Consider the following 54,361-nt stretch of genomic DNA (forward strand, 5'->3'; position numbering starts at 1 on the left):
TCGAGGTGGAGGTGGTCGACGACGGACCCGGGACGGCCGCTGCCGAGAAGAGGTACGAAGGCCACTCCGGTGGAGGTTTCGGGCTGGGCGGCATGGCCGAACGTGTGGCACTCTGCGGTGGGCGGCTGGAGACGGGACCCCTGCCCTGCGGGGGCTTCCGGGTCCACGCGTGGCTGCCTCTCCCGGTCCTGGGAACGGACGCACGGCGAGACACCGGCGAAGGACCGCCCGAGCGGGAACCGGCTGACCGCCCACCGGCGGCGGGCAGGCCGGTCGAGCGGGAAACGACCGAGCGGGAGAGAGAAACATGATCAGGGTGCTGGTCGTCGACGACCACGCGGTGGTGCGCTCCGGCTTCCGGATGATCCTGAACGCCCAGAACGACCTCTCCGTGGTGGGAGAGGCGGGCGACGGCGAGGAGGCGCTCGCCCTCGCCCGCGACCTGCTCCCCGACGTGGTGCTGATGGACCTGCACATGCCGGAGACCGACGGCGTCACCGCCACCGGGCGGATCACCGCCGAGCTGCCCGGCGTGCGCGTGCTCGCGCTGAGCACCTTCGACCTGGACGAGTACGTCGTCGATGCCCTGCGCGCCGGGGCCTCGGGCTTCCTGCCCAAGGACGTCTCCCCCGAGGAGCTGCTGGAGGGGGTGCGGGTGGTGCACCGCGGCGACTCGGTCGTCGCGCCGCGGCTGCTGACCCGGCTGATCGGCACCTTCGTCCGCGCCGTACGGCCCCGGCCCGCGACGATGCCGCCCGAACTCGCCGGTCTGACCGACCGCGAGCGGGAGGTGCTGGTCCTCATCGCGCGCGGGCGGTCGAACCCGGAGATCGCCGAAACGCTCGACGTGGCGGCCTCCACCGTGAAGAACCACGTGACCAGCCTGTTCGCCAAGCTCGGCGTCCGCGACCGCGCCCAGGCCGTGGTCGTCGCCTACGAGGCGGGCTTCGTCACCCCGGGCACCACCGGCTGACCCCTCCCGCGCCGCCCCGGGCACCGTCATCCCCGCCAGCGGCACCGGCTGACCCCTTCCGGCGCACCGCCCGAGCACCACCGGCCGCCCCCTCCCAAGCACCGCCCGGCTCCCGGCCGGGTTCCTCGTCCCCGTCTGGGACCGTACTCCCAGACGGGGGCGCGACCGGTGCCCGGTTCCCAGGCGGGAAACCGTTCCCGGTGGTGAGGGACGGGGCCCGGTCGTGGACGAGCCTGGAAACATGAACGCAAACCAGCGATCCATCACACGCCGGACCGCGACGGCGCTCGTCACGGCGGGAACCTGCGGGACGCTTCTCCTCTCGCTCCTCACCGCCCCGAACGCCGCCGCCCGCGGCCACGACACACCTCGGGCCGCCGCGCGGGCCGGGACCGGGGAGGCGAACGGAGAGGCCGGGAGGGGCGCGGGCGGGTTCCGACATCCGTGCGCCGCCGCGAAGACCCGCTGCGACGGGGAGATACGGGTTCCGCTCGACTGGGGCGACCCGGCCTCGGAGCGGATCACGGTGGCGTTCGCCTGGCTGCCCAGGAAGGACACCTCCCGCCCGGCCTCCGGGACCGTGCTGGCCAATCCGGGCGGCCCGCTGTCGGCACTCCCCGCGGTGCCGGCCCTGGCCGAGGCCCTGGGACCGGTGCTCGACCGGCACAACCTCCTGGTGGTCGAGCCGCGCGGGCTGGGGAAGCCCGCCCCGCTGCTCTGCCCGGGGCTCGACCTGGCGGTCCCGGAGACCGTCAAGGCCTGCGCCGCCCACCTCGGTCCTCGTAGCCGGTTCTTCACCGCCGACCAGGCCGTCACCGACATGAACGCCGTCCGCGACGCCCTGGACGTGCCGAAGGTGACGTTCTACGGCATCTCATACGGAACCTTGTTCGCCGAGGCGTACGCCACCCGCCACCCGGGCACCCTCTCCGGCGTGCTGCTCGACAGCGTGGTGTCCACGGGCGAGGACGGCTACGTGGCCGCGCGGATCCGGTCCCGCGCCGACCTGCTCGACGTGGCCTGCGCCCCCTCACGCGCCTGCCGCCGCCTGCCGGGTGATCCCTCCGACCTTCTTTCCGGCCTGGTACGGCACCTGCGCGCCCATCCCGATCCTGAACTGCGGCTCTCGTCCCTCGCGAAGCTGCCGGACAGTCTCTACCTACCCATGATCGGCCGCGAGGCGAGCGCGGCGGTCGCCGCCTACCTGGACGGCGACCCGCACCCGCTGCGCCGTCTCACGCGGGCGGTCAACGAAGCGCCGGGCCAGCCGCTGCGCGCGCCGGAGCTGGCGGGCCTGCTCTCCTACGTGTGCGCCGACACCGCCTTCCCGTTCGAGCGCACCGCCCCGGCCGACGAGCGGTGGCGGCGGCTGACCCGCTACTACGACAGGGAACGCCCGTTTCGGCCGTTCGACGTGACCGACCTGGCCGGACCGACTCCGGGAAGGCCGATACTCGGCATGCAGGACATCTGCGTCGACTGGCCGACTCCCCGCGTCAGCCCGCCCGTGCCGCCGGGCGCGGAACACCCTCAGGTGCCTGTCCTGGCCCTGGGAGGGGACTTCGACTCGACCACCCCGGCGGAGGCGGCCGCGGTGACCCGGCGCTTCCCGGACTCCACCTTCTCCCGGGTACGCTTCGCCGGCCACAACCTCACCACCGGCGTCGGGGTGAACGAGTGCGTCCGCGGCGCGATGCGTGCCTTCCTCACCGATCCGGCCGCCTACGACGACCGGCCCCGCTGCGACGACGCGAACTACCGCGCCCTCGGCTCCTTCCCCCGGACCCTGGCGCAGGTGCCCCCGGCACGGGGCACCGGCCTGGCCGCGAAGGAGCGGCGTGTCCTCGCCGCCGCCTTCGCCACCGTCGCCGACGCGACCGCCAGGCGCAACCCCCACGGGACCCCGCCCTGGTCGCCGGCCACGCAGGAGGGCCTGCGCGGTGGACGGCTGACGTTCGACGACAAGGCCGGCACCGTCCGGCTGCGGGACGTCCGCTTCGTCGGCGACCTCACGGTGAACGGCGAGGTCCGGCTGGGCAGCGGTGCCACGGCCCGGCTGACCGTCACCGGCGGCGACGGCGGCTCGCATGCGCTGGAGCTGTCATGGAAGGCGTTCCTGGCCCAGGACGACACCGCCGTCTCCGGCACCTTCGCGGGCCGCGGCTTCACCGCGACGATCCCCTCGCACTGACACCCCGGCCCGGCCGGGCGGCCCGGCCCCTCACGGGGGCCGGGCCGCTCTTCGGCACGACCGCCGTAGCCGGTATCGGCGGGACGGGAGGCGAGGGGAAGGCAGGGTGACGACCCGATGCCGGGCCGGTTTCCCCGCGTACGGCACACCGGGCGCGCCGGGCGCGGAGGATCGGTGGCGACACCCGCGAGGAGTCGCGCCCCGGTCGCAAGGCCGGGGCCGGAGAGCCCCGGCTCCCGCGCGACCGGCGTCCCGGTGCCCGTTGCCGGAAAGCATGGATATGAGCCAAGATCAATAGGTTGATCCGCCGCGGCACGCGCCGCGGCCCACCGTCGAAGGGTAGACAAGTGATCAGATCGGTTCCGAAGATGGTCGCCGTGACGGCCCTGGCCGCCGGTGTTCTCGCGGCGAACCCGGCATACACCGCGTACGCGGCCTCCGCCCCCTACACTCCCGAGCGCGTCTGCGGGGCGGGGTTCACCCGGGTGAAGGACGGCGTCCGTCCCCTCAAGTCCGGACGCGACACCTTCGGCCACGTCTACCTCATGTACAACCGCAGCACCGGTTACAACTGCGTGGTCAGCATCAAGACCGCCTTCTACCGGACCGCCACCTACACCACCGCCACCCTGACGGTGCGGGGCGGCAAGCCGAAGACCGACGCGGGCAAGTTCAAGTACTACGCCGGGCCGGTCAAGGTGAAGGCCCGAGGCAAGTGCGTCTCGTACTGGGGCAGCACCCGGGACACCCGCCTGGACTATGCCGAGGCGACCGGCGGCCGCAAAGCCTTCGGCAACTGCGGGTAGGGGACCCCAGGCACCGGGCCGCCCCCGCCGCCCCGCCCGTACCCGGGAAAGACCCTCGCCGGCGCGAGCGGTTCGCCACCACGCGAAAGGAGGGCCCTCATCCGGGCCGGCCCTCCTCCGTCCCAGGTGTCCGCGGGTCAGAGGCCGCTCAGGCCGAGCTCTCTGGCGATGAGCATCCGCTGCACCTCGCTGGTGCCCTCGCCGATCTCCAGGATCTTGGCGACGAAGTTCGCTACCCTGCGGCTTCGTCGCCACTGCCCCTCTGAGCTGGAAAATCTCTTGCTGTTACTTGCGATCATTTGCCATTGGTAGCCGCCCTCTAGCAGAACTGGGGCAGAACTGGAGGCAAGGTCGAACGCTGCCCGCCCCCGTTTGGCCCTCGAAGTCGCCAGTCACACACAGTGAGATCGCCTTGGAAACGATCTGCCCGGCGTCCCCAAGTCACCCAGTGGCCTGATCCACGTACTGGGACTCTTCCCATGCAGCGACATCCGCCATCTTGTAACGGACGTACTTGCCAATTTTCATGAAGCGCGGGCCACCACCGCGCGAATTCCACTGGTAGACCGTACCGATGGGCACGCCCACCCGTAGCGCAAGATCACCCGGCGTCAGGTGTTTTTCCGCCACCGATCCCTCCTCAGGGTCTTCAGTCCGGGAAACAGCCATCACCATGAATTCGGGCAATAACCCTTATTCGTCTCACAGGTGATCAGACCTACCGGCTCTGACGCATCAGACGCATGTGACGCATTAGATGAATAATAGTGCGTCAGGTCCGTAACGGCAATCATCGGCAAGTATCGCCAAGCCTCGGCAACCCCCCGAAGATCTCTCCAATGTGCGCGTTGCCTGAGGCGCTTCGGCGATCACTTCGTGAGCGTTGCGCTCCACGTCAGCGTCGCGAGCAGGCCGAGGCTCAGCGCGATCAGTACCGTCGCCCCGAGCTGCCCCCAGCTCACGGACGCCAGGAGCCACGCCGCGCCTCCGGTTACCGCGACCCCCACCGCGCTGCCCCCGAGCCTCTCCAGCCACCACAGGGCCGCGCAGACCACCATGACGACCACAGGGACCACCAGGCGCCCCTGACGCCCCGTCACGTCGAGCACGAGCGCAGCGACCTGCACGGCCGACAGCCACGCAGGGATGGCCAGCGCGCACGACACCCGCGCCCAGAAGCGGACAGCCGTCTGGGACGGGGCGGAGTTCTCAGCGAAAACGGCCATTGAACTGTCCTTTCTTCAAACGGGGCGTTGTCCCGCCCGGGGCCGCCGGGCGGGACAACAGCGGGCTACCTCAGGTGCTTCTCGAACAGAAGGGCCGCTCTGAGCACGGCCTCCACAGTGGCCGCGGGCCCGCACTGCTCCATGGCCCAGCGCAGCGCGATGATCCGCTGCAGCGCGCGAGCCTCGAACTTCTCGCCGTCGATGACGATGACCAGCGGCGGGCCGCTGACCTCGACGTCTCGGTCACCGTTGATGATCACAGTTCTCCTTCGTCAACAGGGGGCGTCGCCGGGGATGTACGAGTCGGCCGGAACCGGATCAGGACCGGGCGATGGTGAGGTCACCCCTGCGGAGCAGGCCGGCGTTTCGGGCGCCTTCTCGCCGAACGACTCGGCGAAGGGGTCGCCGCACGCGGTGAGCGGCAAGACGAGGGTCAGGACGAGGACGAGGCCGGCGGAGCGGACGCGGGTCATGATCGGGCCTCCTTCGCGAACGAGGGTGATGTCGTAGGCGTCGCGGACGCTCTGCGGCTCCCGCCACTGGGCGGGGAGCTCCTCGCCGGGCCACGGCCCGATCTCTTTCGTGATCTTGGGCTTTGGTGCCATGGTGATATCTCCTCTTTGAGGAGCCCTGGGCCGTCCTTCTCTTGGTCGGGTTCGGCGGCCCAGGGCGATGAACATCGGTCACGAGTGCGGTCGGCGCATCACCTCCCTTGGTCGACGTAGGCGTAGGTGGTCCCGGTGCGCCACGCCAGCTCGGCGGACTCCAGCGCCGCGAGCCCGGCCTTGATCTCACCGAGCGAACAGCCCTGGGTCCGCTGGCCGCAGGCCGCGACGATCGACCCGAGATCCAGCGGCCCGTCTGCGGCAGCGAGCACTTCCTCCAGGGCGGCCTGCACGTCGCCCGACGTGGCCCGCACGGGGGCGGCCTTCGGCGCGGACGCCTTCCGGCCGCCCTTGAGCGTGGCGGCGTACTCGTCGTAGAAGCCCAGGGTCACCTCGTCAAAGCGGCCGGCCGCCGGGCGGGACGCGATCTCGAACTGATCGCGCGGGATCAGCGGGCGCATGGTCGCCTGGCGGCGGTCCAGGCCGCGCAGGTAGCCCAGGCCGTGAGTCTTGTCGCCGTTCGGGAAGTACTCGGGCAGCTTCGACGGGTCGTTGGCCAGGCCCACCATCTTGTGGTCGGTCGAGGCGCCCGTACGGAATGCGGCGATGCTGCCGCCCCCAGCGATGTTCGCGCGGAACGACCGGCTCCGGCCCAGCTCGCCCAAGTCGAGGTTCTGCGTGAAGATGTCCAGGCCGATGCCCGGCTTGCGGTAGGTCTTCGCTCCCGGCCCCAGCAGCTTGATCGCCCGGGGGCCGAACACCTCGTCCTGGAACAGCAGCGGCGCCTCTTCGACGAGGGTGTAGATCAGGACCATCCCGCCGAGGTCAGGGTCACCGGGCACCAGGTACGACTTACCGACGCGCTCGCGTCCCCGGCTGTCTGACCACTGGGCGTGCGAGATGTAGTGGGCGCGCCGCTTGGCCACGTAGTCCAAGGCCTGCACTTCGCCGAACACGTTCTCGACGCCCTCGGCGTAGCGGTGCGTCTTGCCGTTCCAGTCCGGTTGTGAGCTGCCGTCCTGCGCGTCGAGCAGCACGGTCACGATGACCGGGCAGTCGTGGGCGAGGCAGATCTTCAAGTTGCCGAACCCGGACTTCCCGCTGCCGGTGGTGCCGCAGTTGCATCCCATCTGCGCGCCGCCGGACGTCGTCCACCATGACCAGTGAGCAGGCCGGAGGTCGTTGAAGTACCCGATGCGGGCGATGCCCGTCGCCACGTCGATCGCGGCGCCGTCCTCTTCGAGGTACCGGGCCCGCTGCAGGTTGTCGCCGCGGGTGATGACCGTCAGCAGAGCTTGCGAGTTGTCGCCGTCCGGGGCCTCCTCGATCGTCACCTGATCCGGGCGGCCCCGCCACGCCGAGGCGATCGTCCCCGTGCCGGTCTGGAGCTTCGACAGCTCCGTCTTGCCCGGCTCGCCGATGATCCGCGCGGTGAACCCGCCCGCGACCGGCTCCGGCTTGTCCAGGCGGGTACCGGCGAACACCAGGTTGTTGGGAATGACGCGCTCGTCGTACCTGACCTGCTCCGGTGCAAGCCTGGCCTCCAGCTCAGGCTTCGGCTCCTCGGCGACGACGGCGGCCTGTACCGGCTCGGGCCGGTGCCGGAACCGGGTCTGGTGGTCACGCAGGAACGGCGCGGAGACGAGCGGCCCGACGAGCCACAGCGTCAGCGCCGTCCAGCCGAACGGCCCCCACAGGTATGCGGGGATCAGCCACAGCACCCCGGCCACGATCGCAACCGAGTACGGGCTACCGCCGCGGCGCTCCAACCAGATCAGCACCGAAGCGATGACGGCGAGCACCGCGCCGAGCTTCGCCCCCGGCACCACGGCGGCCACCCAGATCACCACGGCGATGCTCTGCAGGCCGACGATCCACGCGAGCGGGAGCAGGTTGGCGACGGCGCGGCGCTGCCGCCACGCGATCTTGCGGACCGCGACCTTGCGGGCCTGGTTGTCGTCGGCCGGCGTGGGCGGCGCGGTGGGCTTGTCCTGCTTGGTGGGCACCGTGTACTTCTTCCTCGTCGAGGGGAGGCGGGGAGGTTGGCGGATTGAGCCGCCGCCCGCCCGGCCCTAGTGCTGCAGGGCGGGCGGCGACTCGAACCGTCAGCCGTTGGTCAGCTCGTCGATCGCGTCGATCACGGCCCTGAGCTGCTGGGCGTACAGGCCGGCCGTCTCGGACACCTCGCCGATTTTGGTGAGGACGTCGCCGCTGTCGGCGAGCTTGCTGAGCTGGTCGGCCTGGATGCCGTCGATCGCGACGACGTCCTGCTCGGCGGTCTCGGCCGCGCCCTCGAAGAGGCTGCGCAGGCTGGCCAGGCCGCTCGCTTCGCCGGTGAATGCCATGTCGGGGTCCTCCTGTGATTGCGGTTCAGGTTCGGTCTGGGGGCTGGGATCCGGAGCCGGGTCGGGCTCCGGGGTGGGCTGAGGTTCAGGCGGGGGCTCGGCGGGCTTGTCGTCCCGGGCCGGCTCGGTGACCACCTCGACGTTCGAGTCTTCGACGACCTCGACCTCGACCTCGAACGGCTGGGCGTTCTTGTAGGCCCGGTAGCTGTCGCGGCCACCTCGCCAGGTGGTGAGGCCGACCCGCTTGGCCGCGACGACCGTGCGGTATCCGCCGTACGCGGTGCCGCCGACCGCGACCGCGCCCCACCCGCAGGTCTTGAGCAGCGCGGCCATCCAGCGGCGAGGGTCTTTCCACCCTGGGCTGTCGCGCCGTAGGTACGTCTGCGCTTGCGTGTAGCGCCTGCGGGTCGCGCTGTAGCCCGCGCGGAACTCCTGGGCGGCCTGTCGGCTTCCGGACCGCCATGCGCCGCTGACGGCGACGCGGGCGTCCTTCCGGAAGATCATGGCGCCGATGAGCGCGACCAGCGCGGCCAGCAGCAGGAACGAGATGATCATCAGTTCACCTGCGACATGATCGCGTCGGTGCCGCGCTCGGCCTGCTCCATGAGGAAGGTGAACGTCGCTGCCCCCGTCATGATCACAACGGCGAGCAGCGGGAGAAGCGCGACGCCGCGTAGCGGCTTGTCGACCTTGCCGTCCTTGGCGTCCTTAACGTAGTGGATGCCCACCCACAGCAGCAGGCACAGCGCGACCACACCGATGACGATGGTCGCCGTGTCGTTGGTCACCAGGTCAACCGCCCACACGATGAGGAACACCGGGCCGAGCCCAGCGGCGATGAGCAGCCCTGCGACGATCTTGTCTACATCCCACCTGCGCAGCGGCAGGGCCAGGCAGATCAGGACGGCGGTGTAGGCGAGGCCGCCGAGGATGGCCACGAGCATGAGGGGACCTCTCTCAGATGAGGAACAGCAGAAGGGCGACGAGGGTGTGCGCGGTGGCCACGGACAGCCGCGCGGGGTAGCGGAGGATCCACAGCAGCGGCTGCACCACGGCGTTGACCGGGACGACGAGGCCGAACCCGTACGCGCGGTAGAGGCCGCGAAGCACCGCCGAGTCGAGGGGCGCCGAACCGTACTGGTCGACGAGCTCAACGAGCGACGGAAGCCGGGCCGGCGGCGACTCGACGAGGCGCGAGGGGTACCAGATCAGCCACAGCAGGGTGTGCGCAGCGGCTGTGAGCGGCACCGCGACACCGCCGTACGTCCGGTACGCCCAGAACAGCGCGCCGATTTCGCGCGGCACGGACGGCACGGTCTTGTACTGGGCGACCAGCTCGGCCAGCGACGGAAGATGCTCGCCCAGCACCACGGCGTAGCCCCGGACGTCACCGGCGGCGTCGACCGCCCGAGCGACAGCCGTACGACTCGCGCGAGTCGCGCGAGCGAGCGCCCCGCCTGCAGGGCGCACCGGGGCGGCCGGAGCCACCGCCGCGGGTTCGCTGCGCAGCTGCACGACCTGGGCGAGCGGTGCGGCGGCCTCGGCCGCTTCCTGCTCGACTTCCTCGGCGGGAGCGAACGGCGAAACGATATTCGGGATCACTGCTCGCTCTCCTTCCGGTCCTTGGTTTGCTGGTCGATGTGAAGGGCCACGTCGACGAGTTGGTTGGCGATGTTCCGCCGGGCCATGTCGGCGGCGTCCTGGTCGACGCGCGACAGATCGGCGAGCGCGGCCTGCAGGCCGTACAGCGACAGATCGAGCCCCCGGCGAGGAGTCGGAGCGGCATCCACCGAGGGGCGGAGCTCCGTCTCGCGACGCTGATACGAGGGGGTCTTGCGGCCCACTGGGTTACTCCTCAACTAGCTACAGGCTGTGACATCGGGTAGGGTGCCCTCACGCGCCCGCTCGCGGGCGCCTGCGCGCGGCTGCGCGTTAGGGCCTCGGATCGGGCCTGGTCGGTCGTCTCGGACTGGTGAATCGCCACCGGGATCCGGTCACGGACAGTGAATTTCACGGCGACTGAAGCAGGACCTTCAGGGCGTTGTCCCAGTCGTTTCGCTCGTTCTCCGCGCCCAGCGGAACCAGCTCGTACATGGCGGCCAGGTGCCGACCGAGCAGGTCGCGGGAGACGCGGAACGTCCTCCCCCGCAAGCCGCCGACCTGGACCGACCACAGCGCCCATTCCTCGTCCATCGACGGGAAGGCCAGCAGGTCCGCGCAGACCGCTTCCCTCTCCATGCCCTGCTGCAGCACGGCGCGGGGAACGTCCAGCGCCGCCGCCGAGCCGGTCATCGGGATGCGGACGAAGTGCGGGTCAGCCGGCCGGTAGACGAGCCAGGCGTCGACGAGTTCGTTGGTGCCGTAGTCCCACATCTGGATGAAGAGGCTGCGCTCGTTGATGGCGTCGGCGGGGCTCATGTCGTCTCTCCGGGGGTGTCGGTGTGCGTCTCGTCCGTGCGGACGATCCGCTCGTGCGCCTCGATGCGAGCGGCGGACGGTCCGCCGTTGGCGGCGCGGACGGTCCGCGCGGACGGACGGCTTTCGTCCGCGCCCGTCCGCCCGGACGGGGCCTCGGCGCGGAGCCGCTTCAGCAGCGCTCCGGTGCGGTCGTTGGAGATGGGCTGTCCGGTCGCCTGGACTGCCGCGCGGAGGTTGTCGCGGGTCAGCCGGACGGAGTTCTTTTCGAGTTCGTCCGCGATGCGCAAGCCGAGCGGCATCAGGTCGTCCACGCTTTCCGGAGCTGCGGACGGCTTGCTCGTCCGCGCGGACGGTCCGCTCTTGCTGACGCGGACGGTCCGCGGGTTCGTCCGCCGTCCGCCCGGTCGCCGTCCGCGCGAAGCGGGCTTCTCGTCCGCCTTCGGCGTGGGCTTCTCGTCCGCACTCCCGTCCGCCGCCGGATGAGGCTTCTCGTCCGCGCCGTCCGTCTGCTCGTCTGCCTCCTTCTCGGCGCCCTGTTCGTCCGCCTGGTCCGCGTCCGTCCCCGGCGGACGGAACATCCTCATCCACCACTTCGTGTGCGGACCGTCCGCGCCGTTCGTGGCGGACGGTCCGCCGCCGTCCCCGGCCTCGAGTGCGAGGACGAGCTGCGGGACGTAGCGCGGGACGAGACCGGCGCCGACCCGGTTGATGAACCGCTCAGCGTTCGCCTTCGCCTGGACGGCGTCCGGGTCCGCGCCGTACAGCTCCTCCGTCAGCGCGGCCATGTGCGTCAGGGTCAGCTGGACCGTGGCGCGCTGCGCCGCGATCACCGCCGCCTTGGTGTCCTCGACCGACTGCCACGTCATGCGGACGGCGCGGCGCTCCCGCACCACCGACACCGCGACCTGAGGCGACTGCACGCCCTCGCCCACGGCCCAGCGGAACGCCGCGAACGTCTCCTTGGTGTGCAGCGCCCACCGCAGCGGAGAGAACTTCGGCGCCCTCGGATCGATCAGGCCAGCCTCGCGCAGGTCTTGGCGGTGCAGGTGCCGCGAGTGCATCGCCCACAGCCACGGGGAGATGAGCGAGCAGGCCGCGAACAGCTCCGGCGTCTCCGGCACGTGCGTGTAGCTCAGCCAGGCAGCTGCCGCACCGATCAGGTACGACCTCATGCGCAGGCCCCACGCCGCATCCCCCTCCCGCAGCGCGACGTGCGCGTGCCAGGAGACGTAGACGGCGACGGACTCGACGATCGCGGCGCCGGTGGCCGCGGCCCACGGCGGTACCCCGAGCGCGATGAACACCATGTACTGCCCGCCGACAGCGACGAGGTTGACGCCCAGGTTGGTGATGGACATGACCGCCAGGCGGCCGAGGACTTGCGCTCGCGCGGCCCACCGGGCACCGATGAGCTTCCACCGGTCCTCGCTGTCCTTGCGGTCCTGCTCGGTGCGGGACCGGCCCCGCCGCTTCTTCTGCTCGGCGCGCAGCTCGGCCGCGCGCTCACGCTCGGCCTTGGCGTCGTCGTGACGCTGCTGCTTGTCGAGCCGCGCCTGGTCGCGCAGCTGCTCGCGGGCGATGCGCGCCTGCTCCGCCTGCAGGCGGCGGCGCTCGCGCTCCGGGCTCGTGATCGTGAACATCAGGCCGCCACCGCTTCGGCGTCCTCGACCAGCTCGACGTCTTCGGCCGGCTCGGGCGCGGCCGAGCTGAGCGCGATCCGCTCCTCCGGCGTGGTGCCCGCCGCGATGCCGTCGACCTGGTGGCGCGGGCGGCCGTGCTCCATGAGGAGCGTCCGCTCCAGGCACGGCCCGAGGTCGCCCCCGAGGTCGCCGCTGAAGGTGAAGGGGCAGCCTTCGCACTGGATGGCGGCAGCCGCCGCGTAGCGGTCCGCGAGCTTCGTGATGGGGTACCAGTCGTCCGGCGTGGACGAGCGGACGCACAGCGCCGCCGGGGTGAGCACGATCTTGTCGAGCTCCTGCAGGCGCTTGGCGATAAGGACAGGACTGGATGTGACAGCACGCAGACGTGCTGCCACCATGTGGCTGTACATCGGGTCTGTTTGTCCTTTCGCGAGGGCAGACCTTGTGTGCAAGGGCCTCGTCCGGAGTTGGCGCTCCGGCGGGGCCCGCGGTGTTTGTAGTTGTAGGTGCGGTTCTTCGTTGGCGCGAAGACCTACCCTTTAAGGATCATCAGCTCGTGTTTTTATCATAACAGGGGTCGCGGTGATATGGTGCAGCAGCGGCGCGCCGCCTGTCAACACCCCAGGTAGAACCGCTGATCTTCGCGTACTAGCATCAGGTCTTCCCCGAGAGGAGCACGCCGCTGTGCCTGGCAAGCGCTACGAAGAGATCGCGGACGATCTCCGCGAGAAGATCCGCAGCGGCTTCTACCCTCCCGGCGAACCACTCCCCCACAGCGAACTCCTCCGCGCCCAATACGGCGGAGTGGGTCAGGGGACCTTCACCAAGGCCATGGAGATCCTGAAGGACGAACAGCTCGTCCGGCGCGTCGCCAACCGGGGCATGATCGTCCAAAAGGTTCCCGCCATCGTGGACCTCTCCCTGCGCATCTCCCCCGCCGACGACTTCGGCCTCTGGGAGGCGGCCTGCCGACGCGCAGGCGTCGACGGCCTCGTGGTGCTCGCAGGGGTTCGGCCAGAACCCGCCGAGCCCGACATCGCTCACGCCCTGAACATCGCCGCGAGCGACACCGTCGTCTACCGCGCCCGGCGCGCCACGATCGCTGACCAGCCCGTGCTCCTGGAAGAGACGTACTGGCTCTACGAGACCTTCGACGAAACCCCCCCGGTCGCTGTCGTCTGGCAGCGCACCAGCGCGAAAATCGCCAGCACAGAGGAAGCCGCCCAGCTGAAACTGTCCCAAGGCTCGTGGGTGCTGGCCGTCGAGCGGGTCCTGCGCGACGAGGCCGGCCGCCGGACCGCGCTGCAGAGGTGCGTCGCGAATCCGCTGCGGGTCCAGTTTCTCGAAGAAGAGCTACCGCTGACGCCGTCCGCGTAATCGTTCCTTGGCGAGGCGTCATCTTCGGCCCGCCCGTGAGCCAAGATCGAGGACGTGGGAAGGCGCCTTGGTGTGCCCGACCGAACCGTCGGCGCTCTCATTCTTCTGTCAGCACGTCAGCAATCTCGTCGGCAAGCGTTGGGTTAGTGGCTGCGATGAACATCTGGCGCCGATCCATCGCCTCGGCGATATCGCCCAAGGTATCGAGCTGGTAGTTCAGTGAGATGGGCTTGCCCTGGAGGTCGATGACGGTCCCGCCAGCCGCGCTAAGGATGTAGTGGCCTGGGGCCAGGTCCCATATTGCGAAGCCCTTTGAGAACTCGATCGTTGCGTCCGTGAAGCCGGCAGCAACGTGGCACAAGCTGATGGAGCCGAAGTCCACACCGATACGGCCACGGCTGTTCCCGTTGTCGGCAGGCTGGTTCAGTTTCTCGATCAGGCGGTTCTGCTGGGCCAATGCCTGGAAGCGGTCGGGCTTCATCAGGAAGTTGGTGATGAGGGCTTCCTGTACGGGCACAGCTTGCCTCGGCCGGAGGGGATGAGTGACGCCGTTCTGCTCACGCAGGAACGCGTGATCCTGGCCGGCCTCGTCACGGGCTGCGGTGTAGATCTGGAGGTGATGGAAGATGTCACCCACCACAGCCGCGATCGGACGTGCGAGGCTTCGCGAGTAGACCATGACGTGCGTGTAGCCGTAGAGGGAACGAACAGCCATCTCGCTCGTGTCCAGCGGATCTACGAGGACGCACAGGTCGGGGTCAGGGTCGTCGCCTATGACCTGCGGGTCGGCCTCTTCGCTGGCGTAGACGAAGGACGGGAAGATCTCTGAGAGCAGCTCCCGATAGCGGTCGTGGAGGAGCAGGTCGTAGTCGGACAGGAAGTTGTCGGCGTGCCGGGCGTTCGCGCGGTCGGCATGCTTGCCCGAGAGGGCAGCGCCGATGAGCTGAGGGCGAATCTCACTGATCAGCGTGGATACCAGGGTTGTGAGATCTTCGGCGATGCTCGGAAGCTGGGCCTCGGGCACTGCATGTACCTCCATTGTCAGCGTAACTCCAGGGGTGGTTCGATCCCCGGAGGGGACATCGTCGCAGCAATGAACACCGCCTTGAAGGCAGCAGCTCGCATGATGCCAGCACCTGTCAGGTCATCGAAGCTGGCCACTTCGAGGTTCCGCTCCTTCGTCATGGCGCCGAAGACGGCGAAGTAGATTTCTGCGCCAGGGTAGCGCTGGCGAATCTCGCCGGTGATGAATCCAACGACATCCGCGTGCTTGACCTCGAAGTCGCACAGAACGATCGTTGGAGCCTCTGGCAGGTCCGGGTACATCGAGGACCGATCGAGGGTGATGAAGTCCCGACTCTTGTTGCACCTGAGGTATCCAATGGGGCACCGCCCGAACTGGGCAGATGCAAGGAAAGTTGCCATCACTAGGCCCGCTTCGTTGATCCCGAAGCAGGCATCCACATCCACGCGGCGCCCAACGTTCTTGATCTGCTGGATAAGCCGTTCAAGCCCGTGACCGAACGACGCCCACGTCAGGTTCAGCAGTTGGCCCGGTCGAGGGTTGGGAAGGGAGTACAGGCAGATCTCCGGATTGCCGAACTCGACAGTGGGAGCAGCCAGGCTGAAGTCTGGGCCGATGGGGTTGTCGGAAGCGTCGACCATCTGACGCCCCACCGCGGATGGGCGCCCTTCCGGGACTGACCGTAGGCCGGGTGGCTCTGGGAACGAGTTGGCCGCAATGAAGCTTTTCAGTGAAAGCTGATCTTCGGGTGCGAGACGCTCATACGCTTCAGCGACCAGATCGCTGGGGGAAATGTCCTCATTTGCGACTCCTAGCGGACCGCTGCTGTACGCGGTAGCGAGAATCAGCAAGCTTGAGAATGACGGAGGTGATCCAGCTCCACCGCGAGCACGCGCCCATGTCTCCCATGCGTTGATGGAGGTACCGCCTAGGCTGGTTTGGTGCCCGGTTACCTCGTTGTACCGAACGGCGGCTTGATCCTGCGATAGGCCGCAGGCATAGCGATGTGCCTGGAGACTAGGTATGTCGGGATGCCGATTCATTAGCTCGACAGCGGCCCCCTTGACCGAACCTGTCTCCTGAAATAACTCTCGACCCATACGCGCCAGTTCACGTCCTCGCGCTTGAGGACTTTCCTTGCCTCGGCTCTGGGTAGGCATTATTCGCCGCCTCCTCGGTTTCGGCGCCACGTTACCCATCTCAATGGGCAGGCGACACGAATTAGAGGAAAAAGCAGGTCAGTGCCACCCTGATATCTGAGCGATTGCGGGCTCCGTCGCAGGTGTGGGGAAACGAGGCAACTTCTAGCCTCAGAGTCATGATCCCCGCACAGACAGCAACAGAGACCAGCGCAGAGGAGCGCACCCATCCTGAGGTAAGTGCCTTTGTCGCCGAGACGCATGACAAGGCGCTCGCCGTCGTACAGCAGCTGCTGAAAGTGAAGGACGTTCACACTCACGCCGTCCACGCGATCGCCCTGAAGTCGGACGAGGACGACAAACCGTGGCCGCCGACGCAGCGAACGCGGCGTGCCCCCGAGCTTGTCGCCCACAGCCGCCAGGGCTGGGAGGTGGCGACCGTGACCGTGGGGCCGCGCTCCGGCTGCTACGTGGTTTCCCTGCCCGCGGTGGGCGTCACCGCCCAGTTGGTGAATGCCAACCAGCCTCAGGCGGTAGTGGACCTGATTCTCGCGGCGCTTCCGAAAGAGGCGGCGTGACCTCGGAGATACCGGAGTTCAACGTGACGAAGAACCCGGACGGCACCTTCGAAGCGCGGCGCAAGGGCAGCCCTGAGAGAGATCCCCCTGACGTGACCGCATCGACTTTCCGAGACCTTGAGCTGGGATGCCTCGCTGCGCGGGTGAGGTCGTCGATCTGGCCGGACGGGAGAGGTCAGTGAACGACGTTGTGGCGACAGAACTTCGCAAGCCCTACGTCACGCCTTATGCCGAGGAGAACTTGGACCTGCCCTTGGCCTTCGAGTGGCAGGCCGGAGCGCCTCGGCTGACTTACCGTGATGCGCTCCCGCAGGAGTGGATGTTTGGGACTCTGTGGGCTCGCTGCGGCACGGCGCGGAAGGGGAAAATTCAGTGGCACCTGGTGCATACCCTGCGCCAACGGCGGTGCATGCTGAAGCGGCTGTGTCGCGTGTGCGGCGGACCTGCAACTGACCCCGACACCGGTCGCGTCTGGTGGATCCTGCCCACCTCGCTGGCCGGCGACTTTCAATCGCCCTGGCCCACAGCCCACCCGCCCACGTGTAAGGCACACATCAGCGAGGCGCTGACCGCCTGCCCGTACCTGCGCCGAGAGATACCAGTTGTCTGCACGGCTCGCGGCTACTCCCCTGTTGCGGTTCTGTCCAACCTGTACGGGTTGGACGACGCCGGCCGAGTGGTGGAAACCAGCCATCAGATCCCTGTCGGCCTGAACGAGCCGCACCTACTGAAGCGGGCGCTGGCCACACAGCTCATCGTCCAAATCACGGACCTCCAGCGCGCGAAACGCGCCTGAGAGCCACGCGCTGGACTTCTGGCGCAACCCCTGAAACTCCCCCGGTAGGGCTAGCCTTCCGGCCGGTCCACACCCAGTGACCGCGCCCTATCGGGGGCTCCATGTCAAAGCGCTGCAGGAAGAACGCGGCGCCCCGCCTACCCGCACGAAAAGTGAGGGCCAGAAATGATCAAGGAAGGTGCGTACACCTACATCGACGGCCGAACCCCGGTCGTCCCCTACACCGGGAAGTACGCGGTGAAGACCCCCGACGTATTCGATCGGATCCGCGACCGCTGGGCCCAGGTGGACCTGGCCGAGGCGCCATACCGGCCGCTGCGAATCGAGTTCGAGCTGACCACGAAGTGCAACGACTCCTGCCCGAGCTGCGGCATGGGAGCCCTCTCCCTGCAGGCGGGCCGGTCCCTGAGTGACCGGCAGCTGGAGCACCTCATCGAGGAGTTCACCGACGTCGGCCTGCCGTGCGTGGCCATCACCGGCGGGGAACCGTTCGTCGCCATGCGCGCGCTGCTGCGCTTCATGGCGCGAGCGCGCAGCGCAGCGGTGGAGATCAACAAGCTCACCACGAACGGCATCTGGGGCTCGAAGCGGCGCTGTGGCCCCACCTTCGACCAGCTCATCAAAGCCGGGCTACTGGACAATCAGTTGTTCGTGCCGCTGCTGATGGTCTCCATCGGAGAGCAGACCACGCGGCTGGAGGACGTGGCCCGGATCATCCACCACACGGTCACCGAGTTCACCGAACGGGACCTGAACATCGCAATCAGCAGCCTCGCCGACCCCTCCGACCGCGAGCACAAGATCTACCCCCTCATGCGGCTGTACGAAAAGACCTACGGCGACTTCCCGCACGACCGCGTCCACTCCACGATGCGCGTCTACCTCGACAACGAGCGCCTGGAGAATCAGGCGCCGATCCACCGGCCCGGCCAGACACCCGTCTCCAAGTGGATGGACACCTGCTACGACTGCTTCGCGCCCACGGTCGGCTCCTACGTGCTGCCCACCGCGCTGCTGAAAGCAGACGGCAACCTGTACGCCTGCGCGGCGTTCAACGTGCCGGAGAAGCTCGGCTTTGGCAACCTGTTCCGTGAGCGGCTGCGCGACATCATCGCCCGCACCAACCGCTCCTCCTACGTCGCCACAGTCCGGGCCGGCGGCGGCCTCAAGGCCCTGCACGATGTGATTCCCCGCACCGAGACCGAGAAGATGACCTGCGGCAGCTTCTGCGGCTCCTGCTCGCTGCTGATCGACACGTTCGAGCAGCGCACCGGCGAAACCGGCCCTGGAGGTCCGGCGTTGCCCTTCGTGCCCGCTGACGCCCTGTGGTCCCGGCTCAGCGCGGCCGGTGGCCGCCGTGACTGACGAGCTCACACCGCAGCAGGTGGTGGTGGCCGCGGTCGCCAAAGCCGCCGGACGAGCGCCACGCGACTGCGCCAAGCTGACTTTGAGCCTGTGGAATGACCTGGGCCTCGATAGCCTCTCGCTGCTGGAACTGATTCGAGACCTCGAAAAGCGGTTCCAGGTGACCATTCCAGATGAGGACACCGGCCAGGCTCATACGGTCGGCGACCTCGTCATGATCGTTCAGCGCCTCGCGGGCTCCGACCCGCGGGCCCGACCAGATAGGTACACGATGACGGAACGACTCATCGAACCCCGCGGGCGCGGGTTCCTGCTATTCGACTCTCACCCCGCCGGATGCGAGACGATCGTCGGCGACATGTGGGACCGCGTCGCCCCCGCGACCGCCGCCACGAAGGCCGAGCGCCGCCCGGTCGCCCTGGTCATCGGCTCCAGCGCCGGTTACGGGATGGCGACCACGATCGCGGGAATCCGTCGCTACGGTCTCGACGGCGTCGGCCTGTGCTTCGAGCGTCCGCCCACCGAGCGGCGTACGGCCACCGCAGGCTGGTACCGCACCATCGCGACCGCCGGACTCGCGGCCAAGGCCGGTCGCGACTGGTCTTTTATCAACGGCGACGCCTTCGCCGACGACACCAAAACCCAGGTGCTTGACCTGCTCGGCGAGCGGTTCGGCGGCATCGACTACCTGATCTACAGCGTCGCCGCGCCTCGGCGCGTCGATCCCGTCACCGGGCAGACGCACCAGTCGGTCATCCAGCCGCTCGGGGCGGGGTACAGCACCAAGACCCTCGACGTCAGCGGCGACGACCCGGCGCTGAAGGAGATCTGGGTCGAACCGGGGAGCGACGCTGAGCGGGCCGACACCATCAAGGTCATGGGCGGTGAGGACTGGGCCCTGTGGGTCGACGCCCTGGCCGAGCGTGGCCTGCTGCGCCCGGGGTTCACCACCGTGGCCCTGTCCTACATCGGTTCGCACCTGACCGCGCCGATCTACCGGGACGGAACGATCGGCGCCGCCAAGGCCCACCTGGAGGAGACCGCGCTCACGCTGAACGGCGACCTGGCCGGAGTCGGCGGGCGGGCCATGACGTCGGTCAACGGCGCCGCCGTCACCCAGGCCTCCACCGCCATCCCCGGCATCGCCCTGTACGTCAGCCTTCTGCGCGGCGTCCTCGGCGAGGCCATGCAATCCCCGCTTCAGCAGTCCGTCGAGCTGTGGGATCGGCTCATCGGTGCCCAGGCGCTCGACCTCGACGATCACGGGCGCATCCGCCTGGACCGGTGGGAGCTGGACCCGCTCATCCAGGAGCAGGTGACCAAGCGGTGGGAGGCCGTCGACGGCGCCACCATCGGCGACCTGGCCGACATCGACTGGTTCACCTCCGAAGTGCGCCGTCTGTACGGCTTCGACGTGGCCGGCGTGAATTACAGCGCGCCGAGCGAGCCCGACCTGCTCTGGCCCACCGAGTAGCAACCGACTGGAGGAGACGTGACAACCGCAGGCGACCGCATCCGGCTGTGTGAGGAGTACATCCACCGGCCGCGTACCCCGTACAGGGCTCGTAAGCCTCGCTACGACGCGGCGGCCGACCGGCTGTTCTCCGCGCGTATCTCAAACCGGGACATCCTCGTGGACGTCGGCGCGGGCGGCACCGAGTTGGATGTGTGCCTGCGGGTCGATTACGGCTGGCGCGGCCGGTACGTGCCTATTGATGGATGGTTGGACGGGGTGGACCTGGAGACCTGGCAGCCGCCGCGCACCTTCCACTGGTTCGCCTGCCTGGAGGTCCTGGAGCACCTGCACGACCCCGGCCGCCTGGTCAAGGCGCTCCAGGACAACGCCACCTGCGGCCTCGTCATCACCACCCCGAACCCCGAGGTCTGGGACGTCTTGTCCATGGACCCCACCCACCTCACCCCCATCAGCCAGGACATGCTCAAGGCGTGGGGTTTTGAGACCACCCTGCACACCTTCTACGGCAAGTACCAAGACGGCATCACGGGAATGTGGACCAGGGTCACGTAAACCGGCGCCGAAGGCCGTCTGTTCCACCTCGCCGGGTGACTTCGTGCCAGTGGCGGCTAACGGTGGCCAGTCGTAACCTGCCGAGATCACCGAGCAGGAAGGCGGCCCCCTCATGCCGCAGCAGGTAGCACCGGGTCTTCTGTCGTGGGCTTCCGACATCGAGCCTGGCACCATCGAGCAGGCCGCTCGCGCCGCCCGCATGCCGTTCGTTCCGAGTCACGTCGCGCTGATGGCCGACGCGCACGTGGGTATGGGTGCCACGGTCGGGTCCGTCATCCCGACCAATGGCGCGATCATCCCGTCAGCGGTCGGCGTCGATATCGGCTGCGGGATGGTGGCCACCGAGACGACCCTCACCGCGGCGGACCTGCCCGACACGCTGGCCCCGCTGATGCCGCTGGTGGAGAAGCGGATCCCGGCCGGCGTCGGCCAGGGCCACGCTGACCCGCGCATCGACGCCGAGCTCCACGCGGTGGGCCTCCCCCACACCGCGCTCACGGGCAAGCAGGAGACCACGACGCTCTCCCAGTTCGGGACGCTCGGCTCCGGCAACCACTTCGTCGAGGTGTGCCTGGACGAGCGCAACCGTGTGTGGACGGTGCTGCACTCTGGATCCCGCGGCATCGGCAACCAGCTGGCCACCAAGCACATCGGCGAGGCCAAGAAGCTGATGAAGCGCTACTTCATCACCCTGGAAGACCCGGACCTGGCCTACCTCGTGCAGGGCACCCCGGAGTTCGGCGCCTACCTCGAAGACATGCTGTGGGCGCAGCGGTACGCGCTGGCGTCCCGCGCCCGCATGGCCGAGGTCCTGGTGTCGTCGCTGTTCGAGGTCGTCGGCCAGGGCGAGGCCGTACGGACGATCAACGCTCACCACAACTTCACGCAGCGCGAGCACCACTACGGCAAGAGCCTGTGGATCACCCGAAAGGGCGCCATCAAGGCGGACCGGGGCGACGAGGGAGTCATTCCCGGCTCGATGGGTACCCGCTCGTACATCGTGACGGGCCTGGGCAACGCCTCCTCCTACAACTCGTCCTCGCACGGGGCCGGCCGCCGCATGTCGCGCAGCCAGGCCCGGCGGGAGCTGTCGGCCGAGTCACTGACCGAGGCGATGGGCGACCGGACGTGGAACGCTGACCGCGCGGGCGCCCTGGTCGACGAGCACCCGCTGGCGTACAAGTCGATCGACCAGGTGATGGCCGACCAGAAGGACCTCGTCACCGTGCAGCACACGCTACGGCAGATCTTCAACTACAAGGGCTGACAACGACGAAGAGCGAGCCTCTGTGAATCTTTAAAAGATGCACGGAGGCCGCTGCAGTTCGAGTTATTCTCGCGATACGAGGTGCTTGATGATTTGAAGGGTAACCCAGAGCACAGCCGCGAACGACAAGAGCACGAAGCCCACTGAGCTGATCAGCATCGTCGGCCCCATCGTGGTGATGATCTTTTCCGCGTCGACCTTGTCCGTAAGCAGAATGGCGATCACGAGCAAACCGCAGCCGTCGTAGATAGCGGGAGGACCGCCCCTATGGGGCGGGCCAGTAGCAGCTGCCCCTTCAGGCATGTTCTGAGCGGATCGTTCTGCCGGGTCACGACGGAAAGGGTCCCTGTTCAACATCCCAAGCTCCCTGAGGGGCTAAGAGAGTCCACCCAGGAGAGAGCCTGAACGAACCCCGAGAGGGTGGTTGGGCGGCTGTCGTGCTTGGCAAACTCGATGGGCCACCCGAATTTTTTGTTGGTTTCCAGAGAGTACCCTTTCATGCCAAATGTGATAGTTAAGGCAAGCCCCAGGCATAGTAAAGTTTCTGCTAGTAGCGGCGTGGCGTATTTCTAAAAAAAGATCTACTCAGAACGGGACGGAATTTGACGGCAGAGATTGGACATGTCGCCACAATGTGGCATAGTTAAGTAGTTCAACCGGAAGAACTCCAGTTGAGGGCGGGGCCTATCGATTGTCGTGCTTGGCAAGGTAACTGGAATCGTGGGCCCCACAAGCAAATAACAAATGCCCTGCTCCTCCTTCATGAGGAGCAGGGCATTTTTGCATGGCTAACAAGAAGAAGCCCCCGCCCGTCTCCGAAGAGACGGGCGGGGGCTTCTTGAAGTCCAGCTACGGCCGGTTTATCCCGGGTCCGACCGTATGGAGCGCCGCCTCGCGACGGACGCATTCTCGCGGGGCTCCCGGAGGATCGCTCCGGGCGCGAGACGACCATGATCCTATCGCTAGCTCACCGATAGATCTGCGCCGACGATGCACACCACCTTGTCGAGCGCGGGGTAGTCACCGCCGATGTCGTCTGGCAGCTCGGAGCGGTCGGGCTGCGTGAACGACCGGAACCCGAGCGGGTTGAACAGCCTCGGGACGGTCACGACCGGAGTACCCGCCGCGAGCAGGCTGGGCTGCCGGATGTCGTAGGTGGGAACGAGCGCGACCAGCCAGACCACCCGGTCCTCCGGCTCGGCCGGTACCGGGGACGCCAGCTCAGAGAACCGCCAGTCGGTCCCCGTGAACAGCTTGTTGTCATCACCGGTCCGGCCGATCAGGCTTCCACCGACACTGTAGACGGCCAGCCGTGCCTCGCCGGTCGCGACGCCTCGCGCTTCGCTGGCCACCGATACGCCCAGGTGCGTGATGTTTTTCCCCGCCGGGAGCAGGGCCTTCGTGCACACCATCTGCTGCGACAGCGAGGTCCAGATGCCGGCCTGCTCGGGCAGGATGGTCGCGCACGCCAGCCCGTACAGGGCCTCACGATGCAGGACGGTCGGGGCCGGAACAGGCGGCGGGTCCTCGCCGCAGCAGTTCACGGTGACGTGCTCGCCATGGATGGTGATTGTCATAACGCTCCAGGTTCACGCAGTCGAATCGAGCGGTGGCTTACCGCTGGTCCAACGGCAGGTCCGGCCGCGCGGTGTGCCGGGCCTTGAAGCCCGCCAGGTACGAGGCGAGGCCGGGCAGCAGCGGGATGAGCAGGGTCTCGATCGCGTCCGGCAGGAACGCGATCAGGTCGAGGTCGGCCTGGACGGCCTGCAGGACGGTCAGGCCCGCGAGCAGGCTCAGGTACGAGCCCGCGCTGGCGGCGGTGACCTTCCGCTCGATCGGCACGCTCTCGGTGATGGGTTCGCCGTGCATGTCCCCTCCTAAGGGGTCCAGAAATGCGAAAACCAGCCGCGAATGGGCTGGTCAGGGGGAACTGCTTCCAGATTGGAAAGGGTTCGGGCTACCGCTTGAACATGGCGATCTTGGCCATGGTCACCTTCTCGACGGTGACCTCGTTCGGGCCCGGGTTGAGGATTTTCAGCCGCAGCTGGTTGGAGGTGTCGAGAGCGAACTGACCGCCCACCGAAGCCTCGACGCGGCCCGCCGGGTCAGCAGTGAACGTCAGCGCCCACGCGTCGTCCTCGAAGGTCTTGCCGTCCCTGTCGTACCGGGACCACGCGACGTCGACCTCGGCGCCGGGGGGAAGGCCACGGAGCTTCACCAGGGCGTCGCAGAGGACCCAGCGGGAACCAGGGGCGAGCACGGCGGCGCCGTCCGCCCCGTGGCCCTTCACGTCGTCGACGAACTCGGTGTGCCAGCGCACCGCGAGCACGCCGCCGGCCGGAACGGCCTGGTCCCGGCCAGCGCCGAGGGAAACAATCTCGGGCACGTCGTCCTCCTCCTTGATGATGGAATCGGAAGCGGAACCGCTTCCGACAGGGCGAGGCGCGCCGCGCTTCACCCACGCGTACAGCGGCCCGCCGGGGCAGCTGGTGGCGTAGCCGTCGCGGTGCCCCTTGATCTCCTTGCCCGCGCCGCCCTCGTCCCTGAGGTACTCGATGGCGTCGCGGATGCCGTGCAGCATCGCGTCCGGCGGCTCCGTCACGCCCGAGGTGCCGACCAGGCCGAGCACGGCGTAGTGACCGCTGTTGAGCCCAGGACCGTTCGCCGCGGGGATGCGGTGCAGGCCCCTGCCCACGAACACCTTCCGGTGGCTACAGACCAGCAACGAGTAGCCGACGTCCATCCAGCCGTTGCCGTTCATGTGGCCACCCTGGATGCCGCGCACGGCCGCCACGCACTGGCCGTGATCCGCCAGGGTCGCCGGGTCCACGTGCCCCCCGGTGTAGTGGATCTTGACGCCCTTGGTGGAGGTGAGACGGTCGTAGGAGCCGCGCGGCTCGCGGGCGCCCCAGCTCCTGCGGCTGACGAGGTCCAGCGTCATCGTTCTACCTCCTGCAGGTCGGTGAGGGCCTGGTCCCAGGACTCGAACCGGATGCCTCTGTCGTCGATGTAGGCGATGGCCGGGATCTTGCGGCGGGTCACCAGCAGCACGCCGCGCTGCGTCCAGAAGTGGCTCTCACCGTACGGGGTGGGCATGTCCTCGTTGTCGACCTGGACGGGAATGGTGCTGCGGGCCTGAATCCACACGGCGACCTGTATCGGGTCGCGGGCGGTGAAGATGAACACCGCGTGCCGCTGCATGAGGTAGCGCAGCGCGTCGAACGCGCCGGGCACCGGGTCGTCGTAGATCGTCCCGTCGTGCCAGCCCTGGCCGTACTGATGAATCACACCGTCGAAGTCCACGCCGACAGCAGGCATGGGTCACCGCCTTCCGAGGTGAGAGGGAGAAGGGGAAAAGTCAGCCTCTGGTCAGGCTGATCAGCGCGATGATCACGCCCGCGAGGGTCACCATCAGGCCGACGATCGCGATGATCTGCCGAGTCCGGTCGGCCAGCTGGGCACGTGTGACGGCATCTCGCTCGATGGCCTCCACACGGCTTTCCAGAGCCTCGTCACGCGCCTCGGCGACGTCGCGGTCCTTGCGCACCTGGTCAGCCAGCTCCGCATGGCGGCCATCGACGTGGTCCAGACGCTGAAGGATGAGCGCCGTCTGACCGCTCGTGCGCTCGAACCCGACCTCGACCAGGCGGCGCAGCTCGGCCAGCGCGAGCGCTACGTCCGCGGCGGGCTGATCGTTCACAGGGCACCTCCGAACGTGGAGGGCGGCTTGAGTGCCCGGGAAGGCCGGCGCGGCCCATCGAAGGAGGCGCGGATCCAGTCCACCGCCATGCGTCGTGCCTCAACGCGGACCGGGTCCAGGCGCACGCTGGCCTTGATCGGGTCCAGCGGGTCAGGGGCAGCGAACCGAGCCGAGCCGACGTAGAGCAGCGCCGCCTGCCGCTGCTCGACCGGTTCCGCTTCGACCAGCACCCGGTGCCGCTTCACGGCCTCGACCCGGGCCAGGTGCGCGGCCAGCCGATCGGACGGGCTCACACCGGGTGTCCAGCAGGTCGGCAGACCGTGAGTTTCCTCCAGGTAAGCCGCCGTAGCCGGGGATTGCCACGACAGAGAGTCGTCAGGGCTGGCCATGTACGGCTCATGCAAGATCACGTCCAGCATGGTGTCTACGTCGTCGGGGTCGATGCCGTACTCGGCGCATCTCCACTCAAAGGTGCTGTGGGGGAAGCTATGGCTTCCCTCCATTCCCCCGATCACCATGCGGACGCCCCACACTGGCTCTGCCCCGTCCGCTGCCAACGGCGACATCTTCGTGTGGGGGGTGACCTTCCCGGCCAGCGGCGTGGCGGTGTAAGACAGCTCGCTGTCCCAGATGCGCGCGACGTCAGGCATGGAAACTCTGCTCCTTAATGGCGGTGGCTCCACCAATAGATGGCGAACCCGTCCGGCCAACTGGTGTGGATACGGAAGGACGTCTGCGTGGATTCCACGACGTACCAGGAGCCATTAGGCGCGTGCGACGCTGGGTTGCTGAGGCCGCGGCGGATGACGCACACCGGCCCCATGTTGCCGATCATGGTGGCGCCGTAGCCGATGATGTCCCAGTTCGCGCCGCTACCGGCTGGCTGGCTGACCTTCGATCCGGCCAGCACGCCGGCGGTAGGCCCGAGGGAGGCGTAGTCCCACCACTTACCGACGTGGCGGGTACGGCCGGTGCCGTCGAACCAGAAATACTGCTCGTCGCTGGGGGTGTGGAAGTAGCCGTAGCGCGCATACCCTTCGGCCAGCTCCATCAGGCCCCCGTTGGGGTCGACCAGCTCCGCGTCGCGGACCTGCATCTGCATGAACCCGGCGGCGATGGTGGTTTGCGACGCTGCGCTTCCGGTTTGGTTCGTACCTGAGGTGATCTCGAACGTCGCCTCGCCACCGAACGCGTCGTCCCTGGTCAGAAGCTGCGTGTAGTTCGTGCCGCTCGCCGGGTAGAACCGCATCTCCGGGTAGAAGGCTCCGGGCGGCTGTAGCTCCAGACGCCGCCCGGTCGCTCCGGTCCTGATATGTGATCCCGTGATCGTTTTTCCGTCGATCGCGGTGGCCGACAGCTTGTTCGCGGTGATCGCCCCGGCGGCGATCTTGTCTGCTTGGATCGCGTTGGCCTGGATGTGACCTGCATTGATCGCCCCGGCGGCGATCTTGTCAGCGGTGACCGCGTTGGCCGCGACGTGCCCGGCCTGGATCGCGAGCGCCTGGATCAACGCGCTCGTGATCGAGCCCGCCGTGATCTTCGCATCCGCCGGGATCGACCCCGAGATGATGTGCGCGGCACCGTCGATGACCTCGCCGATCAGGTCCGTGTCGACCAGGGCCGCCGTGGCGATGACCTCGTGCTCGGACTCCGCAGACTGGTTACCGGACCGGTCGAAGCTGGTCAGCCAGATTTCCCGGTCCGCCCCGTACGGCTGGCCGGGGATGACGATCGAGCCGCGCGCGTCGAGCGAGCCGACGACGGTCGCCCCCGGCGCGAGCGGGTCTTGCATCCACACGCTCGCCCGGTCGAAGTCCGCGGGCATCGGCTCCGCGTCTTCGCCCAGGCCGTCCCATCCGACGTGGATCACGCCCAGGCGGGTGGACAGCTGCGGTGCGCTCGGCACCGGCGGCGGAGTCGCGTCGTCGGGGATCAGCGCCACCGTGACCGAGGAGAAGACGCCCTTCACGCCGTCGTTGGTGGCGCGGACCTTCAGGCCGTACTCCCAGCCCACGACCAGCGGCGAGACCGCCGCCGTGGTGTCGCCGGAGGCGGTCTGCGCGACCAGGAACCACAGCTCGCCCTCCAGGTTGCGGCGGGCGTAGACCTCGTAGCCGTCGACGCTGAGCGCGACGCCGTTGACGTCGCCGATGACCGGTGACCACGTCACCGTGGCGAGGCCCTGCGCGTAGCCAGCCGCGTCCAGGTACGCGACCGGATCGACGATGAGACCGGTCGGGGCCGCCGGAACCCGGCCGCTGGAGTCCGGGGCCGGCTCGGCGCCGGACCCGCCGGAGCCCACGCCGCCCGCGAGGATGCCCGCGGCCTGTCGAGCCAGCCTGATGTCTCGTTCGAGGAACCGGTCGTTGAGGACCAAGTTGCCCGCGACATCGCCGTCTTTGCCCACCGACAGGGTGATCTGCCGGATGCGGAGCGGAGCCATGACCGCGCCGTCGCCGGGGGCGAGCACGACATCGCCCGGCCCGTAGTCGGCGAACGGAAGCCACCGGGCCAGATGCGGGATGATGCCCCGCGTGAGCTGCACGCGCTCCCGCGCGGCGCGCTCCAGAGCGGACTGCCCGAGGACCGTCATCGTGGCGGTGTCCGACACTCCGCCCTGAGTCTGGTGGGTCTCCCACCGGCCCCACGGGACCGTCGCGGCCGGGTTGGTGACCTCGACGTTCAGCCCAGCCTCACCCACGATGAGGATGGAGCTCGCCGCGTCCTCCAAGGTCGCGTCGTCCGGGGCCTGGTCGACGTCGCGGCCGAGCCTCAGATCCACCGGAGCCGCACCGGCCGCGAGGTCACGGCCCAGTTCCGTGCCCTCGGTGAACACCTGCAGGACGCGGCCGAGCATCCGCCAGTTGAGGATGCCCTGGTCCGCGAGGTTCAGCAGCATCGTCAGCAGCGGGACGCCCGGCTCCAGCGCGAGCGTCAGGACCTTGTCCCACGGCTGGCCGGCCGAGTCGGTTTCGTCGTCGAAGTCGACGCTCAGGCCCGGCACGGCTCCGCGCACCTGGCCCTCGTCGATGAAGGTCCTCAGGATCGCGCCCGCGCTGACGCCGCTGAACTGGCGCTTGCCCTCGACCATCTCCGCGTGCGGGTAGAGCACGACCTTGCGGAGCTGCCAGGACCAGCCGGGGCAGTTGTAGGAGGAGATGCCCGTCCGGTCGGTGTGGTCGGTGTTGCGCCGGATGCGCAGGAACCGGCCGTCCGGGGGCTCCACCCACGCGCCGCCCGTCGAGTACTCCACCGCGACCTCGCACGGCTGCGCGAGCAGGCCCGCGCCCAGGGCGTGCGCCGAGTAGGACAGCTTCAGCGAGGAGACGTCATCGAGAGGGAACCCGACCTCGAACCCCAGCGGGTGCGGAAGCACACCAAGGCGGGGACCATTCGGGGTGTAAACGACCAGCCGCAACGCATACCGCTGCGGGCCACCTGGCGTAATTATCTGCACTGCTTCCCCTCGGTTCTGTGGTGTCATGAGGGGCATGAACAGCGACGAAAGCCAGCCCGCCCTGCTTGCGGAAGCGGGAGCTGTCGAGGTCGGCTACATCGAGCCGGGCACGATCTGGGCGGAGGACAGCAGCACGGTCGGGGACCTCGTGCGGCACCTCGTTTTCCCCGATTCAGCCCGCTGACCTGCCCTCCGCCTGGTTCAGGCGCTCCTGCTGCTGGTCGAAGGCCGCCGACAGGACGGCGTTTTCGTAGGCCAGCTCGTCGACGCGGCGCCGTAGCGCCGCGATGACCCGGTAAGGGTCCACAGCCATGTCCTGCATCAAGACCCCGTCATCGCTTCGAGGCGCAGCGCCGCGCACCGCATCGGATCGACTCGCACGTGCTCGCGCAGCGGAGTCAGCACGTCCGGCGCGCTGCGGCCCGCCGCGCGGCGGGCCGGCGCCGCCATCTCGACGGTCGCGTGCTCGCGCTGGCAGTGCTCGATCCGCTCGACCACCTGGGCGCGGGCCTGCTCGGCGCTGACCTGCCACGGATTCGCCTCGACCGCTTCCGGCTCGTACAGCGGCAGCACCGTCTGGTGGAGAATCACGCTGATCGCCTCGTCGGTGGACTGCAGCCCGTACGTCACCGCGGCGTTCTCGATGGCGACCTGCGGCAGGAACATCACCAGAGACACGTCATCCGAGAGGCGGGTGAGCGTGACCTCCCACGCTGGGATGCGACCGCTGTTATCGGCCGTCTCGATCACCCCTGTGACCTTCCACTGGTCCGGCACGAGCAGCTCCTTTCAGGTACGCCAGGCCCACACCGAGAACGTGACGGTGGAGGCGGGAGCGCTGGGGCTCCGGAACGTGATGGCGCTCTGCGAACGCGTGTAGACGTACATGTCGGTCGGCGCGGAGCTTCCTGACGCGCCGCTGCCGCGCTGCGCCGACCACACACAGCTCGGGGTGGTCAGCAGCGTGAAGCCGTAATTGACCACGTGGTAGGTGCCGTTTCCCGTGATCGTCACGTCGAGCATGATCAGTCCGGCGCTCACGCCACCGATCTGCCACGTGCCGCGATGCAGCGTCCCCGACTGGGAGAACAGGAAGTTCTGCGTGCCGAGGGTCGGGTGAAGCCAGCCGACATGCGCCTGAGTCTCATCCGCGATCACGTAGCCGCCGCGCTGGTTCTGCGTCACCGGGTCGTGAATCGCGACCCGCCAGAAACCGGCCGCGTGGATCAGGCGGCACATCGCGGTGTTCGGCTGGTTCGTGCCCGACTCCATGATCAGCGTCGCCTCGCCCGTATACAGCGACCCGTCGCTGTAGATCCGTGAAGCGTTCACGCCGGAGCCGGGAATGAACCGGATCTCAGGCGAGGTCGCCCCCGCGGGGTTGACCACCACCCGGGCGCCCGTCACCCCGGAGGCGAACTGACCAACGATCGACACCGCGCCGGTGACCGCCGAGATGCTGGCCGTCTGTACGCCGCCCACGTTGTACGCGGCCAGGCCCGAGCCGTTGAGCTCGACACGCGCCGCGCTTGGGTCACCGGCCACCAGCCGCGTCGACAAGGTGAGCACGGCCGCGAGCTTGTCGGCTGTGACGGCGTTCGCCTTGATGTTCCCCGCCTCGACCGCGCCGGCCGCGAGCTTGTCCGTGGTGACGGCGTTGGCCACCAGGGCGCCCGTGGTGATCGACTCGTTGGCGGCGTCGCCCTGGACGAGCGGCACCGTCGCGATCGTCGTCGAGGTCGACGCTGCGGACTCGTTGCCCGAGCGGTCTACGGAGGAGAACCGGAACTGCCGGTCCGCGCCGTACGGCAGGCCCGGCACGAGGATCGAGCCGGCCGCGTCGAGGTATCCGATGTCGGCCCATCCGGGCGCGAGCGGGTTCTGCATCCACACCCGCACCCGCAGGAAGTCCGGCGGCATCGGCGCCGCGCCGACGCCCAGCCCGTTCCACGCGACATGGACGACGCCGAGCCTCGTCGTGAGCTGCGGAGCGGTCGGCACGGGCGGCGGGTCGGTGTCATCGGGAATCGTCACCGCGACCTGCGCCGAGAACGCGCCGACGACGCCGAGGTTGACCGCCCGGACCTTGAACGCGTACTCGGTGCCGACGAGCAGCGGTGAGTACGTGACCGAGTTGTCGTCGGCCTCCGTCGTTGCGACGAGGAACCACGGCTCGCCCGTCACGTTGACCCGCATGAACAGCTGGTAGCCGCCGACGTTCAGGGCGACGCCGCTCACGTCGACGATGACCGCGCCCCAGGTGGCGGTGATCTGTCCCTGGGCCACGCCGGCCGCGTCGAGGTAGGCGAGCGGGTCAACGATGAGGCCTGAGGGCGCGGCCGGAGTGCGAGGCCGCGGGCTGTCTGGGGCGGGACGCGCTCCGGAGCCGCCATCCGCTGTGGAGCCGCCGACGATGCCCGCGGCGCGGCGAGCGAGTCGGATATCACGTTCGAGGAACCGGTCGTTGAGGATCAGTGAGCCGCCGACCACGCCGTCAGCGTTGCGGGACAGCGCGACCTGGCGGACGCGGAGGCTTTCCAGCGCGCCGCCTTCGCCGGGCGCGCGGACGCGGTCGCCCGGCCGGTAGTCGCGCCAGGGTAGCCACCGCGCTCCGTACACGGTGATGCCTCGGGTGCGCTGCACTCGTTCGGCGGCGGCCCGCTCCAGGGCGGCCTGGGCGAGGAGCATCGCGGTGCCCATGTCGGAGACTCCGCCGTGTCCGGCGTACTGCTCCCACGGCCCCCACGGCTGCACAGCGGTCGGATTTTCGAAGGTATGTACGAATCCGTTGTCGCCGACGACGAGCACGGAGGAGGCGGCATCCTCCAGCGTGCCGTCATCGGGGGCTTCGACCACATCGCGCCCGAACCGGAGTTCTACCGGCCCCGGGCCGGTCGCGAGATCGCGGTCCAGCTCGGTGTCGGCGTTGTAGAGCTGCAGGACGCGGCCGAGCATCCGCCAGTCGCATACGCCCTGTTCAGAGAGGTTCAGCAGGAGCGTCAGCGCGTCGGCGCCCGGCTGGTAGTAAATCGTGAGGACCTTGTCCCAGGGCTCCCCCGCACTGTCGTGCGTCGAGGTGAAATCCCAGTCGAGGCCCGGCACCGCGCCGCGCGCCTGCGCCTCCGCGAGAGCCGTCTGCAGGATCGCGCCCGGCGTGGCCGAGAGGAAGGGCCGCTTGCCGTCGACCAGCGCAGCCACACCGGGGTAAAGCACGATCTTGCGGAGCTGCCAGGAGTAGCCCGGCAGTTCGAAGCGGACCAGGCCCGTCCGGTCGACTTCATCGCCGCGGCGCTTGATCCTGATGAACCGGCTGTCGGTGTCTTCGGTCCAGGTCGCGCCGTCCTGCGACCACTCCACCGCAACCTCGCACGGCTGGGCGAGCATGGCCGCGCCGACCGCGTGGGAGCTGTAGGAAATCTTCAGGCTCGGCACGTCGTCTAGCGGCCACCCGGCTTCGACGGTCAGCGGATGCGGGAGCACTCCTTGCCGAGGACCGTTGGGAGCATAGGCGACAAGCCGCAGGTCATAGGGCAACAGTCGCCCCCTCTCGGCATGCCCCGGAATGGAACCATGTGGAGCGATTGATGAATCACTCCACATTTTCAGCAGACGCCGTCCGTTTCAGGAACGAATGTTTTTTTTCGGGATCATCAATAACGTCTCGTACGTGGCCGTTGATTGGGTATTCTTCTGCCCAGTTGGTTGTCACGCAGTTTCCCGCTGAGCGCGGTCATCCCCCGGGGGTGACTGAGCATGACCGGGCACCCCTTGGAACCGGTTCAGCGAGAGGAGGCGGGTCTTACCCGTGCGTGATCATCAACCAGGAGACTCCGATGGCCAGGAGAGGCTGCTACTACTGCAGTTCCTACTGATCCTGCTGGAGGCGCTCCTGCGGTAGGGCCCGGCTAGCAGCCAGCTAGCCGAGCCCCAGCGAGAAGCGAAGCCCCGATCTTGGTTTGCACGCCCTGGTCGGGGCTTCGTCGTGTTTCCGCTGGCCTCAGCGTAGCAAGTTCCCAAGCTGTGTGTCCGTCTTTATAATATTCGACAGTCCGAGCTTTTAACTATACCGAAGCTAATAGCTAGCTTTAAATCGGATTGTATTAACGCGCGGACGACCACATAACCTTATATCGTACCCCAGAGCTTTAGATAAGGTTGGTCGAAGGTTACATCTGACTGCCCCTTAATGTTGACTTATAGCGAGATCTCCAGCTCGATATCACAGAGATCCCTGTCAACTATGAACTGAAGGGCGCGGAAAGAAACCCCTTCTGACCTGGGACTTTGCTTTAGAGGTAAGCGGAGCGGGCCCGGATCTCCAGCGCGGACGCCCCAGTCGTTGAGGTCACCGAGCTGGTGACGAGCAGGACACGCGAGTGCGGGTCACCGACCGCGACAGCCGGGGTCAGGTGCAGCCACCTGAACGCGGAGCCGGGGCCGGTCGCGTCGATCTCACCGGTCACGTCCGTACCGGCCGCCAGGTCCCATGTGTCCGTCGACACCACGGCGGCGCGCATGGCCGCGCAGTCGACCAGCAGCCGCTGCCCGGCCAGCAGACCACCCGGGCGGGTGATGCTGCCGCCGGTCGCGACGTCGGTAAGGCGCGGGTTGACCGCCGGCCCGGTCCACCGGATCACCGCGTCGGTGATCGGCCCCGTGGACTCGGCCACGGGCGTCACAACCTGAGACGCGGCGTTCGGCGACCCTTCCCACGTGCTCTCGATCTCGTCCCGCCAGTACACGCCCGGAACCCGCATGATGACGCTCAGGCGGGCGCGGGCCGCGCCCACGTTGACGTCGGGATCCGACGCCGAATCGAACGCCACGTCGGCGACGCGGATAATGCCCCCGGCCTGGTACTTCAGCGACATCAGCCTGTGCCGCACACCGACCAAGGCCGACAGTGCTTCGAGGTTGCGTTCCAGCTGCTCGTGTCCACCATCGGCGCCGGCCGGAGTCGCGCCGGTCAGTCCGAACGTCAGGCCGAGCGTGGTTGCGTCGTGGTCCAGGCCGACGAGCGGGAGTTCCCCCGCCCGGCCCGGCATCGTCACGTGGACGGACCGGATGCCGGGCAGGGGCCTGCGCTGGGTGCCCTTCTTCAGCTTCCAACAGCCCTTCGGGTGGTCGAGAGCTACCCCGTCGAGCGTGTAGGTCGGCACGTCAGATCACTCCCAGGGCGCCGGTGTACTGGAGCCCGCGGTTGACCGACACGCTGGTCGGTTCAGCCTGCGGGTAGTAGTTCGTCATGTGGATGACCGTCCGCGCCGACGCCTGACCGCCCGCGCCGCCCGCGAGGCCGTCCGGGACGTTGACGCCGGGCACCACCATGTCGGGCATGGTCGTCTTGCTGACCATCGTGGTCAGCTTCTCCAGCGACGACATGACCAGGCCAGACGCCTGCTGAATGCCGACCGCCATACCAGCGGGCAGCATCCGGCCGATCGCCGCGAAGACCTTCGACGGCGACGCGATGCCCAGGGCTTCGCGCACCCAGTCAGGCATGATGTTGCGGAAGAAGCCCAGGAGTTGCTGCTTCAGCCACGCACCGGCCGCCTGCACGCCCTGCCACAGACCTGTCAGCAGATCACGGCCCGCAGTGGTCAGCAGCGTGCCAAGGTTGCCAAGAGCCGCTTTGATCCGAGATGGGAGGGTTACGACCCAAACGACCATTTCGGTGAACTTGCGGACCGCCGCCTCCTTGGCGGCTCCAACCCACCGGTCGAAGCTGGCTCCCAGCTCCCCGAACCAGGCCAGGACGCTCTTGATCTTGGTGACCGCTTCGTTGATCTTGGTTCCGACCCATGTCCACGCGGCGGCAGTCGCAGCTTTGATCTTGTCCCAGTTCAGGACGATCGCCGCGACCACGGCGACCACCGCGGCGATGGCCCAGCCCACCGGGCCCATCGCGATCAGCCAAGCCGCGGCCATCCGCGCGGCCTGCGCCATGGCCTGAGCGCCCATCAGCAGCCAGCCCCCGACGACCCGACCCGCCGACGCGACCATGGAGCCGGCGGCGGTGAGCGTAGAAGCCACCATGCCGCCGCTGGCCGCCGTCGTCGCGGTGGCGGCGGTCGTCGCCGCCGGGGCCAGCAGTCCGAACGCTCCGGCGGCGCTGATGATCGCGGTGACGATCCCGCTGATCTTCATGCCGGTCACGACGAGCGCGGCCAGCGGCAGCAGAACCGGCGCCATCTGAGCCAGCGCCGCAACGAGCTGCAGGACGACGGGCACCAGCGGTGTAATCGCGGTGAGCGTGTTGCCGAAGCCCAAGCCGAGCGCAAGCAGCCCTTCCTGAACGGCCGGATCGGCGAGCGCCAGGGACAGGGCCGCCGCGAACGCGGTCAGGCTCGGTCCCGTCGCGGCCAGCGCCGGCCCGAGCGCGGACACCGCCGAGGCGATGCCAGGGCCGAGCGCGGTCGCGATGTTCGCGGCGTGCGGCGCCACCAGGGCGAGCGAAGCAGCGAGCGCCGTGAAGATCGGGAACAGCGCGCCGCCGACCTGCTGAAGACTCGTGAAGATCGAAACGAGCGTGTCCTGGCCTTCAGCGGTCTTCAGGAAGGCGTTGACCTCGCTGGCGAGCTGCCCGACAACGCCGAGCGCCCCGCCTCCGGACGTCTCCATCGCGTCGAAGACCGACCTGGCGATTCCGCCGACGTCGCCCAGGAGCGAACCTAGCTGACGGAAGACCGCCAGGGCGTTCTGAACCCAGACCAGCGGCTTCCCGGCTTCCGTCGCCGCGTTCAGCCAGGCGGTGAACCGCTGGGTCAGCGAGTTGACGCCGTCGCCCAGCCCCGAGAAGGCCGGAAGCGTCGAGGAGACGAAGCGCGCAACGGCCTGCATCAGCCGCTGCAGCGTCCCGGACTCCAGCCCGCCGACGGTGTCGGTCAGCGTCCGGAAGACGCCGGTGACCAGGTTGACGGCCGCCGAGCTCTGCCCGAACTTCAGGACCTCGCCGCCGAGGCGACCGAACTGCCCGGCCGCGCCCGACATGCCCGACTGCAGCGGGCCCATCAGGGCGGCTGCGGTCGCGGTGATCTGCCCCGTCAGCGGGGCAAAAAAGGCGTCCTGAACCGAGGACTTCAGCCCGTCGACGGCGGGCTTCAGCGCGTGGACGTCCCGCGCGGCGGCCTGCGCGGCCGGCGAAAGCCCCGCGATGGCCTCCTCGAACTTCGCCGGGTCGTCCCCAAGCGCCGCCTTGAAGGCCTCGCTCACCCCGCCCAGGGCGACCGTGAGCGTCAGGAACGCCGCCCTGGCCAGCAGGAACGCCGCAGGTAGCGCGGCTACGATGCCTGCGGCGGGCGCCAGTGCCGCCGTGAACGCGATCGCGCTCTGCGCGGAGGCCGCCATCCCTCCGGCCATCACGGACGCCTGCATCGCGCTCGTGACGAAGCCCGCGCCCATGGCGCTCGTGGACTGGGAGATGGAAGCGGCCTGGCCAGCGAACTTACCCGCGTGCTCCTTGAAGGAGCCGAAGATCCGCCGCAGGGCGGACGTCGCGCGGTCTCTCACGTCGATCGTGGCGAAAATCTCGCCAACGTTCAGCGCCACGCTCTCCCACCCCGCTCCCGCTTGCCGTCGTCAGGGGTCAGAGCACGGGCGATGCGAGTGTCAGCGAGGAGCAGCCCGAACAGGCGGGTTCGCAACCACCGCCACGACCTGCTCCGAAGCAGGCCGGGCTCGCCGAGGTCGACGCCGTACTCGGTGTGGAGATCGGCCTCAACCAGCGGCCAGCGCCTCAGGAGGTCGTGCCAGGCGACTTGGTGACCGCCTTCGACCGAGAGGCCGTCGTCCGGGTCGTAGTAGTCACGGAGCCCCGTGATCGGGTCGATCGGGCCGCCGCTGCCCGCCTCGTCGCCCGATTCGGGGCGGGCGCTTCCCCCGAGGTCGACCAGAACTTGACCGCTGCGTCCGTGCCCGCCGCGACCCAGATGAGCGCGGTGGTGCCGATGTGCTGGATCTTCGGCCAGGTCAGGCCATCGGTGAACAGCTCGTCGTAGACCGGCCCGAGGATCCGCTTGTAGAGGTCCTGCTCCTGGTCGTCGTCCAGGACGACAGCGGCCAGCTTGGTCAGCTCCTCGCCGTCGACCGCCTCGCCGGCCTCAGCGGCGATGCCCGCGTTCATCAACCGCTGGCACAGCAGGCCGACCTCGGCGTCCGGGGCGGGGATGACGTACGTCCGGCCGCCGACCGGCAGCCGGAGCGAGTCGTCAAAAAACTCGTCGAGATCCTTGAAGGTAGCCATCACGCGGCCACCGGGTTCTCAATCTCAACGGGCTGGCCCTGGCCGAGCAGGGTGAAGTTGAACGGCTCCAGGTCGGTGACCGCGCCGCCCTTGGTGAACTCCGACACCGTGGCCACGCCCTCGTAGGCGTCCGACGCGCCGTCCTTCCGGTACCAGCGGACCTTGATGTTCGCGTCGAAACCGACCACGCGGCCCGCCTGGCGAATCCGCTCCTGGCCGGGGTCCGGGGTGAACACCGTGGCGTCGGAGCGCTTGCGGCGGCCCTCGGCCTCGATGGACCACGTGCGCTGAGTGACGACGGTGGAGCCCCAGCCGTCCGACTCGAAGTCGCCGTCGTCCTCGGTGTTGTCGTCCGTGGTTTCGCTGAAGCTGGTCAGGCCCTTCACCGGGGTCCACGTCGGGGTCTCGACGGGGCCGGTGTTCACTTCGAGAACCCAGTCCTTGGCCAGCAGGGAACGCAGCGCCATGATCGTCTCCTTGTTGAGCGCATGTCGAAGCGCAAGAATCGGTTCCGATTCCCACGCGGGAAGAAGGGAGGTCAGAGGTCGCGGTTCGGCGAGGGCCGATGCACCATCAGGTCGTAGCTGTCGGCCCGCTCCCACCGGCCGGAGCTGTCGCGCCCCAGCGGAGCGACGATCGTGCGGCGCACCAGCAGCACCAGCACGCCGGTTGAAAGCCGCACGTTGGACAGGCCGTGCAGGGCGTCGAACACGCCATCGGCCAGGTCATCCACCACGCGCGGGTCAGACTTGGCCCGCATGCGGACCTGCACCTGCACGCTGGAATCGGCCTGCTCGACGTCGTCGCCCGCCTGGCCGATGCCGTACACCGAGAGCGTGACCGCCTCGTCGGGCTTCGCAGGCAGACCGCCGATCGTGATGGCCGTCTGCGTGTCGGCGTACATGCCGCTCGGGATCCAGTCGCCCACCGCGGCGGCGGCCAGCAGCTCCGCCAGACCGGTGAGCAGGTCACGGGTCCAGCTCACCGGAACGCCCCTTCCAGGTACTTCGCGAGGATCTTCCGCACGTTGTCGGCTTCCTCGGCGAGCGCGTTCTCCAGGTACTTCGCCTCACCCTTCTTCGGGTGGTCGTAGTTCACTTCCTCGTGCTGGCGCACCGCGTACGGCGTGTTAAAAGACACCGCTGCGACCAGGTTGGTCGGGTCCACGCTGGGCGCGCCGGATCGCTCCAGGTCGCCCGATTCGTGCGGGGTGTTGTGCCGGGCCGTCGCCAGGACCACCTCGGCCGACTTCCGGAGCCCGAGCACCGCTGACCGCTTGATCTGCGCGGACAGCTGCTCAGCGCTGACCTTCTCGTTGAATTCGACTCGGCGAGAAACCATCAGCGGCACACCACCTCGACGTGATCGGGGGTGGGCAGGCCGCCGGAGTCCCTGTTGAACGACGTGATGACCGTGGTGACCCGGCCGTTGACCGTGACCCGGCTCCCCTCCGGGCACCGGGTGCCCGGACGGAAGAAGATCGTCGTGTCGCTCACGGTCTCGGCGCCCTGCGCGTCGCGCACCAGCCGCCGCTCGTCGTCGACCAGGCACCGCTCCGTCACCTCGGGCCCGTACACCGCGCCGTACGCGCCGTCACCTTCGAACGGCTCGATGATCGCGGTGTGCCGCAGCAGCCACTCGGGGAGCATCACCACGGGCTCCCGTCGATGACGTAACCCGGCAGCAGGCCCGCGAGCTGCAGGATCGACGACGCGTCGGGCGCGTACCGGGCGGGCGCGCTGTCGGCCGACCCGCCGCGCTCCAGGCGCACCGAACCGATCGAGACCGTCTTGAACGCGGACGCGACGCCGAACTCGTCGCCCACCGCCAACGTCCACGCGGCCTGTGCGCAGGTGGCTCGCTGGAGGGCGTCGGCGTCGGCCGGCCGAGTCGGCATGCCCGCGTCGTCGACCGGGTAGACGGCGCTGGTCAGCAGCTCATCGATCCGCTCGGATGCCCGCGACAGCCGCCGGTCGATGTCCGCAGGGGGCGTGTTCTGCCCCGTGAATTCCGTGTAGTCGGCAGCAGTCGCGTACGTCATCGGCTACGCCACCGGCAGCTCGTACAGGGCCACCGACAGCCCGGCCACGTCGGAGTAGTCGACGAAGACCTTGCCGTCGCCGCGCCGGTACACGTCGGGGAACGGCGGGATCAGCACGTCGCCCGTCAGGGCCGGGATGACGTACGGCCGGTCCACGATGTCCTGGCCGTCCACGGTGGCCGGGATCTGCACGGTGACCGTACGGGCCGCGGCGTTGGTGTTCTTGATCCGCAGCTGTCGCCGGGCGGAGTGGACGAACATGTGTCCGTCCGTGTTCGCCGGAGTCAGCGCGGCGCCGAGGTTCAGGCCGGCGCGGGGCATCGCGACAGGGGGCAGGTCAATCCTGGCCATCAGGGTCCTCCTCGCTGCCGAACTCCTCGATGAGCGCTGCCTTCGACAGCGCCTTCGCGTCCGACTCGTCCATGCCGAGGGCGACCGCGTACGCGACCCATGCGGCCTTGTTTTCGTGCTCGGCTGGGCGGACCGGGCCCGCGGCGGAACCCACGGCGGGCCCGTCCAGCGGGCCCGGCGCGGGCTGGGATGCCTGGAGGCACAGCCAGACGTCGAGGTTGTCCAGGCGGACGGACCGCTCGGCACGCTCGACCGTCTGGCCAGTGCGGGTGTTCCGGTAGACGAAGCCGTCACCGGTCACTTCTGCAGCGCTCATCAGGTGTTGGCGTCCTGCTCGACGTCGACCTGGATGACCAGGTCTGTCGGGGTGCCCGCGACCGACACCACTTCAGCGGTGAGCGTGTCGCCAGCGGCGAACTTCAGCACGGACGCGGCGGCCAGGACCCCGGACATCCAGGTGGATGCCGTGGTGACCGACAGGTCGGCCGAGCACAGGTCGACGCCGTTCTTTCCGGCGTTGATGACGGCGCCGGTCCCAGCGATGCGGTAAGCCCGCACCGCCTTGACCCTGCACGCGACCGGGGCGCGCCACAGGACGTGGACGCCTGCGCCGGGCGCCTTGAGAGTGAGAACCTTCTCGGTGAGACGAGCCTTGACGGCCATCGCGCACCTTCCTTCCTGGAAATGCGAAAAGCCCGCCATTTCGGCAGGCCACGGGAGGTTCGGCGTAGGTGCGCCAGGGTCAGGAGGTCTTGTCGACGCCCTTGATGAGGACGGCCCTGTTGGCGTCGATCGTCTTGGTGCCGTAGAGGCAATCGACTGAGACCACGTCCTGCTTCTGGTCGATGTCGTAGTCCATGACGACCCTCAGCCCGAAGCCCTTGTAGCTGGCAACGGCGGCGTTGGCCGCGCCCTGCGGCAGCACCAGCGGGCGCGTGACCAAAGCAAAAGCAGTCCTGTGGAAGGACACGCCGACCTCGGTGGTGCTGTTCCCGATGACCTGCGCCGGGGTGTAGATGTTCTGCGTCTGGTACGCCTCGTGCCCGAACACCCTTCGACCGAGGTTGGCCTCACGCAGACCATCGGTGTCGCCGCGGGTCTCCGCCGAGTGGAACAGCGGGTCGCCCAGCCACTGGGCCTCGATCTCCGGGCCGACGACGAGGTAGCGGTCCGCGCTGGGCACGTTCCTCTGGTTGAGCACTCGCCTGGCGTCGATCGCGCTACGCGGGTTGGAGTGCGCGAACACGTTGACGCCGACCGGGTTACCGGCGAACTGGCCGGTCACGCCGACTTCCTGAGTGATGTCGTCACGCAGGGACAGGATGTCCCTGTCGATCTTCTGGGCGATGGCCTCCATCGCAGGGTTCAGCAGTTGCGTGCCGAAATCCTCGATCCGGAGGGTGAGGTCTTCGCTGGTCACGGCGAAGCTCACGTCGGCGAAGTGGTTCAGGGTGACCGGAATGCCGGTTTCGGTCGCGTTCTGGATCTCGATGCCAACCTCGCGGTTGAACTCCTTCGCCTGGAAAACCGCCGGCTTGCGGACGTTGACGGTGTCCCCGATCTTCGCGGCGAAATCTTCGTCGTAGTCACGGTGGACCAGCTGCGCCATGACGCAGGTCTCGTAGAGGGTGGCCAGCGCCGCGCGGGCGATCACGCTGGGGGTGAGGAAGTTGTTAGCCATCGGGCCTTTTCTCCTTGCAGAAAGGGATCGGCAGCGGAACCGCTACCGGCGTGGATTAAGAGGTCGGCCGCTTCTTGCGCTGCGCGCGGAAGTCGTCGACGGTCTTGTGCTCCGGGTCGTTGGAGCGCCCACCAGGCCCGCCGGTGAACTCCCCCCCGGAACGCGCCGGCGGCCCCGCCTGGGTGGCCGCCCTGAACTTGGGGTTTTCCTCGACGGCGAGCTGAATCGCCTCGCCGATCGCGCTGTGGAACTCCTTGTCATCCACGTCGAGCTCGCGGATGTGCTTGAGGAAGCTGCGGCTGTCGAGCAGCGCGTCCGGGTCGGCGCCCGCCTTCGAGCTGCCTCGGTGAACCGCCAGCTCGATCAGCGTGCGGCGGTTCCGCTCCTTCTCGGCGTCGCGCTCCTTGGCCGTCTGATCCTTCTCAGAGGTGAGCTTCTCGATGACCTGCTGCGGGTCAAGCGGCTTCTCCTCCTCGGTGATCAGCCCGAGTGCCTTGCCGATCTTCTGGGCGAACTCGGCCTGGGCCTGCGCGGTGACTTCCTCCGGCGTCGGACCGGCCTGGGCCGCAGCATCGCTGGCGGCCTTCTGCATGGCCTTGAGCTGAGTCCGGAAGTCGGCCGCTTCGGTCCGCGTGTCCTTGATGAGCTTCTGCGCCCACGAAGGAAGATCATCGACCTTCTTCGGGTCGGGGCGGCCGGCGTCGGCCTCCGGAGTGACCTCGGGCGTGACCTCGACCTGCGGAGGGGTCTCCTGCGGCTGGCCTTCGCCCGGCTCGTCGTCCGGAGCTCCACCGGCCTGCACGCGGATGGGCTGGCCGTTCTTCTTGAGACCGAGGAGCGCACCGGGCGTCGTCGGCAGGGTGTTTTCGATCATGACGAGATGGCCCTCCTGGGGCTGTCGCCGGACATGGAAAAGGCCCGCGCCTGGCGGGCCCATGAAGAGGAAGACGAAGATCAGCTACCAGGCAGGTAGCGGTAGTAGACGCGCAGCCACAGCAGCCGCAGCGCCCGCTGCCGACCGTCGCCCCGCGCCTCATACGGGCAGGACGTGACCGGCATGCCGCGCTCACCGGCGAGACGGCCGAACGTGACGGCTGCCCTGCGGTCGGTCTCGGTCATAGGCCGAACTCCCGTCCAGCGCCGCCCGCGCGGATCTGCGCTGCGGCCCTCTTGTCGGAATCTCGGTTCAGCCACAGCGCCCGGAACTCGGTGAGCGTCAGCCGCGGGTTGTCCTGCCACCAGCGCTTGAGTTCCTCGCTCGCGTACGCGCGGGCCCGAGCGGCCGGCCCGGAGAACAGCGACTTGTCGCTGACCTCGTTGGCCCGGCCCTTCTTGTTGAGGAAGACGCCGTTCGTTGCGGCCTCGGCCGCGTCGTACTGCTGATCCAGCCACTCGGCGTACATGCGGCGAATCGTCTGGTCGACGTCCTCGCCCGGCCAGCCTTCCGCCTGCACCAGGGCGCGGCGCTCCTCACGCTCCAGCTCGGCCGGATCCAGGCCGTACACCTCGGCGTACGCCTGAATGTAGGAGTAGCGACCCGTCGCGATCAGGTCCGAGATCCGCCGGTCCTCCGGCGTCTCCTCGTCCTTCCAGTTCCACGACCACTGTTCGCGCTCCCTGGTGGCCGCCTCGATGCGGTCCAGCTCGGCGAGCACGCGCTCCATCCCGTCCGAATCGTCCTGGTAGCGCAGCATCAGCACCGTCAGGTGCTCGTCGGTCAGGTCGCCCAGGTCGTCGAGCTGGGACAGGGCCTTGATCGGGTCCTTGGCCGTCGCCGGGCCGGCCGCCTTGCGTTCGGTCTCGCGCTCGTCCGCCCGCCGCTGCGTTTCCTGCGTCAGGCGGGCGGTGATCTCACCGTCTCCGGCGAACCGCTCCTTGAGCCGGTTGACCTCTGCGTCCGGCAGCTGCTCCAGGTTCTTCGGTGGCGCGTCGACCCGCTCCCGAGCCGGAGTCCGCCGCAGCCCCGCGGCCTTGGTGTGCTCGCGCAGCTGCTTCTGGTACTCGGCGACCTTCTCGTCTGCCTTGCGGCGGGCGTCGGCGTCCAGGGCGACGGCCACGCGACGCTTGTAGTCGCGGACCTGTCGTTCCAGGTAGCGCTGCTTCTGCGCGTCGCCGTAGGTCGCGGCTCTGGGCTCGACCTCCCGAGGCCGGGTCACGCCAGGCAGGTACGCGCTCAGGGAATGACCGCACATCGGGTGCATGAGCCCCGCCTCGCGGGCCTCCTGCACCGTCCCGGCGACGTCGACCTCAACGAGGCTGTCGTCGATCTCTGACGGCTCCTGCCGGATCCCGGCCGGACCCGACTGGGACAGGATCTTGCCTTCCCACGGGTCGCACAGCTTGCACGTGTACGGCAGGCGAGACACGATCACCAGGTCCATGCCCGCGTCCCGCAGCGTCGCCATGTGCCCATCGGTGGCCGCCCTGGCCACCGCGGTCCGCATCGCCATCTCGACGTACTGCGGCATGCTCCACGTACGAGCTGGCCGATCAGTGGTTTCCTGCGTGCGGAACCCGGTGATGCCCTGCTGGGCGAACCTGTTCAGCGCACGCTGCGCCGCATCCCGCCGCGTCTCCGCGCCGACCAGCGTCCGGCCCGCTGTCTCCGCGACCACCCGCCGGTAATCGTCATCGACAGCCCGCAGCGCCCCGAGGCGAACGGAGGTGATCAACCGCACCGTCTGCGCGGCCAGCTCAGCCACACCCTGACCAGGGTTGACCAGGGCCTTCGAACCGACCTTCCGCGCGTCCCTGAGCGTCCGCTCCAAGCGCTTACGGATCTTCTCGTCGTGGACGTCCAGCACCGCGCCGACCACCGCAGAATCCATCCCAGCGGACCAGGCTTCCACCACCGCGCGCTTCGCAGCCGCCTTCGCAGCCGCTTCCAGACGGTTGATGATCCGCTCTGCGTCCTTCCGGAGCTGACCGATCTCACCGAGTCGCTTCGCCTCCCACAGGGAGGTGTCGTCATCGTCGAGACCGTCAGCGACACGGGCCGCTACCCGGGCGAGCAGCGCCTCCTCGGCGTCGGCGTACATCGCGGCGACGAGTCGCGCCTGCTCCAGCCCTTGCGCTACCGCTTCGGCCGGAGTCCCGGCCATCAGTCGTCGTCGCCGGAGGCGGACGGGATGAACATCTCGGAAAGCTCGGCCGGGTCAGGCACGTTCAGCCCGAGCTCGTCACGCAGCAGCTCCTTCTCCGTCTTCACCTGGTCGGCATCCCAATCGGGGTGGAGCATCCGGATCCGGGTGTCCAGCGATGCCGACTGCGCGCGGACCAGCATGTCGAGCGTCCGGCCCAGCGACTCAGGGTCAGGCATGACGCCGTCCGGCCACGACACGGTGGCCTTCTCGGCGCTGACCTTCGTGCCGTAGATGTGGTGGTCGACGGACAGCAGGACTTCCGACAGCCAGGCCAGCGCGGGCGTCCAGTAGCCGATCTTCCGGCCGCGCGTGGAGTAGGACCGGTGTCGCTGCATGTGGATCTCGGTGGCGGTCTGGGCCTGGCCGTCGCCGCCCTCACCGAAGGACTGCACGCTGTAGCCCGAGCCGCGAAGGATCTGCGCGATCAGGGTTTTCGCCGTCTCGCCGTGCTCCTGCACGCGGATCGCGAACTGCGACATCGTGATCATGTTGGAGCCGCCGCCCGGAGGCGGCAGCATCCCGAGCCCGGAGTAGATCTCCCGGTCCGGATCCCACATCGACCCGCGGCCCCGGCCCGTGTTCTGCAGGTAGACCTCGGGGACGACGATGCGCGCCTTCGCGAGCCGCAGGTCCCGCATCCAGGACGTCCACGTCTCGTCGAGCGCGTCCATCAGCGGCTCAACGCCCGAGTAATCCGAGCGGCCGAGCGACGTCCCCCGCAGCAGGCGGTGAGGCCTCATGTTGGGCACGTAGTGGACCAGCAGGCCCCGCTCGTAGCCGGAATCGAACCCGCCCTCGGCGTCTACCTGCGGCGCGAAGTGAGCCGTCGCCGGGTGGTCCTCCAGCGGCACCTGCTGGCCGAGGTGATCCTCATCGCCCATGTACAGGCCGTGGTAGACGCGGCCCTTTTCGTGGCGTTCCAGGTGGCGCCATACCTGACGGTCCTCGTCGCGGACGACCCGCCAGAACGTCACCGCCGACAGCCGGCCGGAGCTGAACTCCGGCACGCCCGCGTCGGCGGGCAGCGCGTCGAACACCGGGTGGTCGACGCCGGTGTCCCAGCCGATCCGCAGATACACGCCGCCGTAGGCCGACCCCAGCTCAGCGGCCTCCAGCAGGCCGCCGTAGATCCCGGCCTCGTGCATGATCTTGTCGAGCCGCGCCTGCCCCTTCTTCCCCGGGACCTTCAGGGTCGGAGGTTCCGAGAACAGGAGGTCCGCGCTCGTGGCGGCGATGTCGCCCGCGATGGGGACGTGCAACTTCGTGCTTCTGCTCTGCCCGGCCGGCGTCGGAGTCCCGTGGAACCAACGGGCGACCCGACCCATCACGCCGCCGCCGCGCATCGGCCGGTCCCAGCCCTTCAAGTCCAGGCCGATGCCCGGCGATACGCCTGCTCCGTACACCTCGGCGAGCCGGTCCGGGGAGCCGGAGTACCACGCTCCCCACTGGTTGTAGAGCCGCATCTCCGGGCGGATGGCGGGCGGTGGCCACTCCTGATCAACGGTTGGAAGCGGCATCAGACCTCCCCGCTTTCGAGGAGGTCGGCGACATCGCGCAGCTCGACCTCGTCAATCTGGATGGACAGAGCGTGGGAATCGGAACCGATTCCCACGGGGAAGGAAGGAGAAGTCAGCGGCATCAGGTCCGCTCCGGCCAGTGCCAGGTGCCCGGCTCAGTCCCCGGACGCACGTTGAACTCGTGGAACCCGCCGAGCTGCCCGGGGGTGAACACCCACAGGTGGACGTGGAACTCGCTGTCGAGCTTGGGCACCGCGCCGACCGCGACGCCTTCGGGGTCCAGCGTGTGGACGTCGGCGGTGACGATCGCCGCCCTGATCGCGTGCAGCCCGTGCTTACCGTGATACCGGACGATCCGGCCCGTCGTCGGCAGTGGGGACATGAGGGTCTCTCCTGTCAGATGATGGGGACGGCGCCGGAGCGCAGCACGGGCCGCTCAACGGCGCCGTTCACGCGGACCCACGCCATGTAGGTGCCGTCCGGCAGGGCGACCACCCCGCCGGGGCCGATGAGGATGCGCGCGACCGCGCCCTTCGCGGTGATGCCGGACCACTCCGCGGGGAGCCAGTCGTCTTCGGCCGGCTCGGCGCCGACGTTGACGAACGCGATCTCGACCGCCTCGGAGCCGGATGCGCCGGTGACGGGGATGTAGAGGTACGGGCGGCTCAGTGACGAGATCGGGTCCAACGGGCCTCCTACGTTCGCGGGGGATCGGCGGACCATGTGGTGTAGGGCGGCGATGCCTGCCAGGCCACGTAGGGCGAGCCGGTTTGCCACAGCACGTAGGGGGCGCCAGCGTGCAGCGGCGGGGTGAGGCGCAGCATTCGTTTGGCCGTGCCGACCTCGACGACCTGGCCGAGGACACCGACGAGCGGCGGCTGCGGCTGCACGGGCTGCGCGGTACCGGTTTCGGTGACGGGTGCCAGCGTCCGGACCTTGATCCGGCCGAGCGGGAGGCCTGCGCCGGTCTCGACGACCTGAGTCAGGTGTCCTCCGCGCGCGAAGCCGATCGGCTGGGCCGTGCTCGTCTCGATGACCTTGCCCAACGTGCGGGCCTTGGCCGGATTGATCGGCCGCGCCTGCCCGGTTCCGGTGACCAGGCGAATCGCCGCCCAGCCGCGCAGGGGCCAGGCGGTGCCGGTCTCGACGACCAGGCCGAGGCCGCGGGTCTTGACGCGCGTGATCGGCGCCGGCTGTCCGGTCTCGACGACCAGGCCGAGCGCGCGCACCTTGACCGGTCGCGCCGGGGCGGCGCTGCCGGTCTCTGCAGCCGGCCCGAGCGTGCGCGCCTTGACCCGGATGAGCGGGCTTGCCGTGCTGGTCTCGATGACCAGGCCCAGCGTGCGGGCCTTCGTCCGGGTGAGCGGCTGCGCGACACCGGTCTCGACGACCTGCGCAGCGGTCGGGCCCGCAGAGCGACGGCGGACGAGAATGGGGCGGCCGGGAAGGCCGCGGCCTAGACGCGGCATCGCTCAGGCCCCCTCACCACGAGGCAACCCGATGAGCCGCCTTCGAGCCGCCCACGGGACCGCGGGGTCGCAGGCTCACGGTGGACGGGGCCGGGCCGAGCTTGGCCGGGCCGATCGCCACGTCGTCGAGATGCCAATAGCTGTCGGCGTCTCGGTGCAGGTGGAACTCGGCGGAATACGGCTTACCGCCTGGCCAGGTAACAGCCGCCGAGGTGACGTAGTCGTCGGCGGTGTCGGACTCCGGATCGAGGTAGGTCCACACCTCGACGGTGCCGGTTCCGGCGGAGTTGATGGTGTAGCGGTATTCGACGCGCGTCCATTGGCCGACCGGGACACCAACACCGGCGTTGAGTACCTGGGTGGTGACAGCGCCCGTCCACACGCCAACTCTCCCGTTGGCCGGGATCCACGACTTGGAGACGATTCCCGATGATCCAATGAGCGCGAACAGGCCCTTGTAGCCGGGAAGGAGTCCCAGACGGTGGATATACAGGCGGGCGCAGAAGACATCACCGGCCGTCGGTACCCCTTGCCAGTCCACATGGGTGTCGGAGCCCACGACGGCGTTGACGACGGACAGGCCGGACTCGCCGCGCGCCAAAGCGTTGCTGAACTGGGGTGAGCCGATGATGTTCGTGAACGCGTCGCCGCTGGCGCCGCCCGAATTGGCTTTCGTGACAGCAGCGGCGTGGGTACCGCCGTTGAAGTTGTTGGTCTGCGGGGTGATGAGATCGGGGATCTGAAAGGTGATGTCGTCGATGTAAGCGGCGTCGGAGCCTACGGCGGCGCTGACGTCCTTGGTGTAGCGGAACACCACTTGCGTGGCGCTCCCCAGGCTGAGAACCGCTGACTGCGTCCAGGGCACCGAACCGTGAGCGGTCAATCGCACGGTGCCACCGATGACGACTTCCAGCTTGTCGTGCGTGGGCTCGGAAGACACCGAGTACCAGAACTGGACGGTGGTCGCCCCGGGCGGCGCCGTGAGCGTGAAAGTCGCCGTCTCGTTGTTCCCGATGGGGACGTGGGAGAAGCACCACGTGCCGCTGCGAGGGTTGGTGTCGTTGAGTCCCCACTTGCCGCCGTCGTTGTACGGCAGCCCGATTCCCCCGCTCTCGAAGTTCTCCACCCACAGCATGGCGGCGCCTCCCCTCGTTTGCGCTCGTCAGGCTCGCTCGACCTGCAGACCTGCGGAAACGTTGACGCCCGCCGCGAACCGCGCCCGCAGCACGAACCCAGCACCGGGGGCGCAGTCCGGGGTGTCGCCGAGCGGGATGTCGTACAAGGCCACGCCACCGTTGGGCGACAGCGGCCAAGAGTCGAGCACGGTCAGGACGGTCGGCTCCGTCGTCCACGACGCCGCCGCGAGGAACCCCGCAGGGATGACTCGGCCGTAGAGCTGCTGCGGAATGACCACCGCGGCGTAGGCCATGGAGGCGGCCGGTGGGCTGGACGCGAACGTCGCCGCGCACAGCTCGATGTCGCCGGGCACGCCGGACGCGGAGATGCCGTACAGGCCGACCCTGATCTTCTTGAGGTCGAGGCCGAAGCTGCTCGGGGCGAGCACGCCGAGGATGCTCCTCGCGGTGTTCGCGGCGAGTAGGGCCTGAGAGGGCATGAGCGCGGAATATCCGGTCTTGGCCATCAGGCCGCCCGGAAGAAGCCGGACGGGTCAACCTGAGCGACCACGTTGCTGCCGTCGGGATTGATTGGGAAATCGTGCGAGGTCAGGGGCACGATCGCCGAGTCCGGGGAGCCGGTCGCGGGCCGGTAGCAGACCAGGACCTTCGACCAGTTCGTGCCCGCCTGCACGTTGGCCCACGTCGCGTCAGGCAGGGCCAGGTCGACCCAGTCGTTCACGTCGTCGGGGACCACCACGGTCAGGTCGGCGGCCGACAGGACCTTGCGGGCGTAACCGACGTTGGTCGCCTCATTGGTGCTGCCGGACAGGACATCGGCGAGCGTGTCCTTGTCTTCGAGAACCGCGTCGGTCTCGATACCGGTGGCGGCCAGGGCAACCAGGACCAGCGCGCTGGTCGCCGGATCGCCGGTCTTGACCCGGGTGTACAGCTCGACGCTGCGCCCCTTGCTGACGTTGAACTGGAAACTGGACATGTCTCTCCTCGGGTGAGGTCAGAAGAAGTGGGTGGTCTCGGCCTCACCCGCAGCCCCTCAACCGCAGGGGAAGCCGAGACCACCGGTGCTCAACGCGCGGACGGAGGTCCGCGCGGAGCGACGCACCCCCAGCCCGGGGTGCGCGTCTTTAAGCAGCGAGATCCATCAGCGGCACCCAGGCGGCTTGCGTGGTGTGCAGCGCGTACCGGACGGCGTCCAGCGCGTGGTCATCGACCTTGACCGGGGCGTCGTCTCCCCGCTCGGCCTTCTTGTCGTCCCACGCGTACGAACCGATCTCGCCCAGGAACCCCTCGCAGGAGCGGTGAACCCGCATCTGGTCGGCGGCGATGAGGTTGGAGACGGTGCGGATTCCGTCGATCACGCTGTTGTCGCCCATCGTCGGCGCGTGCCCGTCGCGGTGGAGCTGCGTGATGAAGCTCGCGGCGGACGGGTCGACAATCATCCACTCGGGGACAACTCCGCGCGTACCCGGCCCGTAGGTGTCGGGCAGGTCCTCCAACCACCGGGTGAGCCGCTTGGAGTATTCAGCGTCGGTGAGCTGTCGGCGCTCCACGCGGGAATCCCACCGGAACTCGCTCGCGAGGTAGATGCGGCGCTGCCCGAGCAGGTCGGGGACGCTGACGCCCACGAGAACCGCGTCGAAGGGGTTGACCGTCCCATAGTCGATGCCCAGGCTCAGCCAGCGCTCCATGGGCGGCAGCGAGTCCACGACCATCTTGTCCGGGTCCCACATGTCGTAGATCGCGCCTTCGGCGACGACCCACAGGCCCAGGATGAACCGCTTGTACCAGAGGCCCGTGTACTCCAGCTTGAGGTTCGCAACGTAGAGCGGGTCCAAGGCCGGGTTGTCGTCCAAGGTGAAGTGCCAGTGGGCCAGGTCGAGCTCGCCGGCCCGATCGAGGAAATGCTTCTTCAGCCAGTGCGTCGGCGAGTCCGGGTTCGTCGAGGCGAACAGCTTCGCGCCCTTGACGCTCAGGCGGGCGAGGAGCTGGTCCCAGAAAGACCGCTCGATCAGCGTCGCCTCGTCCACATACGCGCCCGCGCACGTCATGCCGCGTAGCCTGTTCTCCGCGCGGGCGTCGTTGGAGGAGATGATCTCCACGCGGCGGCCGAGGATGTTGGCCGTCGGCGCGCCCCTAGTGTAGAGAATCCTGCGCGACAGCGGGCCGGTGATCGCGGGATCCATCAGCGGATCGAAGATATTTCGGGCGATCGTGTCGGCCGTCTTACCGACGACCACCAGGGCGCCGCCCCGAGGAGCGTTCGCCACGTACATCAGCCAGCGGAGCAAGGAGGCGATCGTCTTGCCCGACCGGATCGCGCCGCTCCAGATGTTCAGGCGCGCGGTGGACTCGGCGATCGAGCGTTCCTGCTTCGGCGACAGCGACACGACCTCGCCGAGGCTCATTCGTCGTCTCCGGACTCGATCTCGGAGATGATGTCGGCCTCAACGATGGTGTCGGTGTCGGGATCCGCCGGGATGTAGCGCTGCTGCAGCTGCGCCAGCATGCTGCCGAGCAGCGACGCCATGTCGGTGTCGGCGACGCCGTTGCGGTTGATCAGGTCCAGGCCCAGCAGGGCGGCCCGCCGGTTGATGGTCTTCAGCGCCGTTTCGGCTGCGCTGACGTCGCCCTTGATGACCTTCGGCCACAGCGCCGCCATGATGCGGTCGAGCCGGTCGATCTCCAGCTTGAGCAGCTGCTCGGAAGCGAGGTGTTCCTGCTTGGCCGCCTTCTGCAGCGCGCGGTCGATGTCCTTGCTGACGGCCGCCGCGCCCGAGTAGCCGAGACGTTCCGCGATGACCGTGGGAGACACACCGGCGGTTCGCATCTGTACGGCCTGGTGGCGGCGCTGGGAGATCTCGACCTGCCGCGACTTGCTGACAACCATGAGGGGAACGCCGCCCTTTCGTGTCAGGCGGCGTAGGCGCGGAGCGCCGCCATGATGATCTGGGTGGTCGTGGCCTCGCCGTCGCGGGTCCGGACCTTCCCGAGGAGGTCGGTCAGTTCGTCGTGCTCGGCGGCCGTCACCGTGAGGATCAGGTCCGCGGTGGTGCCCGCCTTCGGGCGGGGCTGCAGCGGCGCGTCCACCAGCTCGTCGCTGACGTCGTCAAGGCCCTCGCTCTCGAGGTCGTTTTCCTCGTCGTCAGGGTCCGGCCGCGAATCCGGCCGACCGCCGCTCGCCGTGTCCTCCGGCTCGGGGTCGGGCGGTGGGGCAGAGCGAGGCCCCGCGGGCTCGTCGGTGACGATCTCAATGCCGCCGGTGTCGTCAAGCAGGTCGGCCAGGTCGTCATCGGACCAGCCGGTACCGATCAGGTCCGGGAGGCCCTGCAGGAGCTCAGCGAGCTGGGCGTCGTCGTACTGCCCGTATTCAGCGGTCCGGTTGTCCGCCAGCATGATCCGCTTGGCCTGCTCGTCGTCGACGTCGAGCAGCAGCACCGGCACCTCAGTGAGGCCCTGCTTATGTGCTGCCTGAACGCGGTGGTGCCCCGCGATGATGCGTTTGCTGCTGGCCTGGGCGACGACCGCGCCGTAGAAGCCGTTCGCCCCGATCGACTCGGCGATCACATCCGAGTCGCCCTTATGCGGGTTGTCCGGGTGCGGTTCCAGCAGGTCGATCGGGATGGACGCGTACGACTGGAGCACCACGGCGGGCGCAGAGGGCTTACGAGGCAAAGCAGGACCTCCCCGGAGGGTGAGAATCGGTAGCGGTAACGCTACCGATTGAACGGCGAACCCGGGGCGACCCGGGGGTCGAAGAACAACGGACCGGAAACGTACGCTAAGAAGCAACGACGCAGCTCAATGACGGTCCGATGATCGTTGAGCGCACCGCCGTGGCGTATGTTTCGGTGCAAAGTACTCGATCGCACCGCAGCCAGGCCAGTAGCGCAGTCCCTACCGTACGTTTCCGGTCCGTTGTTCTTCGACCCCCGAGCCCGCGCCCGCGACGTCTGCCATCACGCAGCCCTCCGCCAGGTGGCCAACCGCCTCGTCGGCATCCTGCACGGATGCCTGAAGACCAGAACTCTCCACGACGAAGTGCTCCCGGAGGAATTCCACCTGCTCCGTAGGGTCGTCATGGTCCGGCACGGTTCCGATGTTCCTCGGACCCCGTGGACACGCGACACACCAGAGGTGCCGCGTACAGGCATCACGGGATGCGATGATCAGCGATCAAAGACGTCTTCTTTCGTCACGTTGCCGGTTCCGACTTCGCATATCGAAGGGTGAAGCACCATGGATTCGCAGGATATAGCCGACATTAGAGGAGGGGACGAGTTCATCAAATTTCCGGCAGGAGCGCCGATTCAACTGCCCGCCGGGTTCCCCCCGTTGCCGATGAACATCTACTCCAGGTTCGGTTTCAAGCTGATGACACTGTCAGAGGAGGGCTGTGCGGACGTCCAGGTCTGGGCCCTTGCGACGGAAGACGACTATCGGGCCATGAAAGCGACGTTCCTGAACGTTCGTCCCGAGGAGCTCGACGATCCAATCATCGGAACTCCCCCCTGCCACATGTGGAACGGCGGCTGCACCGGAGGATGTTCGAATCGTGACGACTGGTGCATCGCCATAGTCAGCATCCGGCGTAACATGATCACCTGCATATGTGGATACCCTCAGCCGTAACGGGCGCCAGCCACGGGGGTTAAGGAATCCAGGAACAGCGGTTGGCGCTGAGAATGGGGTCCGGCCAAGGTACACCGGGAACCCGCCACGCCACAGTAAACGGCGCATTTACTACCGAAACGTACGCCACGGCGGTGCGCTCAACAATCATCGGACCGTCATTGAGCTGCGTCGTTGCTTCTTAGCGTACGTTTCCGGTCCGTTGTTCTTCGACCCCCGACCCGACCGGTCTCACCCCAACCCGACCTCGGCGTCGAACACGACAGACACCTGCGCAACCCCGACAGCTAAGCCGCGGGCTCATCCGGCCAGCCACCGACCAAACCACACGGTCAACTCTTTGCCCCTATCCGCATAACGGCGAGAGCCGCGGCGGGAAGAACCTCAGCCATGACACAGCAGTGGGAGTACAAGGTCGTCGTCTACGCTCAAATCCCCCTACAGACGAAGCTAGACGAGCTGGGACCGCAAGGCTGGGAACTCATATACCTAGTACCTTTCGGTGAACCCATCCCCAACCACGCCGAATTGAACCATCTATACCTCGTGTTCAAAAGGCCACTCAACCCCTGACCCCAGCCACGCGGCTGGACCGTCCGGAAATTTGCCGGGGCTCTGACCTGCAGCTCGCCCCTTTCCGGCTTACTTGGTCTGCCCCGACTGGCCTACCGATTGATCCAGAGAGACTCGACGGCGTGGGTCCGGGCGTCGGAGGCGGACTGCCGTACCCGGTAGTCGACGCGCCGCCAGCCGGCCAGGGCCTCGTCATACAGGGGCGAGCGATAGCCGGACAGGACGATGCCGCCGCGGCACCGGGTGATGATGTCGAGGAGGCGGCGGTGCTCGGGCGCCTCGTCCATCTCCTTGACGTAGTGGCCAGAGCCGAAGGTGTTCCTCGTCGACCGGAGGTAAGGCGGGTCGAGGTAGAACGTCGTCTCGGGCGAGTCCATGCGGCTGATCAACTCGAAGGCGTCGCCCTGCTCGATGAACGCGTCCCGGAGGCGAGCGGCGTGCCAGCGCAGCGCCGCGCCGGCCCGCTTGGATCCGGCGGGGTTGTTGACCCTGGTCCGCGACGTCGGCCGCCGCCAGGACGCCCCGGCCTCCCCGGAACGCGACTGGCTGCACTGGATCCACCAGCGGCGCGCGCGTTCGAGGTCGGATACCGAGGTGTCGCCGAGCTTCGCCGCGGCGTGCTCGCTGCGGGCGTACGGGGTGA

The 54,361-nt window shown here is 68.3% G+C and carries 64 protein-coding genes and 2 pseudogenes (2 of these 66 only partly in view); 14 read left to right on the forward strand and 52 right to left on the reverse strand.

Features of this window, described 5'->3' with window-relative positions; all coding sequences use genetic code 11:
* The 4 genes from ACTOQ2_RS13935 to ACTOQ2_RS13950 all read left to right on the forward strand — a co-directional run.
* Positions 1 to 311, forward strand: the 3' end of a protein-coding gene (locus ACTOQ2_RS13935) for a sensor histidine kinase (protein WP_440099985.1). The gene continues 1,168 nt to the left of window position 1, outside the view; 311 of the gene's 1,479 nt are visible here — the last part of the coding sequence; the start codon falls outside the window, past its left edge; the stop codon is at positions 309 to 311.
* Positions 308 to 973, forward strand: coding sequence for a response regulator (locus tag ACTOQ2_RS13940; protein WP_440099986.1), 666 nt, complete (start codon positions 308 to 310; stop codon positions 971 to 973). Before ACTOQ2_RS13935 ends, ACTOQ2_RS13940 begins: the two co-directional genes overlap by 4 nt.
* Before the next feature lie 241 nt (positions 974 to 1,214).
* Complete coding sequence (locus ACTOQ2_RS13945) at positions 1,215 to 3,164, forward strand: alpha/beta fold hydrolase (protein WP_440099987.1); 1,950 nt, start codon at positions 1,215 to 1,217, stop codon at positions 3,162 to 3,164.
* 347 nt (positions 3,165 to 3,511) lie between these two features.
* The gene (locus ACTOQ2_RS13950) at positions 3,512 to 3,970 is read left to right on the forward strand and encodes a hypothetical protein (protein WP_440063729.1); all 459 of its coding nucleotides are present in this window, start codon (positions 3,512 to 3,514) and stop codon (positions 3,968 to 3,970) included.
* Positions 3,971 to 4,107: 137 nt separating this feature from the next.
* On the opposite strand, the pseudogene ACTOQ2_RS13955 reads toward ACTOQ2_RS13950, so the two are convergent.
* The 13 genes and pseudogenes from ACTOQ2_RS13955 to ACTOQ2_RS14015 form a co-directional block, all read right to left on the reverse strand.
* Positions 4,108 to 4,191: pseudogene (locus tag ACTOQ2_RS13955) on the reverse strand (acyl-CoA dehydrogenase family protein); the annotation flags it as partial.
* Between the two features lie 220 nt (positions 4,192 to 4,411).
* Entirely contained in the window at positions 4,412 to 4,657 is a 246-nt protein-coding gene (locus tag ACTOQ2_RS13960; RefSeq protein WP_440099988.1) for a helix-turn-helix domain-containing protein, read from the reverse strand.
* Between the two features lie 182 nt (positions 4,658 to 4,839).
* On the reverse strand, positions 4,840 to 5,196 hold the full coding sequence (locus ACTOQ2_RS13965; protein ID WP_440099989.1) for a hypothetical protein: 357 nt from the start codon (positions 5,194 to 5,196) through the stop codon (positions 4,840 to 4,842).
* 65 nt (positions 5,197 to 5,261) lie between these two features.
* The gene (locus ACTOQ2_RS13970) at positions 5,262 to 5,456 is read right to left on the reverse strand and encodes a hypothetical protein (protein ID WP_440063732.1); all 195 of its coding nucleotides are present in this window, start codon (positions 5,454 to 5,456) and stop codon (positions 5,262 to 5,264) included.
* Positions 5,457 to 5,468: 12 nt separating this feature from the next.
* A complete protein-coding gene (locus tag ACTOQ2_RS13975; RefSeq protein ID WP_440099990.1) occupies positions 5,469 to 5,801 on the reverse strand; it encodes a hypothetical protein in 333 nt (110 codons plus the stop codon).
* A gap of 98 nt (positions 5,802 to 5,899) precedes the next feature.
* Positions 5,900 to 7,807, reverse strand: coding sequence for a hypothetical protein (locus ACTOQ2_RS13980; RefSeq protein WP_440099991.1), 1,908 nt, complete (start codon positions 7,805 to 7,807; stop codon positions 5,900 to 5,902).
* Positions 7,808 to 7,906: 99 nt separating this feature from the next.
* Positions 7,907 to 8,701 carry a hypothetical protein gene (locus ACTOQ2_RS13985; RefSeq protein ID WP_440099992.1) on the reverse strand — a complete coding sequence of 265 codons (795 nt, stop codon included), beginning with the start codon at positions 8,699 to 8,701 and terminating at the stop codon, positions 7,907 to 7,909.
* Positions 8,701 to 9,090 carry a hypothetical protein gene (locus tag ACTOQ2_RS13990; protein WP_440099993.1) on the reverse strand — a complete coding sequence of 130 codons (390 nt, stop codon included), beginning with the start codon at positions 9,088 to 9,090 and terminating at the stop codon, positions 8,701 to 8,703. The genes ACTOQ2_RS13985 and ACTOQ2_RS13990 overlap by 1 nt, the downstream gene beginning before the upstream one ends.
* Positions 9,091 to 9,103: 13 nt before the next feature.
* Positions 9,104 to 9,748 (reverse strand): hypothetical protein, encoded by a 645-nt coding sequence (locus ACTOQ2_RS13995; RefSeq protein ID WP_440099994.1) that lies wholly within the window; start codon positions 9,746 to 9,748, stop codon positions 9,104 to 9,106.
* A complete protein-coding gene (locus tag ACTOQ2_RS14000) occupies positions 9,745 to 9,990 on the reverse strand; it encodes a hypothetical protein (protein ID WP_440099995.1) in 246 nt (81 codons plus the stop codon). Before ACTOQ2_RS14000 ends, ACTOQ2_RS13995 begins: the two co-directional genes overlap by 4 nt.
* A gap of 166 nt (positions 9,991 to 10,156) precedes the next feature.
* Positions 10,157 to 10,564, reverse strand: coding sequence for an SsgA family sporulation/cell division regulator (locus ACTOQ2_RS14005; protein WP_440099996.1), 408 nt, complete (start codon positions 10,562 to 10,564; stop codon positions 10,157 to 10,159).
* Complete coding sequence (locus tag ACTOQ2_RS14010) at positions 10,561 to 12,204, reverse strand: hypothetical protein (protein WP_440099997.1); 1,644 nt, start codon at positions 12,202 to 12,204, stop codon at positions 10,561 to 10,563. The genes ACTOQ2_RS14005 and ACTOQ2_RS14010 overlap by 4 nt, the downstream gene beginning before the upstream one ends.
* Complete coding sequence (locus tag ACTOQ2_RS14015; protein ID WP_440099998.1) at positions 12,204 to 12,602, reverse strand: hypothetical protein; 399 nt, start codon at positions 12,600 to 12,602, stop codon at positions 12,204 to 12,206. The genes ACTOQ2_RS14010 and ACTOQ2_RS14015 overlap by 1 nt, the downstream gene beginning before the upstream one ends.
* A gap of 286 nt (positions 12,603 to 12,888) precedes the next feature.
* Here ACTOQ2_RS14015 and ACTOQ2_RS14020 point away from each other — a divergent pair, with 286 nt between their 5' ends.
* Positions 12,889 to 13,581, forward strand: a complete 693-nt coding sequence (locus ACTOQ2_RS14020) for a GntR family transcriptional regulator (protein WP_440099999.1) — start codon at positions 12,889 to 12,891, stop codon at positions 13,579 to 13,581.
* A 97-nt stretch (positions 13,582 to 13,678) separates the two neighbouring features.
* Here the strand turns inward: ACTOQ2_RS14020 and ACTOQ2_RS14025 are convergent, their stop codons facing one another.
* Both ACTOQ2_RS14025 and ACTOQ2_RS14030 read right to left on the reverse strand, forming a co-directional pair.
* Complete coding sequence (locus ACTOQ2_RS14025; protein ID WP_440100000.1) at positions 13,679 to 14,605, reverse strand: inositol monophosphatase family protein; 927 nt, start codon at positions 14,603 to 14,605, stop codon at positions 13,679 to 13,681.
* 17 nt (positions 14,606 to 14,622) lie between these two features.
* Positions 14,623 to 15,246, reverse strand: coding sequence for a hypothetical protein (locus ACTOQ2_RS14030; RefSeq protein WP_440100001.1), 624 nt, complete (start codon positions 15,244 to 15,246; stop codon positions 14,623 to 14,625).
* 677 nt (positions 15,247 to 15,923) lie between these two features.
* Between ACTOQ2_RS14030 and ACTOQ2_RS14035 the strand changes: the two genes are divergently transcribed.
* The 6 genes from ACTOQ2_RS14035 to ACTOQ2_RS14060 all read left to right on the forward strand — a co-directional run bounded on the left by ACTOQ2_RS14035 (position 15,924) and on the right by ACTOQ2_RS14060 (position 21,779).
* Positions 15,924 to 16,322, forward strand: coding sequence for a hypothetical protein (locus ACTOQ2_RS14035; RefSeq protein ID WP_440100002.1), 399 nt, complete (start codon positions 15,924 to 15,926; stop codon positions 16,320 to 16,322).
* Between the two features lie 178 nt (positions 16,323 to 16,500).
* The gene (locus ACTOQ2_RS14040) at positions 16,501 to 17,118 is read left to right on the forward strand and encodes a hypothetical protein (protein ID WP_440100003.1); all 618 of its coding nucleotides are present in this window, start codon (positions 16,501 to 16,503) and stop codon (positions 17,116 to 17,118) included.
* A gap of 165 nt (positions 17,119 to 17,283) precedes the next feature.
* On the forward strand, positions 17,284 to 18,483 hold the full coding sequence (locus ACTOQ2_RS14045) for a radical SAM protein (protein ID WP_440100004.1): 1,200 nt from the start codon (positions 17,284 to 17,286) through the stop codon (positions 18,481 to 18,483).
* Complete coding sequence (gene fabV, locus ACTOQ2_RS14050) at positions 18,476 to 19,957, forward strand: enoyl-[acyl-carrier-protein] reductase FabV (RefSeq protein ID WP_440100005.1); 1,482 nt, start codon at positions 18,476 to 18,478, stop codon at positions 19,955 to 19,957. Before ACTOQ2_RS14045 ends, fabV begins: the two co-directional genes overlap by 8 nt.
* A gap of 18 nt (positions 19,958 to 19,975) precedes the next feature.
* The gene (locus ACTOQ2_RS14055; RefSeq protein ID WP_440100006.1) at positions 19,976 to 20,512 is read left to right on the forward strand and encodes a hypothetical protein; all 537 of its coding nucleotides are present in this window, start codon (positions 19,976 to 19,978) and stop codon (positions 20,510 to 20,512) included.
* A 112-nt stretch (positions 20,513 to 20,624) separates the two neighbouring features.
* The gene (locus ACTOQ2_RS14060) at positions 20,625 to 21,779 is read left to right on the forward strand and encodes an RtcB family protein (RefSeq protein ID WP_440100007.1); all 1,155 of its coding nucleotides are present in this window, start codon (positions 20,625 to 20,627) and stop codon (positions 21,777 to 21,779) included.
* 63 nt (positions 21,780 to 21,842) lie between these two features.
* Here ACTOQ2_RS14060 and ACTOQ2_RS14065 read toward each other — a convergent pair whose 3' ends face one another.
* From ACTOQ2_RS14065 to ACTOQ2_RS14100, 8 genes are all read right to left on the reverse strand, one after another.
* Entirely contained in the window at positions 21,843 to 22,136 is a 294-nt protein-coding gene (locus ACTOQ2_RS14065; protein ID WP_440063758.1) for a hypothetical protein, read from the reverse strand.
* Between the two features lie 605 nt (positions 22,137 to 22,741).
* A complete protein-coding gene (locus tag ACTOQ2_RS14070) occupies positions 22,742 to 23,356 on the reverse strand; it encodes a hypothetical protein (protein WP_440100008.1) in 615 nt (204 codons plus the stop codon).
* Positions 23,357 to 23,393: 37 nt separating this feature from the next.
* A complete protein-coding gene (locus tag ACTOQ2_RS14075; RefSeq protein WP_440100010.1) occupies positions 23,394 to 23,648 on the reverse strand; it encodes a hypothetical protein in 255 nt (84 codons plus the stop codon).
* Between the two features lie 88 nt (positions 23,649 to 23,736).
* Positions 23,737 to 24,720 carry a peptidoglycan recognition protein family protein gene (locus ACTOQ2_RS14080; protein ID WP_440100011.1) on the reverse strand — a complete coding sequence of 328 codons (984 nt, stop codon included), beginning with the start codon at positions 24,718 to 24,720 and terminating at the stop codon, positions 23,737 to 23,739.
* On the reverse strand, positions 24,717 to 25,097 hold the full coding sequence (locus ACTOQ2_RS14085; protein WP_440100012.1) for a hypothetical protein: 381 nt from the start codon (positions 25,095 to 25,097) through the stop codon (positions 24,717 to 24,719). Before ACTOQ2_RS14085 ends, ACTOQ2_RS14080 begins: the two co-directional genes overlap by 4 nt.
* 40 nt (positions 25,098 to 25,137) lie before the next feature.
* Complete coding sequence (locus tag ACTOQ2_RS14090; RefSeq protein ID WP_440100013.1) at positions 25,138 to 25,479, reverse strand: hypothetical protein; 342 nt, start codon at positions 25,477 to 25,479, stop codon at positions 25,138 to 25,140.
* Entirely contained in the window at positions 25,476 to 26,129 is a 654-nt protein-coding gene (locus ACTOQ2_RS14095) for a hypothetical protein (protein WP_440100014.1), read from the reverse strand. The genes ACTOQ2_RS14090 and ACTOQ2_RS14095 overlap by 4 nt, the downstream gene beginning before the upstream one ends.
* Positions 26,130 to 26,143: 14 nt before the next feature.
* Positions 26,144 to 28,855 carry a hypothetical protein gene (locus ACTOQ2_RS14100; RefSeq protein ID WP_440100015.1) on the reverse strand — a complete coding sequence of 904 codons (2,712 nt, stop codon included), beginning with the start codon at positions 28,853 to 28,855 and terminating at the stop codon, positions 26,144 to 26,146.
* A gap of 115 nt (positions 28,856 to 28,970) precedes the next feature.
* Here ACTOQ2_RS14100 and ACTOQ2_RS14105 point away from each other — a divergent pair, with 115 nt between their 5' ends.
* Positions 28,971 to 29,120: a hypothetical protein gene (locus ACTOQ2_RS14105; protein ID WP_440100016.1), complete on the forward strand. Its 150-nt coding sequence runs from the start codon at positions 28,971 to 28,973 to the stop codon at positions 29,118 to 29,120.
* Here ACTOQ2_RS14105 and ACTOQ2_RS14110 read toward each other — a convergent pair.
* The 28 genes from ACTOQ2_RS14110 to ACTOQ2_RS14245 form a co-directional block, all read right to left on the reverse strand.
* Positions 29,109 to 29,249: a hypothetical protein gene (locus ACTOQ2_RS14110; protein ID WP_440100017.1), complete on the reverse strand. Its 141-nt coding sequence runs from the start codon at positions 29,247 to 29,249 to the stop codon at positions 29,109 to 29,111. The two genes, ACTOQ2_RS14105 and ACTOQ2_RS14110, sit on opposite strands and share 12 nt — an antisense overlap.
* 8 nt (positions 29,250 to 29,257) lie before the next feature.
* Positions 29,258 to 29,713, reverse strand: a complete 456-nt coding sequence (locus tag ACTOQ2_RS14115; RefSeq protein ID WP_440100018.1) for a hypothetical protein — start codon at positions 29,711 to 29,713, stop codon at positions 29,258 to 29,260.
* A 12-nt stretch (positions 29,714 to 29,725) separates the two neighbouring features.
* Positions 29,726 to 32,368, reverse strand: a complete 2,643-nt coding sequence (locus ACTOQ2_RS14120; RefSeq protein WP_440100019.1) for a hypothetical protein — start codon at positions 32,366 to 32,368, stop codon at positions 29,726 to 29,728.
* 857 nt (positions 32,369 to 33,225) lie between these two features.
* Entirely contained in the window at positions 33,226 to 34,095 is an 870-nt protein-coding gene (locus tag ACTOQ2_RS14125; RefSeq protein ID WP_440100020.1) for a hypothetical protein, read from the reverse strand.
* Between the two features lies 1 nt (position 34,096).
* A complete protein-coding gene (locus ACTOQ2_RS14130) occupies positions 34,097 to 36,484 on the reverse strand; it encodes a hypothetical protein (RefSeq protein WP_440100021.1) in 2,388 nt (795 codons plus the stop codon).
* A gap of 187 nt (positions 36,485 to 36,671) precedes the next feature.
* Positions 36,672 to 37,178 carry a DUF7426 family protein gene (locus ACTOQ2_RS14135; protein WP_440100022.1) on the reverse strand — a complete coding sequence of 169 codons (507 nt, stop codon included), beginning with the start codon at positions 37,176 to 37,178 and terminating at the stop codon, positions 36,672 to 36,674.
* Positions 37,178 to 37,645, reverse strand: coding sequence for a phage tail tube protein (locus ACTOQ2_RS14140; RefSeq protein ID WP_440100023.1), 468 nt, complete (start codon positions 37,643 to 37,645; stop codon positions 37,178 to 37,180). Before ACTOQ2_RS14140 ends, ACTOQ2_RS14135 begins: the two co-directional genes overlap by 1 nt.
* A 71-nt stretch (positions 37,646 to 37,716) precedes the next feature.
* Positions 37,717 to 38,163 (reverse strand): minor capsid protein, encoded by a 447-nt coding sequence (locus ACTOQ2_RS14145; RefSeq protein WP_440100024.1) that lies wholly within the window; start codon positions 38,161 to 38,163, stop codon positions 37,717 to 37,719.
* Positions 38,160 to 38,519: a hypothetical protein gene (locus ACTOQ2_RS14150; protein WP_440100025.1), complete on the reverse strand. Its 360-nt coding sequence runs from the start codon at positions 38,517 to 38,519 to the stop codon at positions 38,160 to 38,162. Before ACTOQ2_RS14150 ends, ACTOQ2_RS14145 begins: the two co-directional genes overlap by 4 nt.
* The gene (locus ACTOQ2_RS14155) at positions 38,519 to 38,830 is read right to left on the reverse strand and encodes a hypothetical protein (RefSeq protein ID WP_440100026.1); all 312 of its coding nucleotides are present in this window, start codon (positions 38,828 to 38,830) and stop codon (positions 38,519 to 38,521) included. The genes ACTOQ2_RS14150 and ACTOQ2_RS14155 overlap by 1 nt, the downstream gene beginning before the upstream one ends.
* Complete coding sequence (locus tag ACTOQ2_RS14160; RefSeq protein ID WP_440100027.1) at positions 38,827 to 39,219, reverse strand: hypothetical protein; 393 nt, start codon at positions 39,217 to 39,219, stop codon at positions 38,827 to 38,829. Before ACTOQ2_RS14160 ends, ACTOQ2_RS14155 begins: the two co-directional genes overlap by 4 nt.
* 3 nt (positions 39,220 to 39,222) lie before the next feature.
* Positions 39,223 to 39,570, reverse strand: a complete 348-nt coding sequence (locus ACTOQ2_RS14165) for a hypothetical protein (RefSeq protein ID WP_440100028.1) — start codon at positions 39,568 to 39,570, stop codon at positions 39,223 to 39,225.
* Entirely contained in the window at positions 39,557 to 39,886 is a 330-nt protein-coding gene (locus ACTOQ2_RS14170) for a hypothetical protein (RefSeq protein ID WP_440100029.1), read from the reverse strand. The genes ACTOQ2_RS14165 and ACTOQ2_RS14170 overlap by 14 nt, the downstream gene beginning before the upstream one ends.
* Positions 39,886 to 40,233, reverse strand: a complete 348-nt coding sequence (locus ACTOQ2_RS14175) for a hypothetical protein (protein WP_440100030.1) — start codon at positions 40,231 to 40,233, stop codon at positions 39,886 to 39,888. Before ACTOQ2_RS14175 ends, ACTOQ2_RS14170 begins: the two co-directional genes overlap by 1 nt.
* A 79-nt stretch (positions 40,234 to 40,312) precedes the next feature.
* A complete protein-coding gene (locus tag ACTOQ2_RS14180; protein ID WP_440063791.1) occupies positions 40,313 to 41,251 on the reverse strand; it encodes a P22 phage major capsid protein family protein in 939 nt (312 codons plus the stop codon).
* A gap of 55 nt (positions 41,252 to 41,306) precedes the next feature.
* Positions 41,307 to 42,125, reverse strand: a complete 819-nt coding sequence (locus ACTOQ2_RS14185) for a hypothetical protein (RefSeq protein WP_440100031.1) — start codon at positions 42,123 to 42,125, stop codon at positions 41,307 to 41,309.
* An 80-nt stretch (positions 42,126 to 42,205) separates the two neighbouring features.
* Complete coding sequence (locus ACTOQ2_RS14190; protein WP_440063794.1) at positions 42,206 to 42,370, reverse strand: Rmf/CrpP fold protein; 165 nt, start codon at positions 42,368 to 42,370, stop codon at positions 42,206 to 42,208.
* Positions 42,367 to 44,352, reverse strand: coding sequence for a phage minor capsid protein (locus tag ACTOQ2_RS14195; RefSeq protein WP_440100032.1), 1,986 nt, complete (start codon positions 44,350 to 44,352; stop codon positions 42,367 to 42,369). Before ACTOQ2_RS14195 ends, ACTOQ2_RS14190 begins: the two co-directional genes overlap by 4 nt.
* The gene (locus ACTOQ2_RS14200; RefSeq protein ID WP_440100033.1) at positions 44,352 to 45,911 is read right to left on the reverse strand and encodes a phage portal protein; all 1,560 of its coding nucleotides are present in this window, start codon (positions 45,909 to 45,911) and stop codon (positions 44,352 to 44,354) included. Before ACTOQ2_RS14200 ends, ACTOQ2_RS14195 begins: the two co-directional genes overlap by 1 nt.
* Positions 45,912 to 46,032: 121 nt before the next feature.
* On the reverse strand, positions 46,033 to 46,293 hold the full coding sequence (locus ACTOQ2_RS14205) for a hypothetical protein (protein ID WP_440100034.1): 261 nt from the start codon (positions 46,291 to 46,293) through the stop codon (positions 46,033 to 46,035).
* Positions 46,294 to 46,307: 14 nt separating this feature from the next.
* Entirely contained in the window at positions 46,308 to 46,598 is a 291-nt protein-coding gene (locus ACTOQ2_RS14210; RefSeq protein ID WP_440063801.1) for a hypothetical protein, read from the reverse strand.
* Positions 46,599 to 46,606: 8 nt separating this feature from the next.
* A complete protein-coding gene (locus ACTOQ2_RS14215) occupies positions 46,607 to 47,380 on the reverse strand; it encodes a hypothetical protein (RefSeq protein ID WP_440100035.1) in 774 nt (257 codons plus the stop codon).
* A 13-nt stretch (positions 47,381 to 47,393) separates the two neighbouring features.
* Positions 47,394 to 48,515, reverse strand: a complete 1,122-nt coding sequence (locus ACTOQ2_RS14220) for a hypothetical protein (RefSeq protein WP_440100036.1) — start codon at positions 48,513 to 48,515, stop codon at positions 47,394 to 47,396.
* A 27-nt stretch (positions 48,516 to 48,542) separates the two neighbouring features.
* Entirely contained in the window at positions 48,543 to 48,995 is a 453-nt protein-coding gene (locus ACTOQ2_RS14225; protein ID WP_440100038.1) for a hypothetical protein, read from the reverse strand.
* A gap of 26 nt (positions 48,996 to 49,021) precedes the next feature.
* Complete coding sequence (locus ACTOQ2_RS14230; RefSeq protein WP_440100039.1) at positions 49,022 to 49,492, reverse strand: hypothetical protein; 471 nt, start codon at positions 49,490 to 49,492, stop codon at positions 49,022 to 49,024.
* 148 nt (positions 49,493 to 49,640) lie between these two features.
* Entirely contained in the window at positions 49,641 to 50,921 is a 1,281-nt protein-coding gene (locus tag ACTOQ2_RS14235) for a PBSX family phage terminase large subunit (protein WP_440100040.1), read from the reverse strand.
* Entirely contained in the window at positions 50,918 to 51,403 is a 486-nt protein-coding gene (locus ACTOQ2_RS14240) for a hypothetical protein (RefSeq protein ID WP_440063811.1), read from the reverse strand. The genes ACTOQ2_RS14235 and ACTOQ2_RS14240 overlap by 4 nt, the downstream gene beginning before the upstream one ends.
* Positions 51,404 to 51,426: 23 nt before the next feature.
* Positions 51,427 to 52,161, reverse strand: coding sequence for a ParB N-terminal domain-containing protein (locus ACTOQ2_RS14245; protein WP_440100041.1), 735 nt, complete (start codon positions 52,159 to 52,161; stop codon positions 51,427 to 51,429).
* Positions 52,162 to 52,431: 270 nt separating this feature from the next.
* Between ACTOQ2_RS14245 and ACTOQ2_RS14250 the strand changes: the two are divergent.
* Positions 52,432 to 52,554: pseudogene (locus ACTOQ2_RS14250) on the forward strand (IS110 family transposase); the annotation flags it as partial.
* Between the two features lie 198 nt (positions 52,555 to 52,752).
* Positions 52,753 to 53,145 carry a hypothetical protein gene (locus ACTOQ2_RS14255; protein ID WP_440100042.1) on the forward strand — a complete coding sequence of 131 codons (393 nt, stop codon included), beginning with the start codon at positions 52,753 to 52,755 and terminating at the stop codon, positions 53,143 to 53,145.
* Between the two features lie 665 nt (positions 53,146 to 53,810).
* On the opposite strand, the gene ACTOQ2_RS14260 is transcribed toward ACTOQ2_RS14255, so the two are convergent.
* On the reverse strand, positions 53,811 to 54,361 hold the 3' portion of the coding sequence (locus tag ACTOQ2_RS14260) for a DNA adenine methylase (protein WP_440100043.1). Its footprint extends 235 nt past the window's final position; the window shows 551 of its 786 coding nt (coding positions 236–786); its start codon lies off the right edge, out of view; its stop codon occupies positions 53,811 to 53,813.

This window comes from Streptosporangium sp. H16 (assembly GCF_051918855.1).
In the GTDB taxonomy this organism is placed as follows: domain Bacteria; phylum Actinomycetota; class Actinomycetes; order Streptosporangiales; family Streptosporangiaceae; genus Streptosporangium.

Bases quoted from the DNA above. Each gene is read 5' to 3' on its own strand.
- ACTOQ2_RS13940 (WP_440099986.1), top strand. From the start codon at position 308: ATGATCAGGGTGCTGGTCGTCGACGACCACGCGGTGGTGCGCTCCGGC.
- ACTOQ2_RS13945 (WP_440099987.1), top strand. From the start codon at position 1,215: ATGAACGCAAACCAGCGATCCATCACACGCCGGACCGCGACGGCGCTC.
- ACTOQ2_RS13965 (WP_440099989.1), bottom strand. From the start codon at position 5,196: ATGGCCGTTTTCGCTGAGAACTCCGCCCCGTCCCAGACGGCTGTCCGC.
- ACTOQ2_RS13975 (WP_440099990.1), bottom strand. From the start codon at position 5,801: ATGGCACCAAAGCCCAAGATCACGAAAGAGATCGGGCCGTGGCCCGGC.
- ACTOQ2_RS13985 (WP_440099992.1), bottom strand. From the start codon at position 8,701: ATGATCATCTCGTTCCTGCTGCTGGCCGCGCTGGTCGCGCTCATCGGC.
- ACTOQ2_RS13990 (WP_440099993.1), bottom strand. From the start codon at position 9,090: ATGCTCGTGGCCATCCTCGGCGGCCTCGCCTACACCGCCGTCCTGATC.
- ACTOQ2_RS14005 (WP_440099996.1), bottom strand. From the start codon at position 10,564: ATGAGCCCCGCCGACGCCATCAACGAGCGCAGCCTCTTCATCCAGATG.
- ACTOQ2_RS14010 (WP_440099997.1), bottom strand. From the start codon at position 12,204: ATGTTCACGATCACGAGCCCGGAGCGCGAGCGCCGCCGCCTGCAGGCG.
- ACTOQ2_RS14015 (WP_440099998.1), bottom strand. From the start codon at position 12,602: ATGGTGGCAGCACGTCTGCGTGCTGTCACATCCAGTCCTGTCCTTATC.
- ACTOQ2_RS14030 (WP_440100001.1), bottom strand. From the start codon at position 15,246: ATGGTCGACGCTTCCGACAACCCCATCGGCCCAGACTTCAGCCTGGCT.
- ACTOQ2_RS14035 (WP_440100002.1), top strand. From the start codon at position 15,924: ATGATCCCCGCACAGACAGCAACAGAGACCAGCGCAGAGGAGCGCACC.
- ACTOQ2_RS14045 (WP_440100004.1), top strand. From the start codon at position 17,284: ATGATCAAGGAAGGTGCGTACACCTACATCGACGGCCGAACCCCGGTC.
- ACTOQ2_RS14060 (WP_440100007.1), top strand. From the start codon at position 20,625: ATGCCGCAGCAGGTAGCACCGGGTCTTCTGTCGTGGGCTTCCGACATC.
- ACTOQ2_RS14065 (WP_440063758.1), bottom strand. From the start codon at position 22,136: ATGTTGAACAGGGACCCTTTCCGTCGTGACCCGGCAGAACGATCCGCT.
- ACTOQ2_RS14070 (WP_440100008.1), bottom strand. From the start codon at position 23,356: ATGACAATCACCATCCATGGCGAGCACGTCACCGTGAACTGCTGCGGC.
- ACTOQ2_RS14075 (WP_440100010.1), bottom strand. From the start codon at position 23,648: ATGCACGGCGAACCCATCACCGAGAGCGTGCCGATCGAGCGGAAGGTC.
- ACTOQ2_RS14080 (WP_440100011.1), bottom strand. From the start codon at position 24,720: ATGACGCTGGACCTCGTCAGCCGCAGGAGCTGGGGCGCCCGCGAGCCG.
- ACTOQ2_RS14085 (WP_440100012.1), bottom strand. From the start codon at position 25,097: ATGCCTGCTGTCGGCGTGGACTTCGACGGTGTGATTCATCAGTACGGC.
- ACTOQ2_RS14095 (WP_440100014.1), bottom strand. From the start codon at position 26,129: ATGCCTGACGTCGCGCGCATCTGGGACAGCGAGCTGTCTTACACCGCC.
- ACTOQ2_RS14105 (WP_440100016.1), top strand. From the start codon at position 28,971: ATGAACAGCGACGAAAGCCAGCCCGCCCTGCTTGCGGAAGCGGGAGCT.
- ACTOQ2_RS14110 (WP_440100017.1), bottom strand. From the start codon at position 29,249: ATGGCTGTGGACCCTTACCGGGTCATCGCGGCGCTACGGCGCCGCGTC.
- ACTOQ2_RS14135 (WP_440100022.1), bottom strand. From the start codon at position 37,178: ATGGCTACCTTCAAGGATCTCGACGAGTTTTTTGACGACTCGCTCCGG.
- ACTOQ2_RS14140 (WP_440100023.1), bottom strand. From the start codon at position 37,645: ATGGCGCTGCGTTCCCTGCTGGCCAAGGACTGGGTTCTCGAAGTGAAC.
- ACTOQ2_RS14150 (WP_440100025.1), bottom strand. From the start codon at position 38,519: ATGGTTTCTCGCCGAGTCGAATTCAACGAGAAGGTCAGCGCTGAGCAG.
- ACTOQ2_RS14160 (WP_440100027.1), bottom strand. From the start codon at position 39,219: ATGACGTACGCGACTGCTGCCGACTACACGGAATTCACGGGGCAGAAC.
- ACTOQ2_RS14165 (WP_440100028.1), bottom strand. From the start codon at position 39,570: ATGGCCAGGATTGACCTGCCCCCTGTCGCGATGCCCCGCGCCGGCCTG.
- ACTOQ2_RS14170 (WP_440100029.1), bottom strand. From the start codon at position 39,886: ATGAGCGCTGCAGAAGTGACCGGTGACGGCTTCGTCTACCGGAACACC.
- ACTOQ2_RS14175 (WP_440100030.1), bottom strand. From the start codon at position 40,233: ATGGCCGTCAAGGCTCGTCTCACCGAGAAGGTTCTCACTCTCAAGGCG.
- ACTOQ2_RS14180 (WP_440063791.1), bottom strand. From the start codon at position 41,251: ATGGCTAACAACTTCCTCACCCCCAGCGTGATCGCCCGCGCGGCGCTG.
- ACTOQ2_RS14185 (WP_440100031.1), bottom strand. From the start codon at position 42,125: ATGATCGAAAACACCCTGCCGACGACGCCCGGTGCGCTCCTCGGTCTC.
- ACTOQ2_RS14190 (WP_440063794.1), bottom strand. From the start codon at position 42,370: ATGACCGAGACCGACCGCAGGGCAGCCGTCACGTTCGGCCGTCTCGCC.
- ACTOQ2_RS14195 (WP_440100032.1), bottom strand. From the start codon at position 44,352: ATGGCCGGGACTCCGGCCGAAGCGGTAGCGCAAGGGCTGGAGCAGGCG.
- ACTOQ2_RS14200 (WP_440100033.1), bottom strand. From the start codon at position 45,911: ATGCCGCTTCCAACCGTTGATCAGGAGTGGCCACCGCCCGCCATCCGC.
- ACTOQ2_RS14205 (WP_440100034.1), bottom strand. From the start codon at position 46,293: ATGTCCCCACTGCCGACGACGGGCCGGATCGTCCGGTATCACGGTAAG.
- ACTOQ2_RS14215 (WP_440100035.1), bottom strand. From the start codon at position 47,380: ATGCCGCGTCTAGGCCGCGGCCTTCCCGGCCGCCCCATTCTCGTCCGC.
- ACTOQ2_RS14220 (WP_440100036.1), bottom strand. From the start codon at position 48,515: ATGCTGTGGGTGGAGAACTTCGAGAGCGGGGGAATCGGGCTGCCGTAC.
- ACTOQ2_RS14225 (WP_440100038.1), bottom strand. From the start codon at position 48,995: ATGCCCTCTCAGGCCCTACTCGCCGCGAACACCGCGAGGAGCATCCTC.
- ACTOQ2_RS14230 (WP_440100039.1), bottom strand. From the start codon at position 49,492: ATGTCCAGTTTCCAGTTCAACGTCAGCAAGGGGCGCAGCGTCGAGCTG.
- ACTOQ2_RS14235 (WP_440100040.1), bottom strand. From the start codon at position 50,921: ATGAGCCTCGGCGAGGTCGTGTCGCTGTCGCCGAAGCAGGAACGCTCG.
- ACTOQ2_RS14240 (WP_440063811.1), bottom strand. From the start codon at position 51,403: ATGGTTGTCAGCAAGTCGCGGCAGGTCGAGATCTCCCAGCGCCGCCAC.
- ACTOQ2_RS14255 (WP_440100042.1), top strand. From the start codon at position 52,753: ATGGATTCGCAGGATATAGCCGACATTAGAGGAGGGGACGAGTTCATC.